Genomic DNA, 41,645 nt, shown 5'->3' on the forward strand with positions numbered 1-41,645 from the left:
TCGCCGTGTCGTTATTCTTAGCGGCTTTGCCGCTTAGAATAAGGCTCAGCTTTGAGATTTTCGGTGCACTTCCGAAAATCTCAAAGTGATGCCCACAGCGAGCTCACCCGCCACACGCAACGCAGCCCGCGGCCAACGTTGGAACGGAATAGTTGCTGCAGCAATCTCACCACGCCCCAAGTAGCGGCAGTAACGGCCAAGCCGCAACCGCTACGCTGGTTAAGCACAGCTGATTTTGGAAATACGTTTCACAATGACGAGCTGCGGCGACTGGTTATTCCCCGGAGCATTGCATTTCTGTGGTCAGTTCGCTAGAATTGGATTAACCGAATCATTTGAATATGGAGGACAAGCGATGACATGGCTGAAAAAGGTTCCTAACGGTTGGCAGACACTGATTTTAGTGATCATTGAATTTCTATTAGGATTACTTCTGTTTTTTAGAGTCAACAAAATTTTTGGCTATACTTTTTTTATTGTCCTATTCTTAGCGACGATCGCATATTTAACGCTGATCACTTGTCGTGTCCACAAACAGCGGATCACAGATACCCTTAACTATATTTTGGCACTGGCGATCTGGACGATTGCGTTTGGTCAGGAATTTCTAAGTATGCACGCGGTTTTTTCTATGGCTTTGATTCTTGGCGGAGTCATTTTGATCTACACCTTGATCGTGCGCTCGCATTATTATGCGGATGCTGACTAGTGCGTGTCTGAAAAGTGCCCCGTGTGGCTAATCTTTACTGGCTCAGCCTCTGATAGACCATGGATTGAGTTTTCTGGTCAATGAATGGCGTTTAAAAACAATGGCTCGCTTAACTATGAGCCGGCTACTCTCCCTAGTTCTTTGGAACTGGGGATTTTTTTTAAACTTGCTCAATCACCCAGCGTTGCGCACGCGATTTTTTGTAGATGATTTCCAGCATTGGTTCCGAAGACGAGCTACTTGAGCGATGGACTCCACATGCTGCTAAACTATTTTAAAAAACCTTGTAATGGGAAATCGGCTAAATAATTATATTTTCTCTAATAATCGTTGTTTTTTTGTAATCGTATATTATAATCAAATTATTCACATAAAGCGCTTTCTGCTTAGTGGTCATGTATCTGTAATTGGAGCTGCAGTGATTCGATCAATAAATCGGTGGGTATTACTCAAATTTTATACTAATGAGTGTGACGATCGATCTGGCGTGGCTATGGGAAAAATATACACGGTCACCAAAGATTTGATAAAGATCATTCATAAATCATTGGTAGTAACGTGGTTTGGAGAATATCATGTTAAAAAAATACACTGACTTTCGGGTGCTTTGGTCAGGCCGATTGATCAGTAATATTGGTGATAGTATTTACTCGATCGTCCTTTCTTGGTTTATTCTGGAACAAACTAAATCGCCTCTCTGGGTCGGCATCCTCAATGCGGCGATCTTCTTACCTAACTTACTCTCATTTCTGTTTGGTCCCTTGATCGACGCGAAGGGGAAGAAACAGTTGTTGATTTTGGCCGAGATTGGACAATTGGTTCCGATCTTGATCATTGGGGTCATGATCGGGACGAAATTCAATAATGCCTACTTGACCTGTGGACTGGTGTTCATCGCTTCGCTATTTGGCATGAATGTCTACACGATCCAAGATGCTTTTGTGCCAATGCTGGTCAAGGAGCAAGATCTACCAGCGGCGCAAACCTATCTGTCTTTTGCCTATGATGGTACGGAATATCTTTTTAACGGAATCGCTGGGATCTTGCTGAATGTCATGTCCTATTTCTCATTGATCATGCTAGATGTGGTCAGCTTTATCATTTCGATCCTGACGTTTTCGAGAATCAAGGATCCTGGGACCGTCGCGGTTGCTGCTGAAGATGCGTCTGAAGAAGAAATGGTGACACCGACCAAAGTTTGGGATGGTTTCAAAATCATCAAGTCAAATAGCGTTTTGTTGACGTTAACGATTTTCAGTTTAGTGATCAATGTATTGTTCGGCGGCATCAATGTTTATCAGATCCTCATTGCTAAAGCGTTAGGTAATGCTAGTTATTTGGGCTTGTTGGCTGCACTGGGCGCTTTAGGCACGTTGATCGGCAGTTCGCTAGTGGCCAATCTGTTATTTAGAAAGCTGAAAGCAGGTACTTTAACGATTGTTAGTCATGCTTTTATCGCATTGGCTTTTGGATTATCAGCGTTATTGTATGATCATAGTTGGTTGTTCTTCGCTTGCTGGTTCTTAGGTTTTTGCGGCCTAGGTGTAACGCGCGTGGTCCAAACTCCGATTTTTCAGAAATTGGTGCCTGTGGCCAAAATGGGAACGACGATGGGTGCTTTTTACACGTTATCAGTGGTCCCCTTGCCGATTGGGTCTTTAGTTTTTGGTTGGCTCGGCAATAAAATGTCCTCGGCGACATTCTTATATGTTTTCGCGCTGGGCTTCTTGCTTGCGTCATTGGGTTATTTCCTGAACAAAAACATGCGCAAGCTTTCCTTTGATTGAGTCATGAGATCACTGATAAGGAGGTGATGGATATGTGTCTTTATCTTCTCTGTGATAAATGGTAAGCCCCACGAGGCGACGTGTTTTGCGCGTGGCCATCGTGGGAGTCGCTTACCATCATTATGAAGCGGACAGACGAATCAGTCTGACCGCTTCTTTTTTGGTCTGCTGGCGGTGGGTCGTTGCTCAGGGACAGCTGTTTCTCAGTGGCCAGACCAGGACATTTTTCGAAAAAGTTCAAAAAACCACCGTTCGTTTTAAGCGAAACGGTGGTTTTTGAAGCAATAGCTTTGATGATCAGTTGGCTTTTTCTCGAGTTAGTTTTGGTAGATAGAGGAAGATCACTAGGCCGATCAGGAAAAGAATACTCAATGAGCCAGCGCCAATGGTGGATTTTCCAGTCCATTGGGTGACGATACCAACGATCACTGGGCCAAGGACTGCCGAAAATTTCCCCAGGATATTGTAGAAGCCGAAGAATTCACTACCTGATTCTTTTGGGATCAGTTTTCCAAAGTAAGAGCGACTCAGGGCCTGGATCCCACCTTGGCTAGTGCCGATCAGCACGGCCAGGAACCAGAAATCTGCGACAGACTTCAGGAAAAACGCATAGATACAAATGAAGAAGTAGATCACGATGCCTGTCAGGATCCCGACCCGTGTTGAGGTTTTATTAGCCAACCAGCCAAATAATAATGAGAAGGGGAAGGCAATCAATTGAACGACGAGCAGGACCATCATCAGCATGGTGGTATCAACGCCGATATCCATTCCGATCGAGGTCGCCATGGTGAAGATCGTATCAACCCCATCGATATAGAAGAAATAAGCGACGAGGAACCAAGCGGCGGCTTTATATTGACGAATATGTTTCAAAGTTTCCCAGACCCGCTTGAAGCTATCCACAATCGGATTTTTGTCAGGCTCAATGGCGTAGACTTGTTGAACATCCCGCAGGATCGGGATATAGAAGATGACCCACCAGATCGCGGCGAGCACGAAACTCCAACGGGCGACCCCATAACTGGATAATTGACCGAATCCTTTAGTCAGTTGTAAGACCAAGAACAAAATAAAAGCGAGTACACCACCTAAATAGCCAAAACCATAGCCATAGGAAGAAAGTTTGTCCATTTCGTCGTCGGGGGCGACATCGGTCAAGAAACTGTCGTAAAACAAATTCCCACCTGAATAGCCGATGATCGAGAGAATGTAGACAAACAGGAGCCATTTCCATTGATTAGTTGGGATGAAACTTAAGGCGGTGGTCATGATGATCCCTAGCCAGGCAAAGCCGTTGAGCATCTTCTTTTTGAAGCCGCGGTAGTCTGCTAACGCGCCTAAAACAGGCGCCAGTAAGGACACTAATAACGTGCCAATACTATTGGCGTAACCCCAGTAGGCTGTCGAATTGGCTGCGCTGACCCCATTATCTTGGGCGACTGCCTTGAAATAGACGGGGAGCACCGCCGTGGTGACGATGATGCCATACCCTGAGTTGGCCCAGTCATAGAAAACCCAACTCCATTGTTTTTTATTTAACCGCATGTTCTTCTCCTTTTTGAAACGTGTTCGCCGACCTAGCTTTTCTGGAGTCATCAATATCGAATTGATGACCACTAGCCATGGTCGTCATTTGCGTGGATCCCCATCAATTGACCATAGCCTGTCAGTCGGCGTGAGTGCTCAAACGGCTGTTATAACGTTGAGCGGCTGGAGCGGAGAAATTCGGGGTGAGATCGCCGTGAAATTAAATGAGAGCGTGGAACACAACGGGGTGCTTTTGAGCACGACTAGCGATTTTGCTGGATTGATGCAATCAATCCAGTGAAATTGCGTATCGGCGCAGAAAGCAGTTGTGTGGAACGCGTTTTTGGCGGCTTTGCCGTTTAGGATAAGGCCTGATTTTGAGACAAGCCGCGCACTTTGCGGATTGGCTCAAAACAGCGCCCACAGCGAGCTCACCCCGAATTTCGCAGCGCAAGCTGCGGGCATGATAGCCGACCTGGGCAGCGCTCACTCCCTGTTTTTGATTACGTCGTCTAAGCAGTGCCCTGCCAGTGGTTCGGGGAATTCAACGCCTAATAGTTTGGCGAATGTCGGGGCCTCGTCAACTAAATTCGCGTGTTCAAGTGTGACGCCGGCAGCGACTGCGGGGCCGTTGAACAAAATGGTTGTCTGATAATCAGGTTTGTCAGGATCATAGCCATGAACGCCATGATAACGATCGGGAGTGCCTAAGGTGGCAGGGTCCACCGCTTCAACCACGGCTGGCCGTTCACTTTCGTCAGTGAAATAATAGCCTTCTTTGGCTTCGACCATTAAAGTGCAAGCTGGATCCGCACCGCGTTGGAGCGCGGCTTTACGCCGATAGATCTTTTCGACACCTTCGACTTGACCGATCACTTGTTGTAATTGAGCCAGATCGTTGAAGTTTTTCGTGTAGATATAAGTACTGCCGTCACAAGTTTTGGCCATAACCGACCATTCTTTGAAGGTTTGATCGGCTTCTGGTTTGAGCCAGCCCTTTTGCGCGAAAAGCGTGTTGAGATGGATCATTTTGTTAACGTTGATCTGGTAGTGGTCGCCGAGAACGACAAAATTAGTATCTTCATAATAACCACCATCTTTAGTTGCTTGGATCAATTGTGCGACCTGCTGATCCAATTTACGTAATGCGGCCATGGCCTCTGGTGAACGCACGCCATAGCGATGGCGCATACTATCCATGGCGACCAAGTGGATCAAAGTCAGATTTGGTTTTTTATTTTTTAAAGTATCCACTGCGCAAGCTGTCAGAAAAGCATCTAATTGTGGCTGTTTGATACCTTGACGCATTTTGCCATATTTGCGATTCAATTCCAAAATAAACAGCGGTGAACTGGCCTTTAGTGAGACAAGGACCTGATTCGTCCAAATTCGATTCGGGAAAATCTCGGCTAAATTATAGGTGATCTTACTGCCTGCGGTGACGGGCCAGAGAAATGCGGCCGTGGTCAAGCCTTGTTGACGGGCCAAATCATACAAGGTTGTTGATTTAACGTCTTTTTGATACCAAAACCAGTCAGGCGAGCGTCGTTCTGGTTGGATCTTGGTATTATTGACGATGCCGTGAACGCTGGGATATTGGCCCGTGATGATCGTCGTGTGCGACGGATAGGTCAAGGTGGGATAGACCCCTGTGACTGACTTGGCCCAAGCGCCGGTTTGGATCAGTTGCTTCAATGTCGGCAGTTCATCCATGTGTTCGCGTAAATCGCGATAACCCAGTGAGTCCAGTGAAATAATGACCATATGCTTATTTGCCAAGCTCAAAACTCCCTTACTTTTAATTATTCATGGGTCAATTATACGCTTATTGACTCTCAGATGTAAGGTGGCAAGTCTTAGAGCTTGACGAATCTTTGTCAATAACGGCGCGTTTTTTAGGGGTGGCTCACCTTTTTGGGGATTGTGGCCCATGAACGCCGAAGCAGCGTTTGACCGCAGCGACGCGACCGTGGGCGATTTGACGTTCTAGCGAACCTGTCAGCCAAAGACGTCGCCGCGCTAAGTCGACTTGTTTAACATGGGCGGGATTGACCAAAAGACTGCGATTGACTTGGAGTAGTTGGGGATAGGCAAAGGCAAAATCGTTGATTTTACCACAAAAATCGGTTTGACCATGATTGAAAATCAACGCTAAATGGTGAGGAATCATTGAGGTTTCCAATAAAATAACATCGGTCAAATTCAAATTGAATATTTGACTGCCAATCGAAAAACTAAAATTAGTCTGTTGGGCCTGTTGTTCGGCAGCGATGCGCGTCACAGCAAGGTCGATCGCCGCCATCACTTTGACTTGAAAATCTTCGAAGGGTAGATCCTTGGCAATATAGGCCAAGGGTTCGATTTGGCGTGCTAGAATTGCTGGCGCCAACTCCTGATAGCTGGTGACAAAAATGATTTTGGCCAAAGCGTCTTGTTGACGAATCCAACCGGCCAAATCAAGCCCATCCAGGCGATCATGCAAATTGAAATCAAGCAAATAGATCCCCGCGTGAGGTTGTTGACTTTGACAGCAGGCCATCAATTCAGCTGGCGTTGTCGTGAGTTTTATTTCCGCCTGACCGAGACCGTGGAAAAGGAAAAAGTTTCGAGCAATTTGCTGCAAGTTCACCGCTTGAGCGCGCTCATCTTCGCAAATAAACAGACACTGACTCATTGGGCTACCTCCGCAAGATCGATTTTGAGATTGACAGTAAAGGTGGTCTCGCTTTGTTGGCAATAAATGCTGACGTTGGGATATTGCTGACTGATTTGGAACGCGTTAGTCAGACCCAAGCCCGCGTGGTTCGATTTAGTCGAGAAACCCAGTTGACTCATCTCACCGAAGGAGGCTTGACTGGGCTGACAAGTATTAGTAATGATCCATTCGCAATAGGTGCTGGTTTGGTTGACTTCAATTTGAACTTTAGGTTGTGGCATCGTTTGGGCCGCCTCACTGGCGTTATCGATAAAAATCCCCAAAAGGCGTAGAAAATCAAAAATTTTTAGTGGCAATTCTGTTAGTTGATGACGACATTCAAAATGACTGGCAATTTTATTCTGACGCATTTGATAAAATTTGTTGAGGAGCAAGTTTTTTAAATACGGATCTTTGACATTGGCCAAGTCATTTTGTAGTTCAGTATGGGGATCGATCTGTTGGGCGGAATACGTCGTCAGCTGCGCCAAATAAGCCTGTAGCTCGGCGTTCTCGCCACGATCGGTCAAGCCTTGCAAGCTGAGTAAGATGTTCTGATAATCGTGTTTGAATTGGCGCAATTGCTGTTCAGACGTTTCTAACTCTGTGATGTAGAGTTGCGTTGTGGCCAATTGCTGCTGTAGAAGCTGATTCTCATATTGCTGGCGCTGTTGCTTACTGATGTGAAGCAGCAAGAAAACCATCAAAATGAATTGCCCAATCATAAAAATCAATAGCCCGGTCAATAGCTGTTCATAAGCATGGAACAGTTCGCTACAAATCAATAAAAGTAAAAAGCTAAAGCAGAAATAGCCCATCAAAAGAGTGGCATTCACTGAACTGTGTTGCAACAGCTTTTGCTGGAATTTGAAATGGTTCAGGATCACTAGAGCGGCTCCTAGCAAAATGACGATCAGGATCACTTGGAACCAGTCAAACAGACCACGACTATCATTGGGAGCGATGAAGGGGGACGTCAACTCGTGAGCGATCAATGTACAGGTAGTGACTAACATAAAGCTGAGCAGCAAACAATCGATGACGAGCAAACGTTGTTGGCGCGCTCCGTGAAAACAAAGGACAACACCGATACCCCAGGCGATCGTGGCGTAATTGCCAAATAAACCGATCAAGACTAGGGTAGGCAACAGCAATAGGGTCAGGGACAACTTTTGTCGCCGGGTGGTTTGTGGGTAGAACACCAGAAAAGTTCCTTGATAGCAAAGTAAAATCAACAAGGAACGCCATAAGTAGAACCAAGAAAATGCCATCGAGATCACCTTGATATTATCATTATTTCACTAAAATAATTATGCCACAAAAAGCCGATCAAGAGTGAAAGCATCCTCAAGTTTCAAAATGTCGTCTTCAAATGGCTGTGGCTGATCCATTGGGCCAAGTCCACCGCAACTTGATTGCTGAGTCTTGACTTGTGGCTTGTGATTCGTGTGAAAAAAGTGGATTCAAGTCGTTTATTGGTGGATTCGTGCTTGTTTGGCACGAAAACCGCCTGACCGCTCTATGCTAGAGATGTTCTCGAAGGTAGCGAACTTCTTAAGGTAAAGGAGGTGAATCATAATGGTTGATTATGGTGAACAGAAACGGGGTTGGGCGTTTGCTAGTTATTTGCTTTATTTTCCGATCACTTTTTTAGGGTTACAGATCAGTTCAGGGCAGGCAAGCAACTGGTTACTCCTAGTGACGGGGTTGACGCTGACCCTAACGGTGCTACTAGTTCTGGTTACTAAAAAGGTTTTACGGCAGCAACTAAAACACGTTGCGCGATCACAGCTGGTTGGTTTTATTTTCGCGGCGTTCTTAGTGGCGATTTTGCTATTTGGCCTATTAAAGGTGATCAATGAGCGCTATCCTTTTGTAGCTGGGCGTCAGCTGACCGTGGCTGGTGTGGGTTGGCAACTGCTGATCATCGTTGATAACTTGTTGTGGCCGTTGGCGACGATCATCGCGGTTTTTGTCATACCAGCGCTTTGGCTGGCGCAGAAGCAATGGTCACACTGGTGGAGCGCGCTTGTTCCATTGTTGATTTGTCTGTTGACCACGCCGATCCAGCAGTTCGGTCAGCAATTCCTGATTGGGCTACTATTCTGGTGGGGGCTTTGGCTGGCGTATCACCTGAGCCAAAACTGGTTGTTTACGCTTGTGGTTTGGTATGGCTGCTGGTTCTTGACGTTGTTGTTACCATTCTTTGAAATTGGCGGCTAATAATGAAGAATATGAAAATGAGTTTGATGATGGCAATTACTTTATTATTCGGTTTCTTGGCCAGTGGTCAGGTAAGAAACAATCCGGTTCGGGTAAATGCAATGACTGCTATCGAAACTAATGATTTGGAGATCGAATCCGTAGATGATTCTGAAAGTGGTCAAAGCTATGAGGTCGATGAGGCAATAGTTTTTCAAAATAGGATCAAACGTGATACGCCGGCATGGCACCTCGAAAAAGTGCATTCGTCAATTACAAAGGGAAAGCGCGTTTATAAAGGAACAATTACCAAAAAAGCTGGCACGACAATCGATCTATCTTATTCGGTTTTGGATTCAACTTCAGCGTAGGAGCCAGTCATAGCGTTAGTGGCAAATTTAAGCACTATGATTTTAGTCGTGCTGTGCGCAACTGACTTCTGTGCTTAGCTACGCTATGGCTCCGGAAGCAAAGTGCGGTTTCCAAATCCATAGCTAGGCTAATGCTCAAGGTCAACCCGTTGCGCTCCGCACTGGGATCAATACGCAACGGCTCATATAACTGGTCAAAAAATTGAAAATGGATCCGGCCATAATTTGGGAGTATTTTCAAGCACTGCCAACGTTGGCTATGATGTTTACGTGGCCATTTGACTGTTTACCGTTCAAAATTTGGTACTGCTGCTCAGCAGCCAGACCTGATCATTGCCACGAAAAGGGCGCATTCAACTGATGAACGCGTCCTTTTCGTGATTGCGCGGCGGCGGCGCTGGAAATGAAAAAAACGCCACATTTGGGGGCAAACGTGGCGACAAGGGTTAGTTTTTTGGTTGCTGCGATTTCTGAGAGGTCTCCGCGGCAACCGTGGTTTTTTTACTAGGGAAGACCCAGAGGCGCATAAAGACAAAGTTGAACGGAATCGTGATCAATAGCGAAATTAGCGGGGCGATGCGCGCGTCCAACCCCCAAATGTTGACCCACAGGTGAGGCACATACATGCTGATCAGCATGGAAACGCCGTAGGTCGCATAGTACTTGAACAAAGTCCAGGCGCTGAAATGCTCAGCCTTAAAAACAAATTTAAAGTTCAGGTAGATGCCGAGGATCGAAGTTAATAAGAAGCCTAAACCGTTAGCCAATGACGGCCCGATTTGGCGATAGGTTAGATAGTAGATCGCCAGGGTCAAAAGCGTGTTCAAGACGCCCACTAAGCCGAATTTGATAAACTGTTGGACGATTTTTATTTTTAGCAGGCGGGTAATCAGATTGTCTTTTTTCATGATGGGATCACTGTCCTTGTTGATGTTGACGAAACGTTATTTGCTGCGGTCGCACAAAGTTAGTAACCAATCCATTGACTAGCAATTGCTTTGATCGCATCATTGCATCGAAAAGCGGTGGCGCAATTACGCTAGCAGCTCTTAGGTGGCCGCGCTAACATTGCTAAGTATAACATTGACAATTTGCTTTTGCAGTATCACCAGGGGAAGATTCTGTGAACACCGCGACCTTGCTGTGACGTCGGTGGGGAAACATTGTGCTTTAGCGTCAATCTGCTAAAATATAAGCATGGAGTGTGAGGCTGATGGTGGATACAGCAATGATTTTGGAACAACCTTATATTACGATCACGAATATTATTTGGAGCTTTGATCGACAGACCGGGCAACTTCAGGTGCTACTGGTCCAGCGAGCAGGTGAGCCGGAGACCGGTCGCTGGGCATTGCCTGAAACGTTTATGCGCGCTAATGAAAGTGCTGATGAAGCGGCGTTACGTCTGATCAAGGAAAAAATTGGGCTGAAGCTGGCGGCATTTCATACGGAACAGTTGGCGACTTTTACAGATCAACGCCGGTCAGAAGGGGCGCGCGCATTATCGTTGGCTTATATGACCTTTCTGCCAGAAATGCCACCGTTACAGGCTGGCTACGGCGCCTTGGCGGCACAGTGGTTTGCGGTGACCGCGCAGCCAACGCACTTCCAATTGCACCATGGTGCCTTAGAATTTGCGACCGCCGCAGTCCTGAACACAGAAAATTATTATCAACAGTTACGTTTGCCAGAGACGATGGCGCATCTTGCCTTTGATCACGAGTGGATCATGGCGGTGGCTTGTTCGCGAATCAAAAACAAATTGGATTATCAACCTAATATTCTCTTGGTTTTAGGGGATAGTTTTACTCTGAAAGAAGCGCGCACGGTTTATGCCGCGCTTTTGGGGATCGACGTTCACGCCATTGACAATTCGAATTTCAAGAAAACCCATCAGCATTTATTTGTTGAAGTGGGAACGGTCAGCCAGCGCACGATCGGTCGACCAGCCAAGTTATTTCGTCTGGCGCGGGTTCAGGATTGAAATTTATTGATCAGAGGTGTATGGTTACTTTAGTTGGATAAAAGTATCAAATACTTTTTTATTGACTAAATAAAAGTAAAAAATACTTTATTGCTCGAATGCTTTTTTCTTAATCATCCGGACAAAATCGTGTAAAGGAAATGAGTCCAATGAAACAAACAATCAAAAAAATGTCAGTTTCAACATCCGGATCGCGGCGGCCACGGGTCATCGTAGTCGGGGCTGGGTTGGCAGGTTGTTATTTGGCCACGCGCCTGCAAGACTGCTGTCAGGTGATCTTGGTGACGAAAGGGACGCAACAAGAGAGTAATTCCATGTTGGCTCAAGGTGGGATCGCGGTGGCCTTAGATCCAGGTGATTCACCACAACAACATGAGCAGGATACATTGGCTGCAGGTGATCACCACAATCGGAAAGCGGCAGTCGCGCAGTTAGTTACTAACGGGCCGGTAGAAGTGCGACGGTTGATCGAAGCTGGCATGCAATTCGATCGAACCGCGGCCGGAGCTTTAGCTTTTGGGTTAGAAGGGGCTCATCATCGCCCTCGTGTCGTTCACGCGGATGGTGATCAAACTGGCGCGGCGGTCACGAGTTTTGTTCAGGGACAATTGGCAAAAACGATCCAGTGGCATTGTCAAACCACAGTAGTCCGTCTTTTAACGAAACAAAATCGTTGTATTGGCGTTGTTGTGCGTGGGACCTCTGGGCAATTGCAAGAATTATTTGCGGACGCCGTCGTTTTGGCTACTGGCGGGTTAGGGAATCTTTATGATTTTACGACCAATGATGGCACGGTGACCGGTGATGGGCTGGCTTTGGCGTTGCGAGCCAAGGTTGAACTAACCGATATGGCTTTCGTTCAATTCCACCCAACTTTATTGTCTCTTCAAGGAAAGTGCTACGGCTTGGTCACTGAAGCGATCCGGGGTGCAGGTGCGGTCTTGGTTGACGAGCAAGGGACTCGGATCATGGCGCAAGTACCACAACAAGATCTGGCGCCGCGAGATGTAGTCGCGCGGCATTTGGCGGCGTGGCGAGCTAAGGGACATCAGACTTACTTAGATATCAGGGCAGTGCCTGATTTTGAGCAACATTTTATCGGGGTCACAGCTAATTTAGATGCGCATCAGGTGCCTTTCCGCCAAACGAAGTTGATCCCGATCCAGCCAGGCGCCCACTTTATGATGGGCGGGATCAAAGCAGATCTTATGGGGCAGACTTCTTTGCCAGGTTTGTGGGCGATCGGCGAAGTGGCTTGTAATGGGGTGCATGGCGCTAATCGCTTGGCCAGTAATTCATTACTAGATTGCTTAGTCAGTGGGGCCAAAGCCGCCGAAAATATCATTGAAGTTACGTGTCAGTTGACCAGCCCGACTACTGAAAATGTTACTGGATCAATTGGTGTTGCGACTGCTGATTTTGCTGAAGCGCCACAGACGGAGCCGGTCAAATTACCCGAGCTAGCCGCCTTACAACATCAAGCGTGGACCAATTTAGGGATCGAACGGACGCATCATCAGTTGCATGGCTTTTTACGTTGGTTGGCCCAGTTCGATGCAGATACCTTAGCTCCTGAAAAGTTGACGGCCGATCAAAATGTGATCGCCAATCTTTGTTTATGCGCGGCGGCGATCGCGCAAGCGGCCTTGGCTCAGAGCAAAAGTTTAGGCGCGCACCATTGGCGGGAGGTAGATAAAAATGAATCCTGTGCAAGTTGAGCGACATTTACGTGATTTTTTGGAAGAGGATCTGGGCTTTGGCGATGTTAGTGGTAGCTTCTGGGGTCAAAATCAGGTCAGTGGTTTTTTGATCGCCAAGCAAGCGGGGATCGTTTGCGGACAAATGCTGCCCCAGCAGGTTTTTGATTTACTAGGGGCTGAACAGCAAGCGGCGTATCATCCTTTGGTGGCTGAGGGAACCTTGGTTGGGGCCGGTACCAAATTAGGTCAGGTCAGTGGTGGTGCCGCAACGATTTTGGCAGGTGAACGGGTGATCTTGAATCTGTTACAACGAATGAGCGGTATTGCTACCGCGACACAAGCGGCTGTTCAGGCGTTGAATGATCCATTGATCCGAATCGCGGATACGCGAAAAACGCTACCGGGTCTACGGATATTTGATAAATATGCGGTGACCGTTGGTGGTGGAGTCAATCACCGCATGGGTCTGGACCACGGATTGATGTTGAAAGACAACCATTTAGCGGCGGCGGGCGGTGTCGCGGCGGCAGTTCGCCAAGCTAAGACCCAAGCCGGGCCATTATTACGCGTTGAAGTCGAAGTGGAGACGATCGCCGAACTTCGTGCCGCGATCGCTGCTGCCGCCGATGTGATCATGTTCGATAATCAAACACCGTCCACCGCCCGGCAATGGGCCCAATTGGTGCCAGCCACGATCTTGACCGAGGTGTCCGGTGGTGTGACTTTAGCTGATTTGCCTGATTATCGTGGTTGCGGTGTTGATTTTATTTCGTTAGGTTATCTGACCAATGATGTTCGTCCTGTCGATATCAGCTGTGTTTTTTCAGAGGCGGTGAAAGCATGATCTTAACGAGTTTACAGGAAAAAATAGCCTTCAACGACTATTATAATGAAGCGCCGACAGACCAAATCGCGCGCATCAAGCAGATCAAAGCTGACTTTGGTACTGATCTATTTTTAGTAGCGCATCATTATCAAAAAGATGAAGTCGTTCAATTTGCAGACGCTCAAGGAGATTCGTTGAAATTAGCGCAGATCGCGGCGGAGAATCATGATGCGCGGAAGATCGTTTTCTGTGGGGTCCACTTTATGGCGGAGACCGCTGATATTTTGACTGGACCGGAGCAACAAGTGCTATTACCAGATCCGATGGCTGGTTGTTCGATGGCAGACATGGCCAATTCCTATCAATTAGCACATTGTTGGCAAGCGTTGACCACGGAATATGGCCCTGAGATCATGCCGATCACCTATGTCAATTCTACGGCGGCGATCAAGGCTTTTGTCGGCCAACATGGTGGGGTCGTGGTGACCTCGAGCAACGCGCCACGGATCGTCGCTTGGGCATTGCAGCAGGCCAAACGTCTGCTCTTCTTACCTGATCAACATTTGGGCCGAAACACTGCTCTACAACTTGGCTTATCTGAGCGAGAATTAGGATTGTGGTTGGCTCAGGAGAATCGTTTAGCGGCGGTAGCACCGGCGCAAGTACGAGTGATCCTGTGGGATGGTTATTGTTCTGTTCATCAACAATTCAAGGTCAGTCAGATCACGGCATTGCGGGCGCAATATCCTGATGTCAAAGTGATCGTTCATCCTGAGTGTGCCCATGAAGTCGTGGCGGCAGCCGATGAGTTTGGATCAACGGCCGCGATCATCAAGTATATCCAAGCCGCACCGAAAGGCAGCCGGATCGCGGTGGGCACTGATAATAATCTCGTTGGTCGCTTGATCAAACAATATCCGGATAAAAAAATCATGTTCCTGAATCCTTTTTCTTGCTCCTGTATTTTGATGAATCGGATCGATCTACCGCACTTGGCTTGGGCAATGGACCAGATTGCTGCGGGTAAAGACGGCAACGTGATCAAGGTCGACACCCAGACCGCTTTTTGGGCTAAAAAGGCCTTGGCACGAATGTTGACGCTCAGTGTTTAGGAGACGATAAAATGATTTATTTAGATCACGCCGCGACCACGGCGATGAGTCCGACTGCTTTGGCGGTCTATCAGAAAGTCGCCCAAAACTTTTTTGCCAACAGCGAGAGCCTACATCAGGCAGGAACAGCGGCAGGACAGTTGCTTCAAGAAGCGCGGGGACAAGTAGGTCAGTTATTAGGTGTTGATAGTGAGGGGCTGATTTTTACCAGTGGTGGGACAGCAGCCAATCATCTCGGCATCGATAGTCTGGCCCATGGCACGAAGAAAAAAAGGATCGTGGTCAGCCCGCTGGAACATGCCTCGGTTTATCAGATCCTAACTTATCTTGCGACTAACGAAAATTATCAGATCCAGTATTTACCCGTTAACGCGCACGGTCATGTCGATGTGGCGATCTTACGTCAAGCCCTGACACCTGACACCGGATTGGTCGTGATCCAAGCGACTAATCCGATTACTGGATTGAGTCAACCGATCCCGGAACTTGCGGCCGTTGCTCAAACTGCCGGAGTGCCTTTGTTTGTTGATGCGGTCCAGGCCGTTGGTAAGCAGCCGATCGATTTGCACGCTGTTGCCGGGTTTAGTGCCAGTGCACACAAATTCAATGGTCCCAAGGGCTGTGGTCTCCTCTATTTGGCGCCAACGGTCCTGGCCAGTGGTCCGTTCCACCCAGTCTACCAGCAAAATGGGTTTCTCCCCGGGACACTGGACACACCAGCAATCTTGAGTATGGTTACGGCCCTGACTGAAAGTTGTCAGCAGCAAGCAACGAGCCTACGCCAGTTGCAATATTTGAAACATTATGTTTTAGCGCATTTACCACTAGGATTGACTGCGGTTGCGCCGCAAAGTGAGTTTCCTGGGATCTGTGGCTTGCTCTTGCCCCATCGTCCTGGTCAGGAGGTCGCAACGGTTTTGGGACAGCAGGGTATCTGTGTGTCTACTGTTAGCGCTTGTAGTCTGAAAGATCCGCGACCGGATCCGGCATTGACCGCGTTAGGCTATTCCGCCGAAACTGCAGATCGTTATCTGCGCGTCTCCTTTGGCCCAGAAAATACCACAACTGAATTGGATCAGCTTTTGGCAGCTTTGCGCCCCTTTAGTTGTTGAGCCAGCATAAGGGGTGCTGAAAAATACGGACCGTACTTAAAATAAAAAGTCGCTTATTTGAATTTTTGCTAGCTTGGAACGAATCAAGATGATATCGACGGCGCTGAGACTGCCCCGTCGATATTTTGCTACGGGGGCGCTTCTGACTAGGCTAAGCGCAAGAAGCTGGGTCGCGCAGCACGTTTCAAAAAAAAGAAGCGGTCAGACTGATTCGTCTGACCGCTTCATAATGACCTCTGAGAATGGATCTTGGCGGACTCGAACCGCTGACCTCCTACATGCGAAGCAGGCGCTCTCCCAACTGAGCTAAAGACCCGAATAACAGTTACCATTTTAACGCAAAAACCTCAGCTTGCCTAGTCCTAAATCATAAATAGTTCTAGACTGAGCTAAAATCACATGAAGTCATACTTGCAAAGAGAGGCAAGATTAATTATACTGAGATTCACTTACTTAAAGTTCGTCAAATAACGATTTGGAAAAGCCACTTTTAGATATTGACCGGGGGAAGAAAAATGAAAACAGAAAGGTTTCAAGCGTTTAGCGATGGTATTTTTGCCATTTTGATCACGATCCTAGTTCTTGAGTTTCACTTACCGGATTATCAGACCGGGCATTTGCTAGCGGCTTTGTTGAAACAATGGCCGCTCTTATTATCCTATGCCTTTTCTTATTTCTAGGTGGGGACACTTTGGCTATTTCACCATGATTATTTCAGTTTATTGGGACGGATCGATCGCGGTGTTAATTTGCTTAATCTTTTGTTGCTTTTTAGTGTGACCTTGATCGATTACCCCATGTCGTTAGTTGCCGCCACGCTCACCAGCGGCAATCGGGCGGATCTGCGAACGGCATTTATCATTTATGACCTAGTCGCGCTTTTTATTTCGGCGACTTTTTACTTGATGTATCTTTATTTGCAGCATCACCGGGAATTGAAACGCACGCAGGTCAAGACTGATTTTTTTGAAGCAATCAAATTGGATCCACTTCGTAGTGTGAGCATTTACACTTTGGCGATCATCACCACATTTTGGTCACTGTGGCTTGGCGCTATTCTGCTAGCTAGCGGGATCATTTTTCATTTCTTCGCGTACTTACATTTGAGCCGCCAATTGGCCCTAGTGCCAGCCGAAGAAAATAGCCCGCAACATAAATGATCGTTGGGGCGTGCGAACTGAATCTTCTTGGTGGTGGTCGCTTGCTCGCTGATCACCTAGCTTTGTTGGAATCAGCGGTCGTTTCGGCTGCATTGCGGGGAAGTGGGCGTTCGGCTTTGGTCACGCTGAACCAATTCATGAAGCCGTGGTCGATCTCGGTCAACTTGAAGTCAAAAGGCCCGATGGTAGTGGTTGTACCCACAGTCAGATCAGGATAATTCTCCATGAAAAAGCCGCCCAGTGTAATAATATCCGACTCTTGAAAAACATTTAATTTATTGTGGAAATAACGTTCAAAATCGTAAAGGGTAGTTTTGCCGCTGACTTTGACGGTGTCGTCCGCTTGCTTGATGATATATTCATCGGAAACATCATCGATCTCATCATGGACGGATCCAAATAATTCCTCATAAATATCTTTATCAGTAACGATCCCACTAGTACCGCCATATTCATCGACCACGACGACGATCGGTGTTTGTTTTTTGATCATTAAGTCGAGGATCTGATGGATCGGCATACTTTCTGGCACCGTGATCAACGCCCGTAAGATCCGGCTGACGCCAAGACTACTGTCATTTTGATCTTGTTGAACAATGTCGTGAGCGTAAACATAGCCGACCAGATTGTCCTTGTCATTGTCGCGGGTCACCAGTAAGCGACTATAACCTTCAGAAAGATAGACATTGAGCGCTTCGTGGACAGTTTGCGAAACATCGAGTACGGTCAACTGGGTCCGGTCGGTCATAATATCTTTGGCGACCCGGTCATTTAAATCGAAAGCCCGTTCCATATAGAGCAGGTCGTTTTTATCTAGGCTGCCGCCGGAAACTGCGATTTTTGACAAATTGAGGATCTCTGATTGCGAGAAAACTTCATTTTCTTCAGAGGCGACCTTCAGTCCAAATAGTTTGACGATCCCACTGGCGGAAGTGTTCAATAGCCAAACGAATGGGTAGAAGATCATGTGGAACCAATAAAGCGGGGTGACGACCGCCATTAAAACACGCAGTGGCATATCGATACTAATGTTCTTAGGGACGATCTCAGTCAGGACGACTTCCAAATAGGTCAGCAGAACGACCCCGATCACGGCGCCCAACACATTGAGCGTTTTGCCAGTTGCGAAATGGGTCCAGCCCAGGAAATCGACCAACAACTGCTCGATCGTCGTTTCCCCGATCCAGCCGAGGATGATCCCGGTCAAACTTGTGCCGACTTGAGTCGTTGACAGATATTCATTTAACCGTTGGACCATATGCAAAGAGCGGGTCAATTTTCGCTGGTTGCCAGTATGCTTGGCCAATAGATCCTCGATTTGACTAGGCCGAGTTTGAACCAAAGCAAATTCAGCCGCCACAAAAAAAGCCGCGACAATAAACGTGATCAAAATAATCAAAAGATTTGTGGAAATCGTATTTGTATTCAAAATCAAGCCCCGTTATTCTAACATTGATGTGTGTTCGGTAAGATAAGCGAACCGAACAGTTTCATAACTGGTTAGCGCAGCTCGCTGGTGAAAATTTAGGTTGCTGTGGGCTAACTACCTCTATTCTAGCATTTTTGCCGGCTGTGTCATCTGTTGCGTGATCAGAAAATGTTTTCCTAGTTGGAAAAGTCGCGGGCCGATTTTCTTGACTGACCGTTATAACGCCAAAAATGTGTTTTTTGTTGCTAGACCCCTGTTTTGGTTGCTTGGCGTTATAGCGGAGGCTATAATGGAAGCAGACGATTTATTAGTTAGCTATGGGGTGAATGAACATGCAAGAACAGGCGCAACAACCATATACGCCGGCTGAATTAGCCGCGTTACTTCATATTAGTGTACCAACCTTGCGGAAATATTCGCTATTGATCGAAAAAGTTACCGACAATAGCCATTATTTCACACGAAACCAGCAAAACGTGCGGGCTTATTCAGAGAAGGATCTCCGCTCTCTACAAAAGTTGGCTGAGTTGAGTAAAGCACCAAACATGACCTTGCAGGTTGCCGCTGAACAGATCTACCGACCAGCGCAAACGCAGATCATCACTGGATTGAAGAAGAAACCGTTGACGAATACCCAAGAGTCAAATCCAACGGGGAATTTGATCCGTCAATTGGTCGATGAATTGCGGACGACGCAGCAGCAAGTCCGCAAACTAACGGCGCGGGTAACTGAATTAGAAAACAGTCAAAAATCCGTGCCAACAAAGGCCGCCGTCGATACAGCACCAACAGGGACAGCAATGGCGGCACCAGTTCGCTCGACAGGAACATCAGCGTCAGCGCGTCAGAACGTAGCGCCGCAAACCAGACCAGCTGAACAAACTACTTCAGCAACAACGCCTGAAGTCGCCGCCACAGATGTGATGACGACCAACAGTCAACTGAAGTTTACTGAGCCTCTCCCTAGCGATGATCCTCAAGCGGCTTCAGATGCGACCCATCATTTAGTTTATCAAGATGAGCCTCAGCCAGACGATCCCGGTGTCAAAGTCTATGATAAACCTCATGACTTGGCCGCGATGCAGGTGCCAGCCGAAAAGAAGCAGTCTTGGTGGCAGAAGATCCGTAGTAAATAAGCCAAGATACTAGCTTGACCAAATTAGATGTCAATTAGATAACAAAATCAACAACGTGACAGCAATTCTGTCACGTTGTTTTTACAAATAGCTGTTGGGCGGAAAGGTGTGGTATGATGACGATTCAAGCCAGCGATTCAGGCATCGCCGTGGCATTGACGGCCAGAGACTTAGTAGCGTTACAGCAACAGTTGCGACGACTCAATGAGTTTTGCCCTCAACACGAGTTGTTGATCGAATGGCGGTTGGACCAGTGGCATGATCTGACTGACTGGGCCGAGTTGCAGCAAGGCAACCGATTGATCCGAGCGGCGTCGCGCTCCCCGTTATTGATCACTTGGCGAACAGAACACGCACGGCAACAACCACTAGGAGCAACGGTCTATCAGGCGCAAATGAGTCAGTTTATGACGCGCTTATCAGCTGATTTATGGGATCTAGAAATTGCACGAGTATCACATCCTGAGGAGCTACGCCGATTGTTGTCCCAAGATGAACAAATCGTTTGGAGCCAGCACTTTTGGCAACCACAGTCACGCGCTCGCCTGCTGGCAGCATTGACCGCCGCCAGCACATTCGCGGGCCCGACTGACTTTTTGAAGCTGGCGACTTGGGCGGCCAGTTCTGAAGATTGTTTGAATCTCTTAGAGGCAACTTGGTGGGCCCACCAGCAGTTAAAACAGCCATTGATCACCATGGCAATGGGTCCAACCGGACGAATATCGCGCTCTCTGGGTTATTTATTTGGTTCCCGCTGGAGTTTTGGTGCCCTGACCCAGCAAGGTTCAGCACCAGGACAATTACCGTTGGCTCAATTGGATCAACAACTTTTGGCGTTAGAATAATTACTTTTCAGCAGGAAGGAGCTCTGATCATGAAACGATCAAAACGACTGTTTTTGTTAATGTTGCCGCTATTGCTATTGGCTGGTTGCCAAGTGAAAGACAATCAGCAGGTAACGACTTCATCAGCGCGATCAAGTAAGCAGGTGACAACATCTCAGAAAAAAGCCGCGGCTAAATCAAGCGCGGCCGCTAAAGAAAAGGCCGCGACCACTTTAGCGGAGATTCCTTTAGCCGGGACTTGGACCAATAGTGATGGTGTGATCTTCACTTTTGGTAATGATCGGCAATGGACTTATCAAACCGGTACTGACAGTGGAACGGCCGCGAAAATCACCGGGACCTACCAACTGGCTGGGGTGGTCGGGGCCGATGTGCTCTTAAAGTTGCATGGCCTAGATCAAGATATTGGCAATATCGGGAATTATCTTTGGCTGACCTTTACAAAAGATCAAAAGACGATCGACTTAGCTGGATTTGGTAAGTTTCAATTGGACGGCAACGCGACTGATCTGGCGATGACAGTCCAGATTCCGCACGCCTTTACGACCAAGCCTAAAACTTTGGCGCAATTATTGGTCGGGACTTGGATGGACACCGATGAGAATGCGACCGATGCCATCACGATGAATTTTGATCCTAACGGCAGTTATCAGCGTTATTTAAGCGGCACAAAACAGGTTGAGCAGGGCACCTATCAGGTTACCTTGAGCCATGACTCAACTGATCAGATCCAAATCAAATTACTAACGACGAGCGGTCAGGAGCAGCGGCTGAAATTCGGTAAGAATGGCGACTTTTCCCAGCTCACAACTACAGAGGGTGCTTCCACCACTTATGTGAAAAATTTGATTCCAGCTACCGTTAATTAGTTTTTAGAAAAAATCGTTCAATCAGCGTTAGGGTGATCAGGACGATTTTTTAATTTGGTGAGCGCTGTTTGGTATTCAGTTAAGATGTTAGGATCAGTGTGATCTTCACGGGCTAGGGCTTGTTGCAGGAAATCAACCAATTCAGGATTCGCGTAAGGTGTGAGTTCAACGACTGCCCAAACCGCCGTTGCGCGGATCACGGGACGAACATCATGCTCAATCACAGCTAGCAAATGCGGCAGGGCACTTTGATCATGAAGATTGGCCAAAGCGATGATCGCGTTGCGCTGTAACGGCTTTTTACCACGCCAAGAACCAGCTAGCGGACCGAATTTAGCCTTGAAAGTTTGATTGGTGACAGTCAGCAGTGGAACTAATTCTGGCATGGTCGTGTCAGGATCAGGCTCCATTTCAGCATGGAAGTGAAAGTCCTTACCCTTATTAAAAGGACAAACGATCTGGCAAATGTCACAGCCATAGATCACATTCCGGATCATCGGGCGAAACTCCGTGGGCATCAGGCCTTTAGTTTGAGTCTGATAAGACAAACACCGTTGTCCATTAAGGCGCCCATCGCCTAGTAATGCGTGAGGGGGGCAAGCCGTGATGCAACGTTGGCAGGTACCACATTGATTTTCGCTAGGCTGATCTGGAGTAAAAGGAATATTCGTGATGATCTCACCTAAATAAACATAGGAGCCGAACTCTTCGGTGATCAATAGGCCATTGCGGCCGATAAAACCAAGACCGGCGCGTTGGGCTACGGCAACATCGATCAATTCACCGGTGTCGACCATTGGCTTAAAGCGAAATTGCTGATCAGCGTTTGCCAAGGCCTCGATCTGAGTGATCAAAGTGGTCATTTTCTCCCGCAAGATCGTATGATAGTCGTTCCCCCAAGACGCCCGGGCGAACTGTCCTCGTTTGTAGGCAGTCCTTGGCGGTCGAGTTGCCATTTTGGTGGGGTAGGCCAGCGCGATCGCAATGATCGAACGAGGCTGGTCAAAAATCAGCTCCGGATCCAGTCGTTCATCAAGGTTCTGGTGCTCAAAACCGGTCGTATGGCCGGCAGCTTTTTGCGCGACTAAACTGGGGCGAAGCCGTTCAAAATCAGCAGCGGTGGTAAAACCGATCTTATCGATACCAATAGCCTTGCTGGCAGTGATGATCGCTTGTTTTAGGCCGTCTGTATTTACATCCATTTGGATACGCTCCTCTTAAAAATCAACGCTTGGATCGCGCCATTTCTGGTAAACGATGAATCATAATTGGCAATAAATAGCGTGCCATCAACCAGTAGCCTAATCCCGTCGCCAGACACAATGAAGCATCAAAGGGTAGGCCTTGCAGATAATAGACCCAGAAATTAGGTAGATGGTAGAAAGGTACATTCAGCAAAGCATTCCAAAAGCCAAAAGTAAACGCTAATCCGGCAGCGACTAAGGCACTCAACCAAATTTTTTTAATGAAGTCCGAACGAGTGTACCCGTACCAAAGCAATAATAAACAACTGTAGGCAATGATCTGAAAAAGCGTCCAAGGGCCGATACCCGTGCGCAGATTGCTGGCCAATACAGCGACGAGCATCACTGACCAACCAGATGCGAGACCAGAAAACACGCTCAATAGAAAATAGAAGGCCAACGTCAAGGAAAAGTTGGGTAAGAAGCTGGTCGCCAGACCTAAAACGATGGCTAAGGCGGCCATTATCGCTAAGTAGGCGATTTTTTTTGCGGGAAATGAGGTCATGGATCTAAACCGTCCTTTATTGGGATCAAAAAAGAATGTGATAGTTTGAAAAAAGGATCAAAGCTAGGACTAAAGGAAATATTATCAGAAAGTTTGAATTTTCTGTGGTTATCGGTTATAATGAACTTATAAAAGAATAGTTGTTACCGTTGCTACACCACTAGAAGAGTAGCAAAAGAATGATCGTCATACTTTGTTCATAGAATCTTCACAATTTCTTCACATTATTTATTTTCTTAGGCTTGTCAATGGAAAGTTCCATTGTTGAAGCCTTTTTGTTTGTAAAAAATCGGAATTTTGAGCGAATCGTGATGCAGTCAGTCATGATTGTCAACTTTTCGAGTCAAGCTGAGTCACGCAGTTGTGTGACAGTTACGATCACCGCAATCACTGTCTGAATTATAGCATATTCTCAAGTCGCTTTTTAATAAATGGTTAGAGCGACATTATTGTTGCAACACTGACTGAAAAAGCTTTTATTCCTGATTGCTTAAGAGCAGAAATCGTTAGCAAAGAATAAGTGCTGATCGGCTAGATGAGTTTTTTTAAAAGGTAGGATATGTTGGATGTAAAAGTTACGACCGATTTTCCAAGATAAGAGAAGGGCAGTCAACAACTCACCGGCGTTAAGTGTCAATAACTCATTAAAAAGTAAGAATAAAAAGCCGTCTTAGTTTGGTAAGCTAAACCGGCTTTTGTTATGGCGATGAGCGTATTTGGTCTTAGCTGAGCGCGCCGGTTATACGCTTGCCCCGCTCCGAACTTTAGGATACTAGGTGGGTCAAGCCGGTCACGCTCAGCGAAACACATCAGCGATCTTAGTGTTAAATGGGTTCGAGGGAGATTTTGACAATAAAAAAAAGCAGGCGCCTATGGCCTGCTTTCCTGCATTCAGAATGAATGCCTCTTTTTCAAGTATTGGGGGGAGATGAAAAAGAATTTGTGCTTCAAAATTATTGGGGGGAAGTCATTTATTGACTACGCTTATCATAATAAAGGAAAGTCATGACTTAATTGTGCCCAATTGATTTCGATTTCTCGAAGCTTGCCCAACTACTTGGTCGTCAGATAAATGCTTTGCAAATCATGCAGGTCGTTTTGAGTTAATTTCAAGTCATTTGTTAAGAAATTGTGAACATTCCCGTAATTTTCTGTGATGTCGTCTTCAGCTTGGGCTAAATAACCAGGTTCAACGACCCAAAAAGCTCGTGTATTGGCGATAGTGATCTCACTTTCACCTTTGGCACGTAAGCCAGCTAAAAAGTCATTCAAATAATCCTGTGTCACTGTATTTGTCAACAAATAATCGTGCCGGATCGTATCCGGATCGACTCCCAAAGCATTCAAAAAGAGATAAGCGCCAATGCCTGTTCGGTCCTTGCCGCCCGTACAATGGAAGAGCAAAGCCTGATCGTCTTGATCATTAGCCAAAAGTAAGGCAAAGAATTGGCGAAAAGCTTTCTGCGCGTGCGGGTCCGTGATAAGATTATGGTAGACCTTGATCATCTGTTGATAACCGGCGCGAGGATCTTTTTTCAGCGCGGCAGCGATTTGGGCGGCGCTTTCAGTGCTTCTTGTTTCATCAACGGCAAAAATCGGATTAAAGATATACTCTGCCTGTTCTGGAACGCGATCTGGTCCTTTTTCGACTTCATCACGGGAGCGAAAGTCAACGTCTTGACGAACACCATAATCAGTGAGTAGTTGGCGATCGGCTGTGGAAAGGTCACAGAGATGACCGGCGCGAATTACTTTATGATATTTTAAATGGCGACCATCTTGGGTAGTGTAACCACCTAGTTCACGAAAGTTGTGCCCGTTTTCAACTTTTAAAAGGCGTGTTGTCATTAATAAAACCTCGCAATCACTTTATTGGGAACGTCTATATCATAACAGAGAATCAGCGTCATGCAATTGCAAAAGTTGTTTTCGGGGATTATAAATGAAGAAATGGTAGGTGCACAATGCGGATTTTAATGGCGAATCAAGCGTTGACCGCAGATATTTCGGGCGCAGATAGTGGTCAGGCGATTCAAGAAGTGCTTCAAGCAGAGCAACAGGATCTGGAAATCGTTTCATTACCGTTCAATGGTGAGTTGGGTCAGATCATTGCGGGGATGCAACAGTGGCGTGAAGGCCGGTTAGCGGATTTTACTTTCTATGGACCGACCTGGGCTAGTACTCAGACGACTTATCTCGTGACGACATTACAGAATCGACGCACAGCGTTGATCGATACCACGAGTTTTAGCAATCCTCAGTTAAGTCAGACCTATGATAATCACGATCTGTTTCACGCGTCCAGTTATGGCTTAGGTCAGCTGATCCTTGACGCCGTTACAAATGAAGCGCAAGAGATCGTTTTGATTTTGGGCGAAACGGGGATGATCGACGGCGGCCTAGGTCTGCTACAAGCGCTAGGGGCGGTGATCACTGATGAAAGCGGCGACCCAATCCCAGTTGGGGAAAATCCACTGATCAATTTTGGCGCTATCGATCTGGCCAAGACGATCGAACTTTTGCAACCGGTCCATTTAACGATCTTGACTCAGGAACAAACGATCTATACTGGACATGAAAGTGGAATCGTTCGCGCTGGTAAGAAATTAGGTTTGCAATCAGAGCAAGTGGTGCGGCTTGATGTTCGTGCGGGCGCCTTCAATCGAATGTTACGGAACCTTTTTGATATCGATTTGACGCAGATCGTGGGTGCGGGCGCTGGTGGCGGGATCGCTGGGGCACTGGCTTGTTTAGGCGCGACGATCGAAAGTGATCCCTTTGCTTGGTTGCTACAGACGCTGGAGTTGCGCAAGATGATCGCGGGCTTTGATACCGCCTTGTTAACGACCGGCGCGGTCAATGCGACTTTTAAAGATTCGCTGATCGCTCATCTTGCGGAAATGTGCGCGACTATGAAAGTGCCGACGATCTTGCAAACTTTGAGCCGAAGTCTCCCCTTATCAGCAACACCTTGGTCAACGGTTAGTATTATCGTGTTGCCATCATTGACTGGCTTGCAAGTTCCTCATTCTTTTGATGAGGTCAATCCGGGTCGGGCTGAATTACTACAAAGTTTAAGTGTGAGTACTCGAGAATTGCTTAAATTATTACAGGAATAAAATGATTCTTAGCTAATCAAGGATCGGGATCAGAATCAGCGGACTGATACGTTTTCACGCTTGTTTCTTGTATTTCACGGCTTTTAAGTTTATGATTTTACTATAGATAAGGAAAGCGGGTGCTAAAAATGTTAGAGCAAGAATATCGTACGATCTTGGTTCCAGTTGATGGCTCGCCAGAGGCTGAATTGGCCTTCAATAAGGCTAAGCGAGTGGCTCAAGCAAATGGCGCGCATTTAGATTTATTGACAGTCTTAGATACGAAACAATTTGTTGGTAATTACGGCGGTGGCCTGACCGGTGACGCTATTTATCAAATTTCAGAAGATGCGCAGAGTTATTTAGAGAATCTGCGCGCGGCAACGATCGAACGTGATGGTTTGAAAGATATTGGTATCCATGTCCGTTTCGGCAATCCTAAAGTCGTCATCGCGAAGGATTTTCCCCGGGACCATCACACTGATCTGATCATGATCGGCGCCACGGGTTTAAATGCGGTCGAACGGGTCCTCGTTGGTTCCGTCACCGAGTATGTCAATCGCCAAGCGCCTTGCGATGTTTTGATCGTGCGTACTGATCTGGAGAATAAGTTTCAAGGACGTCGGCGCAAGAAGTAGTTAGTCGCGCCATAATAAATACAGTTGGGCCCGCGACACTAGCAATAGCTGTGTGAAAAAGTTTTCTGATCATTAGTAGCCGCTATTCGTGATTACTTTCTGGTAAAATAGAAAGTAATCACGGACGGAGGCTTTTTTGATGGCAGAATGTTCTTGGGCGCATCAGTCGCCTGAATTACAGGTGTATCATGATCATATTTGGGGTAAACCGGTCACCGATGAACAACAATTGTTTAAGCGGCTCTGTCTGGAAACTTATCAGGCGGGTTTGAGTTGGCAAACTGTTTTGAATAAGCAAGCGGCTTTCGCCGAGGACTTCCACGACTTTGAATTGGTCAAGGTCGCAGCGATGACGACGAAGGAACTGGAACAGATCTTACAAGATCCCCGGATCATTCGGAATCGCTTGAAAATAGCGGCAACAGTTAATAATGCTCAAGCAGTGTTACGGCTAGATAGTGAAGGCGAATTTAGTTCACTGAGCACTTATCTCTGGCATTTTGTTGACGGTCAGCCGCTCATTGCCTACCCGATGACTGAGCAAGAGGTGCCCAGCACCTCACCATTAGCTCAGCAGATTGCTCGAGATCTTAAGAGAAGGGGCTTTAAATTCGTGGGACCAACGATCGTCTATTCGTGGTTACAAGCGGTTGGCATTGTGAATGATCATTTAGTTGGTTGCCCCGCAAAATAAGTCGGCTTGATCAATTTATCTTTAAGTTTCACGCAAATAGTTGATAAATATATATAAAAGACGTATTATTTAACTTGGTTGTATATTTCTTATTGTGATATAAATCAGTGGGGGCCTGGCCCCCATTTTTCGTATCGACACATTTATGTATGGCTAATATCGGAACCTGAGTGATCGCTGAAGAATAGCATTTATGGCGGCTAGATCGGTTGATCGATCCGTTTTGCTAAGATTGCTCAGTAAGCCAATGAGGAAGGAAACATGATTGAAATTAGTGGTGTGACGTTGATCGTCATGGAATTACTGACTATTTTTGGCACATTATTTATTTTTCAATATGTCGGTAATGTTTATACGCGGCGACACTCAAACGATGTGGTTTGGGTCGGCAAGATGGATTGGCAGTTGCGTTTACTGACTGCGATCCTGTTCAGCGTCGTGGGGATCCTCCTAGTCCTTTTTCAGAAGTTGACCGCCAGTGATCCACGTACTTCGGTCAATCTCGTGATCGCTTCGATGATTATGATCACGATGTTTGTTGGTTATGATGTCGTCGTGATCGCCTTTGATATCACGGCACTTTTTTACTTTATTATTCATGGGATCGATCCCGGCACGCTGGCCTATGTGGTTTTTTATTCGCTACTATTTATCGCTGTTTTACTGATCGGTGAACAAAATAAGCTGGGGCCTTGGCTGAAGCTTTTGATCTTCAACGCCAGCGGGGCGGTTTATTGGGTGACGACCTACCTGTTCTATGCTTATATTACGCGGCAGTTAAAAATGACGCCGCAGCGTTTAAGCTATTACATTCTTCAAATGGTCATTTTGATCTCAGTGCCGTATATCGTCGCATATTCGATGCAACAGAATCAATTATCCGTATTTAAACGGACTCAAGAAGTCTATCTTGATGGGCTGACTAATGTTTATAATTACCATGCTTTTAACTTAAATTTGGAACATGCTTTCCAACACAGTAAAGAGAAAAAGTTAGCGTTGTCGATGATGGTTTTAGATCTGGATCATTTCAAGACGATCAATGACACCTATGGACATTTGGCGGGGAATTTTATTTTGGTCCATTTCTGCGAAGTGGTCCGTGATCAATTCCCTAGTGGCAGTGATTACAAGCTTTATCGGATCGGCGGCGAGGAATTCGCGATTATTTTCACGGAGGCTGACCGGTCAGTAGCATTACAGTTGGCAGAGAAAATCGAAGCGAATGTTCGTGAAGAGGACTTTATTTACAAAGAAACACGGATCCCCTTGACCTTTTCGGGAGGTCTTAGTGAAGTCGTTGGCGCTGATGGGACTTCACGTGAATTCTATGATCGCGTTGATGGACTGACTTATTTAGCCAAGCAAAATGGTCGCGACCAAATCGTCACGCGCATGACTAGCGGCGATTGATCGTTGTTTGGTTGATGCCGGCAAACGCGCCGGTGATCATCGTCTCATCAGTCAGGTGATCGATCGGTCATTGAGTCATTGAAGCTTGTCACGAATAGAGCGGCGGAAAAAATTGAGTTAGTTTTTACTGGAGTTGTCGAGATGATACGCATCAATAGCAATGGCTTTGCCTTTTTAGAGCTACTGATCATTTTTGGGATTTTCTTTCTTTTTCAATTTTTAAGTAACAGTTATACCTCACGGCACACGAATGAGGCTGTTTGGGTCGGCAAAATGGATTGGCGGTTGCGCGCATTAGCCGTCACTTTTTTTGCGGCGGTCGGGTTGATCATGTTTGTTTTTCAGAAGTATAATCACGCATCGCCAATGTCCTTGGTCAATTTAAAAATGGTCACCCTGATTTTGGTCATGATGTTTGTGAGTAATGATGTGGTAATCATTGCCTTTGATGTGATCGTCTTGGGTTATCTGGTTTTTCGAGGCGTCAATCCTCATTCCTTATTCTACATTGCGATCTATTTCGTCATGTTTCTGATTATTTTACTGATCGGTAATAGTTCGAAAATCAAGCATTGGTTCGTTCGCCTATTGTTCTTCAATATCACGGGATTATTGTTCTGGGTCGGTTATTATAGTTACAACGTATTGATCGCTAAGATCTATACTGTCAGTTTTCAGACTATTTTAGCTTACATGGGTCAAATGGTGCTGCTGATCTCGATTCCTTATACGGTCTCGTATTCGATGCAGCAGAATCAGGAAATGATTTTCAAACGCACGCAGGAAGCCTATCTAGATGGTTTGACCCATGTTTATAATTATCACGCGTTCAACTTGAATATCGAACATACTTTCCAACGTAGTCAAGAAAAAAAACTGCCGATGAGTATGATGATCATGGATCTGGATCATTTTAAATCAGTTAATGATACTTATGGTCATTTGGCGGGAAACTATGTTTTGGTGCACTTCTGCGCGATCGTCGTTGGGGTGATCAAAAGCAACGCTGATATCGCCGTTTATCGGATCGGCGGTGAGGAGTTCGCAGTGGTCTTTACGGGGACTTCATTACCATCGGCTCTGGCGGTGTCCAATCGGATCATGGCCGCTGTGCGCGCTGCTGAATTTGTTTATAAGGACGCGAAGATCCCGTTGACTTTCTCGGCAGGACTAACTGAGTTGCAAGCGCAGGATGAAACTTCCAAACAGTTTTTTGACCGCGCTGATATTTTGACTTACACAGCCAAGCGTCATGGTGGCGACCAGATCGTCACTGAAAGCCACGATCTAGCAAGCACCGCTGCTGAGAATATGGCCGCAAAAATAACTGCGGCAGACACTTTGGCAGCGGCTCGCGAACACTCGGAAACAGAAACAGAGCGATGATTTCGCAATAACGTTATTTTACGCTGTAGCGCAGCTGATGACCTGATCTAAAAATTCAAAAATGAGTCATTGATAGACAGTCCCGACTTCCATGCTATACTGGAAACTAAGCAATGGTCAGCTATTTTATAGCTGATGTTTAGCTTTTTAAGTGATCATGGTGAGCAGTGGCTGTTTTTTGCTTAAGTGTTTTTCACCTGAGTTGGTCGACTGGCAGGCGTTAGGCGCAAAGCAAACAAACGCTGACCATAGATCGACTGTTTTACTGGAGGCGAATTGGGATGAAATTGCTATTAAAATGGTTGGCGCAACGCAATCGGCATCGTTCTGCACTGGAACGCCGGGCAAACTATGGCTTCTTTGCCGGGTTAGTCGGGATCATTTCCAATTTGATTTTGTTTGCGCTTAAAATCGTGATCGGCTTGATCTCAGGAAGCATCGCGATCATTACCGACGCCGTCAATAACTTGTCAGACATGTTATCGTCGATCGTTACTGTGATCGGGTTTAAAATGGCTGAGAAAAAGCCTGATCATGACCACCCTTATGGTCATGAGCGTTCTGAAACGATCGCCGGATTTTTGATCTCGATGGTGATCCTCTTTGTCGGTTTCGAGTTTACGATCACTTCGGTAAAAAAAATCATCACACCGGTCGCGGTGACCTATGCGCCGGCGATTTATGTGATCTTAGGACTGTCGATCGCCTTGAAAATGTGGCAAGTCATGTTTTACCATCAAGTTGGCAAGACGATCGACTCGTTGACTTTGGTAGCGACTGCTAAAGATAGTCAAAATGATGTGTATACCACGATCGCGGTTTTGTTATCGGCGATCATCCAAAATTTAACTGGCTGGCATTTGGATGGCTATGTTGGGTTAGCCGTGGCCATCTATATCCTGATCAGTGCAATCACGATGATCCGCTCCTTTATCAGTTCATTGTTGGGGCATCAGCCGGAAGACGCGCTATTAGCGAAAATGACCACGTTATTAGATGATTCCACGGCGATCTTAGGGTATCATGATCTGATGGTGCATCAATATGGTCCAAATAGTATTTTCGCGACGGTCCATATCGAGTTAGACAGTGGTTGGTCCTTGAATCACGCCCATAAAGTGATCGATAAGATCGAACATGATTTTTGGCATCAACAACATATCCATATGGTTTGTCATGTGGACCCGATCGATATCCGTAGCCGCAAGTCAGCTAAGATCTACGAAGCGGTCCAAATGGTGATCGCGCATTATCGGTTAGGCTTGCAGACGCATGATTTTCATGTGGAACGTTTGGTCAATGGGGATCATCTGATCCAATTCGATGTGATCGTTCCTGATTCTGTCAAAGTCAGTGACGATGAGCTCTTAGTGGGCATCAACCACGATCTACGCAAGATCCTCGGCGATGTCACCGCTGAGATCACTTTTGACCATAATTACGCGATGCATGACCATACTTTGATTTGACCCCTTAGGCCCAGCGCGCTAAAGCCCAGCACTGTTGCGTGGCGCTTTTGGCTTTGAGGGTTGTTTCTTAACAGCGAGACAAGTAAAATGAATAACGGATAGATATTTTAGGAGGATCAAGTGATGGAACGTGAAGCAATCAAACAATATGCCGATTGGCTACAAACAAATACCAATGAGATCGTTGCTCAGAAAATCAAATTTGACGCAGAGCAGGTTTATCGACTGATCGATAGTCTGCACGTTTTTGATCAGTCGGTGACGTCTTTCTTGACGATGACCCAAGAAACTTATTATCGGACGATCTCTGATCATAAACTAACGCTCCAAGGCGAACGAGACGCAATGAATAAGTTACAAGATCGGGTCTTAGTCAATCATGTTGACGGAGCGTTGGCGGCTGGTGAGATCCATTTTGAATATAATCATGAAGATAGCTATGCTGAGGGCTATTCGCCCCGTAAAGATCTGCAGATCATTGCTTATAGCTTTAAAGTGTTGGGTGCCGTTGTGGCGATCAGCAATACGGAATTGGTCCGTCAGCACTTATCTAAAGATGCGGCGATCAGTATCGCCTTGGCGGCTGATGCTTTGACGCATTGGCAAGAAGCTTAGCCTGATAGTTTATTGATTGAACGTCCCGATGTGGGGCGTTTTTTTGTTGCGGGAAATTATCCATTCTCGCTCTGCGTGATCGCAGCGACCTAGCCGGCAACAAAAAAGCTCGTCAGAGGATTTCTCTAACGAGCTGGTGATAATAAGTAGCTTAATCATCAAGATGATATTCTTCCGCGGCAGCTTGATAGCCGGCAACTTCTTCTTCAGTGGCGAGGACAAAGTGACCAGGAACGATCTCCTTTAATGAACGGAGCTGACCATCAGTCTCGATGCGATCATCATAACCCTTACGATGGCGGTTACGTTCGTAGAAAGGATCAGGTAACGGTACTGCCGAGAGTAAACTCTTGGTGTACGGATGTAAGGGGTGATTGTAGACCTCATCGGCGCTGGATAATTCCATCAAGCGGCCATTATGCATCACCGCGATCCGATCACTGATGTATTTGACCATCGACAAGTCATGAGCGATGAAGAGGTAGGTCAAATTTTGCTCTTTTTGGATATCACGGAGTAAATTGACCACTTGAGCCTGGATCGACACATCCAAAGCTGAGATCGGTTCGTCAGCAATGATAAAGCGAGGTTCAACAGCTAAGGCGCGGGCGATCCCGATCCGTTGACGTTGACCACCTGAGAATTCGTGGGGATAACGGGTAGCGTGGTCATGACTCAACCCCACGAGATCAAGGAGCTCATTGACGCGCGCGTCACGTTCAGCTTCGTTTTTGACCAAATGATGGATATCTAGACCTTCCGCAATAATATCTTTGACTTTCATCCGCGGGTTCAAAGAAGCGTAAGGATCCTGGAAGATCATTTGCATTTCGCGACGGAACTGTAACATATCTTTATGCTTGATCTTACTGATATCAGTCCCATTGAATTCGATCTCGCCACTAGTTGGGGTATATAGTCGGATAATACTGCGACCAGTCGTGCTTTTACCAGAACCAGATTCACCAACTAGACCAAAAGTCTCGCCTTCGTAGATCTCAAAACTAATATCATCGATAGCTTTGACTTCGTTACGGCGGCCGGCGTTGAAGTATTGCTTGAGATGCTTAACTTCGACCAGTTTTTTTCGTTCTTGCGGTTGTGGGTTATTCTGCATCATCCTTCACGCCTCCTTCTTCTTCATATTCCGGTTGGTTGATCTTACCTTCAGCCACTAAACGCTGAAATTCGGCCTGGCGCTTTTTAATGGCAACAGGTGGCTCGGTTTTAGGAGCATCCGGATGCAGTAGCCAAGTCGCCGCATAATGGGTATCGGATATCTTGAAGAACGGTGGCATCGCCTCATAATCGATCGCCATAGCATAAGGGTTCCGTGGGGCAAAAGCATCGCCCTTCGGTGGATTCAGCAAGTTTGGCGGTGTTCCGGGGATCGCGTAAAGCCGATCAGAGTCGGTATCAAGGGTCGGCATTGAATTCAGTAGTCCCCAAGTGTAGGGGTGTTGTGGATTATAAAAAATCTCGTCAACAGAGCCGTATTCAATGATCTTGCCAGCGTACATCACGGCGACCCGATCAGCGATACCAGCGACGACACCTAAATCATGGGTGATAAAGATGATCGACGTTTCGATTTTGTTTTGTAATTCCTTCATGAGGTCGATGATTTGAGCTTGGATCGTCACGTCCAAGGCAGTCGTCGGTTCATCGGCGATCAGGATCTCTGGATAATTAACGATGGCGATAGCGATCACGATCCGTTGGCGTTGTCCCCCTGAAAATTGATGGGGATAATCCTTCATCCGATTTTTTGCGTTGGTGATCCCGACCAGTTCGAGGACCTCTTCGGCCCGCGCCATGGCCTTTTTCTTGGACATGCTGCCATGGATCAATAGTGGTTCAGCGACTTGTTTGCCGATCGGCATCGTGGGGTCCAATGAGGTCATTGGATCCTGGAAGATCATTGAAATATCATTTCCGCGGATCTTTTCGATCTCGCGGTTACTTAATTTCAAAATATCGCGGCCCTTAAAATCGATCGAGCCACTAGTTACCTGAGCATTATTGGCTAATAGCCCCATGATACTGCGGACAGTGACCGATTTGCCGGAACCAGATTCCCCAACGATCGCTAGGGTCTCACCTTTATTTAAATGAAAATCAACGTTACGAATAGCCTTTACTGAGCCGGCAAAGGTATCAAAATCTATTTGTAAGTCTTTCACTTCTAGAATTTTTTCCATCTGTGCCGCTCCTATTCTTGTGTTTTTGGATCGAAAGCATCACGTAAACCATCTGCGAGTAAGTTGAACGCGATCATAATGATACTGATGACTGCAGCGGGATACCACATTTGATAAGGTAAGAAACGGAATGTTTTTTGCCCGTCAGACAATAAAGTACCCAGCGATGCGTTCGGTGCAGGGATCCCGATCCCGATGAAGCTCAGGAAGGCTTCGAAGAAGATCGCGGTAGGGATCGAGAACATGGTTTGAATGATGATCGTCGATGAAAGGTTAGGAATCAAGTGTTTCAAGGCAATACGGAGAGGTGATTCACCTAACGTTCGCGCCGCTAAAATATATTCTTGAGTTTTCAAGGTCAATGTTTCTGCGCGCACTAGTCGCGCCATCGTGATCCAACCAGTGATCCCCATGGCCACAACGATCGAGCCTAGGCCAGGCGTAAAGAGCAGCAACATCAAAATAACCACGACCAAGTTCGGGATCGAGGAGATGATCTCAATGATCCGTTGCATGATCGTATCGGTTTTGCCACCTTTCCACCCGGAAATGATCCCATAAGGAACCCCGATCACCAAGTCGAATAAGGTTGCCAGTAAACCGATCAAAAGCGATAAGGCGACCCCCTTCATCAGCCGCGAAAAGAGATCACGACCTAAATAGTCAGTGCCTAACACATAATAAGTCCCCTTGGGAACTTTGGCCGCCGCGTATTTATCGACGATATTACCGCCGACATTGGCCTTGCCAGTGAATCCAGGAATACTGCCATTAGCGATCTTCGGTGGCAAGTTCGCATAAGCCACGTGTTGAGCGTTAGGATCGCTAGGCGTCCACCAAATCGAGACGATCGAGATCAAAATGATGATCGCTAGAAGCCAGAAGGAAAAGACCGCGGCCTTGTTTTTCCGTAAACGCCGGATCGCGTCTTGGAAAAAGGTCAAAGAAGGCGCGGAGATCTTCTCTTGTTCGTCAACATTATTTGCCGCAACCGGTTTGAAACTGTCTGCGTTTAGTTTGATATCAGAAGTATTATCAGCCATTAGTTAGAGCCCTCGTTTCCGCTAAGTCTGATTCGTGGGTCGATGAACCCATATAGGATATCGACGATCAGGATCACAACAACCAACATGAATGAGTACAGTAAGGTCAGACCCATGATCGTTGGATAGTCATTAGTTGTGATCGATTTGACGAATTGATCGCCAATACCGGGAATCGAAAAGATATTTTCAACGACCATTGAACCGACCATTAAGTCGACGGCCATTGGACCGATGATCGTGATCACTGGGATCAGCGAATTACGTAGCGCGTGTTTAGCGACAGTTTGCCAAGGGGTATTCCCTTTGGCCCGGGCCAACTCGATATAATCTGAGTTCAAAACATCGACCATTTCCGTCCGCATGAATCGTGCCGTAGTCGCTAACGGCGCCATCGACAAGGCGATCGTGGGTAGAATGCTGGAACGGAAACCTTCATCCCATAACGCGATCGGGAAGATCTTGAGTTTAAAGGCCAAGTAGAACTGAAGTAAAACGGCGAAAACGAAGTTGGGGATCGAACGTCCTAAAATGGCAAAGAAAGTCGCCAAAGTGTCGACCCAAGTGTTCTTACGGATCGCGGCGATCGCGCCCAAAAGAATACCAAGAACAGTCCCTAGAATGATCGCTTGAGCACCGATCTGCATCGATGGCCCGATCCGACTAGAAATCAAAAATGAAACTGGTTGATTATTGAATTGGAATGAGGTGCCAAAATCACCATGTAAGATCCCAATCAAATAAATGAAGTATTGCTGATAAACAGGCTTATTCAGCCCATATTGCGCATCCATGATCGCCCGTTGATCTGCCGTCATCTTGGCTTGGTTCGCGTAAGGCGAGCCCGGCATCAACTTCATTAGGAAGAAAGTTGCCGTTGCAATAATGAACAGGGTCAAGATCATGTACATGATACGTTTGAAAATATATTTCCTCATGTTTTACACTCCCTATATGCCTCAATAGATAAAATGATCGCCGCATCCGTTGCTACTTAATTTCGCATGTTCCTATCTTACAGTAAAACGGTCAAATTGTAAATTGAGTTTTTAATTAATTTCTCATCTAATTTTGAATTGTTGAGATGAAGTTGTGCTATGACAAAGCTTGAATGATCGTACTAGACTAAGTGAAAAATGAGAACCGCCATTTTACCCGTTATTCAGCGGGAAACGAGACCAGCCAGACCAACGAAAGCCGCCATTATCAGATTCTTAGTTTTCTATTATATAGGTAAAGAGATCATTTTGCGGAGATTCCTGGATCGTTCTGACCGTGCTACGGGTCAATGGGACTCGGCAAAAGTCGAGCAAATGGATTTAAAGTAAAACCGCAAACTGGCGGTGTCCAGCTTGCGGTTTAGGAGAGGTTTAGGAAACTGATCAGAAAGTCAGTCCCTGAAGCAATTATGAATCTGTTTGGTACTTTTACTAGTCAGCAAGGTAGGTGTGTACAAAGTTGTACGTATTTGCTGGCGAGTACGCCAAGTTCTTGATCTTTGAATTGACCAAGTGGCCTTGAGCACGTTGATAAAGTGGAATGATACCTTGTTCTTTAGTCAAGATCTCTTGAGCGCTCAATAGATCTTTGGACCGAGCGTCTTCATCAGTCACATCAGTGGTCTTGCTAGCTTGGATCAGCTGATCGTATTCAGGGCTGTTCCATTTACCATTGTTGTATGAATTATCGCTAGTGAACAAGTCGAGGAAAGTGATCGGGTCTGGGAAATCGGCGCCCCAAGCCGTCATCACGATGTCAAAATCACCATTTTCGGAACGAGTCAGACGACTCTTGAATGGAACGGTGGAGATCGTTAATTTCAAACCAGGCAAATTCTTCTCTAATTGACTTTGGAAGTATTCTGCGGATTTCTTAGCGCCATCAGTATCATCAGTCAAATATTCCAAATTCAAACTGGAAACGCCAGCTTCCTTCAAACCTTCTGTCCAAAGCTTTTTGGCTTCAGCGGCATCGTATTTCGTCATGTCGCCGGAATTCTTCGCTGCTGCTTTGGAGAAATCAGTACCGTCTGGGGTCTGCGCCAAGTTTTGTGGCGTAACGTTCGCTGCCGGGATCGAGGAATCGCCTAAAACATTATTGACGAATTCTTTACGATTGATAGCCTTGGAGATGGCTTGACGAACTTTTTCGTTTTTGAAGGCGGGTACTTTCTTTTCATTCAATTCCAGATAGAAAACAGTCGCTTGCGCCAATGGTTTGTAGCTGGCATCGTTTTTCATCTGTTGAGCGGTCTCACCGCTGATCGCAACATCATCCATCTTGCCGCTTTGGAATAGATTCAAGGCAGTTGAACTATCCTTAACGACTTGAACTTTGATCTCGCTTAATTTAACGGCTTTTGCGTTCCAATAATTCTTGTTCTTAACTTCGGTCCAACTATTATTAGTACCAGTCCATTTTGTTAGTTTGAATGGGCCATTGTAAACAGCCTTGTCTGAAGAAGTACCATACTTGCTACCATATTTTTCAACGACTTCTTGGTTTTGTGGGAAGAAGGCCGGATTAACGACCATCGTTTTGAAATAAGGGATCGCGTGTTCTAATTCGACAACTAACGTATGACTGTCTTTAGCAGTGACGCCTAAAGTGTCGGCCTTTTTCTTGCCGTTCATAATGTCATCCGCATTTTTGATGCCAGAATAAAGATAAGCATATTGAGATTTAGTCGCAGGATCGACGGTTCGTTGCCAAGCGTAGACGAAGTTCTCCGCGGTCACCGCGTCACCATTACTCCACTTAGCGTCTTTACGTAACTTATAGGTGTAAGTCTTACCATCATTTGTTGGCTCAGCGATCTTAGTGGCAATCGCTGGTTCTACTTTTGCACCATTGTAGCGATAAAGACCATCCATCGTATCAACAGCGGCTTGACCAGAGATCGCATCAGTCAAGACTGAGGTATCCATCGTACTGATCACGTCGCTTTCCATTCGGGTCAGCACTTGTTTCGCCGCGGAGTTGCTGGATGATGAACTACCTGAACCAGAGCTATTCGCGCCGCAAGCTGCTAGGATCGTCGCTGCAGCCACGGCCACAGTCGTTAGTTTTGCTAGTTTTTGCCACTTCATAATAAATTCCTCCTGTAAATGGTGCCATGAATCTGAGAGGTTAAAAATAATTGTCCGAGTTATTTTAATTCTCTCATCAATATAAACCAACCAAGCCACATTCTATAACAGCCTTTGCTGTGATTAGGCATTATCATACAGCATCAACATTAAAAAGTAAACATTTAAATTCAAAAATATCTCATTTTTCTTTATTTTTTCTGATTTATTACCAGATTTTATCTGAAAAATGTCTGCGAACAATGAGAAAATAAAAAGAAGCCCTGAGCATGACCATACTCAGGGCTTCCTTTCAGCATTAAGGAGATATAAATAATTATAGGAAATAATTATTTATCAAAAATAAGGAGAAAACGGATAACGGAAAGATGTTGAGTGATTCAGTAATAACTTCGACATCTCTTTTATAAGTAAAACCTTCAAAATGAAATGGGCTCTCATTTTCTAAGGCTCAGCCTAACACGCAATCAGTAAATTGATTACGTGTTATTATAATACCCCGCTTTGATTAAAAAGTAAATAGCATTTTCATATTTTTTTAATTTTAGCAAACGGCTTGATGGCGCATGCTTTGGTAAAATAAGCACGTGATTTCTTCTTTTTTGCAAAATAGGCTAATTCTATTATGAGAAGAAACTGGTTCACAACATTAATTAGCCATTTGTTGCTAGTAGGCACCGCGGCCAATTCGTCTACGAGTTTCGCTGGGTCAAATTGGTTGATTATGCTAATTAGCATTATTCTCACTACGCGTGTGTCCGTTGCTAACCGTAATGATGTTAGCTCGGTAGTTTGGGACGATCATGGCACGGTTTCAATAAATTGCCGTTATTTTGGCGTCCAAAAAAGCACCGCGGCTTTTTGCCACGGTGCTAGCTGGATCTGTTACATTCGCTGATCTACTTGAATTGCGATTATTTGGCGATATAGGTGTGGATGAAATTGTATTGGTTTGATGGCGAGTAAGCGACATCTTTGACATTGGGGTTGACCAAGTGAGCTTGGGCAGTCTGATAAACCGGAATGATCCCGGCTTCATCTGTCAGAATGTTCTGGGCTTGCAATAGATCATTGAAGCGCTTCTTCTCGTCAGTCACATCGGTGGTCTTGCTAGCTTGGATCAATTTGTCATAGTCAGCGTTGGACCATTTACCATTGTTACTTTGGTTGCCGGTAGTGAAGAGATCCAGATAAGTGATCGGGTCAGGGAAGTCAGCGCCCCAAAGTGTGATACAAATATCGAAGTCGCCACTTTCAGAGCGCGTTAACCGCGATTTGAATGGTAAGGAGGTGATTTTCAATTTCAAGCCGGGAAGAACACCTTCCAATTGACTTTGGAAGTATTCGGAGGATTTCTTGGCATTCTCTGAATCATCCGTCAGGAATTCAACGTTAAGACTGGAGATACCAACCTCTTTCAACCCTTGTTTCCAAAGCTTTTGGGCTTCTTTCTTGTCGAAAGTTGTCGGGTAGTCATGACCCTTAGTCGCCGCTTTAGCGAAATCGGTCCCGTCAGGCATTTGCGCCAGATTTTGTGGTACAGCCGTGTGGGCCACCAGTGAAGAGTTGCCTAAAACTTGGGTGACAAATTCTTTACGATTGATGGCTTTAGACATGGCCAACCGAATATTCTTGTTGCGGAAAGCAGCCACTTTCTTTTGGTTCAATTCTAAATAGAACGTTGAGGCTTGCGGTTGCGCCTTGAAGGCAGGATCTTGCTTCATTTGCCGCGCGGATTCGCCACTCAAAATAGCATCATCCAATTTGCCACTTTGGAAAAGATTCAGAGCAGTCGAAGGCTCCTTGACTACTTGAACATCGATGCGATCGAGTTTAACAGCTTTCGCGTTCCAATAATCCTTGTTTTTGACTTCGCTCCAACTGAGGTTCGTCCCAGTCCATTTAGTTAGCTTAAATGGTCCGTTGTAAACGACCTTGTTATAAGCGGTCCCATATTCACTACCGTATTTAGTAACGGCCTTTTCGTTTTGTGAGAAGAAGACAGGGTTGGTCATCAGACCATCCATATAAGGAATGGCATAGTCCAAGTCGATCTTTAAGGTGTGGTCATCAAGTGCGGTGATCCCCAATGATTCTGGTTTTTCGGTCCCATTCATGATCGCGTCAGCATTCTTGATGCCTGAGAAAAGATAGGCGTATTGTGATTTCGTCGCCGGGTCAACGGCGCGTTTCCAACCGTAAGCGAAATCTTGCGCGCGAACGGGATCGCCATTGCTCCATTTGGCGTTCTTACGCAAATTAAATGTGTAAGTCTTACCCTCGTTGGTTGGCTTAACGACTTTAGTCGCGACTGCTGGCTCTAATTTTGCGCCATTATAGCGATAGAGCCCATCCATCGTATCGACCAAGGCTTGCCCAGAAATCGCATCGGTGACGGCCGCCGAGTCCATGCCACCAATCACATCACCTTCCATTCGAGTGAAGACCTGTTCACTTTTACCCGTCGAACTCTTTTTGCTATTGCCGCCACAAGCGGTCAGCAAAGTTAAGGCCACGAGGGAGGTCAGCCCCACTTTAGCCCAGTTTGTTAACTTCATATTTAGTTTCCTCCTTAATGCGATGTAACACTTTGCATTTTACCTGTTTCCGCGGTGTTTGTAAATCGTTGGTGGATAGTCGCATGCGTGCTTTGACAAAAAGTAGATTGTGCGTAGCGCATGGTGTTGGTGGTGGACAAGTGTGATAGGGCTCCAGGTCGGGCTGGGGGTGGTGGAACGCTGCGGGCACGATTTTGAGCTTTTCGGAAGTGCACCGAAAATCTC

34 protein-coding genes, 1 tRNA gene and 1 pseudogene are annotated in these 41,645 nt (G+C 46.2%); 20 read left to right on the forward strand and 16 right to left on the reverse strand.

Annotated features, from left to right (window positions below; genetic code table 11):
• Positions 1 to 355: 355 nt before the first annotated feature.
• Together OCU21_RS09045 and OCU21_RS09050 are read left to right on the forward strand one after the other, a co-directional pair.
• Positions 356 to 709, forward strand: a complete 354-nt coding sequence (locus OCU21_RS09045; protein WP_261807089.1) for a hypothetical protein — start codon at positions 356 to 358, stop codon at positions 707 to 709.
• 575 nt (positions 710 to 1,284) lie between these two features.
• Positions 1,285 to 2,496, forward strand: coding sequence for an MFS transporter (locus OCU21_RS09050; protein WP_261807090.1), 1,212 nt, complete (start codon positions 1,285 to 1,287; stop codon positions 2,494 to 2,496).
• A 297-nt stretch (positions 2,497 to 2,793) separates the two neighbouring features.
• Here the strand turns inward: OCU21_RS09050 and OCU21_RS09055 are convergent, their stop codons facing one another.
• The 4 genes from OCU21_RS09055 to OCU21_RS09070 all read right to left on the reverse strand — a co-directional run bounded on the left by OCU21_RS09055 (position 2,794) and on the right by OCU21_RS09070 (position 7,992).
• Positions 2,794 to 4,044 carry an MFS transporter gene (locus OCU21_RS09055; protein WP_261807091.1) on the reverse strand — a complete coding sequence of 417 codons (1,251 nt, stop codon included), beginning with the start codon at positions 4,042 to 4,044 and terminating at the stop codon, positions 2,794 to 2,796.
• A gap of 468 nt (positions 4,045 to 4,512) precedes the next feature.
• Positions 4,513 to 5,790 carry an alkaline phosphatase family protein gene (locus OCU21_RS09060; RefSeq protein ID WP_261807121.1) on the reverse strand — a complete coding sequence of 426 codons (1,278 nt, stop codon included), beginning with the start codon at positions 5,788 to 5,790 and terminating at the stop codon, positions 4,513 to 4,515.
• 142 nt (positions 5,791 to 5,932) lie between these two features.
• Positions 5,933 to 6,700: a response regulator gene (locus OCU21_RS09065; protein WP_261807092.1), complete on the reverse strand. Its 768-nt coding sequence runs from the start codon at positions 6,698 to 6,700 to the stop codon at positions 5,933 to 5,935.
• Positions 6,697 to 7,992: a sensor histidine kinase gene (locus tag OCU21_RS09070; protein ID WP_261807093.1), complete on the reverse strand. Its 1,296-nt coding sequence runs from the start codon at positions 7,990 to 7,992 to the stop codon at positions 6,697 to 6,699. The genes OCU21_RS09065 and OCU21_RS09070 overlap by 4 nt, the downstream gene beginning before the upstream one ends.
• Before the next feature lie 307 nt (positions 7,993 to 8,299).
• On the opposite strand from OCU21_RS09070, the gene OCU21_RS09075 reads away from it, so the two are divergent.
• Both OCU21_RS09075 and OCU21_RS09080 read left to right on the forward strand, forming a co-directional pair.
• Positions 8,300 to 8,944 carry a hypothetical protein gene (locus tag OCU21_RS09075; RefSeq protein ID WP_261807094.1) on the forward strand — a complete coding sequence of 215 codons (645 nt, stop codon included), beginning with the start codon at positions 8,300 to 8,302 and terminating at the stop codon, positions 8,942 to 8,944.
• Positions 8,945 to 8,946: 2 nt separating this feature from the next.
• Positions 8,947 to 9,294 (forward strand): hypothetical protein, encoded by a 348-nt coding sequence (locus tag OCU21_RS09080; protein WP_261807095.1) that lies wholly within the window; start codon positions 8,947 to 8,949, stop codon positions 9,292 to 9,294.
• A 446-nt stretch (positions 9,295 to 9,740) separates the two neighbouring features.
• On the opposite strand, the gene OCU21_RS09085 is transcribed toward OCU21_RS09080, so the two are convergent.
• Positions 9,741 to 10,202 carry a GtrA family protein gene (locus OCU21_RS09085; RefSeq protein WP_261807096.1) on the reverse strand — a complete coding sequence of 154 codons (462 nt, stop codon included), beginning with the start codon at positions 10,200 to 10,202 and terminating at the stop codon, positions 9,741 to 9,743.
• A gap of 305 nt (positions 10,203 to 10,507) precedes the next feature.
• Here OCU21_RS09085 and OCU21_RS09090 point away from each other — a divergent pair, with 305 nt between their 5' ends.
• The 5 genes from OCU21_RS09090 (at position 10,508) to OCU21_RS09110 (ending at position 16,028) form a co-directional block, all read left to right on the forward strand.
• Complete coding sequence (locus OCU21_RS09090) at positions 10,508 to 11,278, forward strand: NUDIX hydrolase (protein ID WP_261807097.1); 771 nt, start codon at positions 10,508 to 10,510, stop codon at positions 11,276 to 11,278.
• Positions 11,279 to 11,427: 149 nt separating this feature from the next.
• Positions 11,428 to 12,996 carry an L-aspartate oxidase gene (nadB, locus tag OCU21_RS09095; RefSeq protein WP_261807098.1) on the forward strand — a complete coding sequence of 523 codons (1,569 nt, stop codon included), beginning with the start codon at positions 11,428 to 11,430 and terminating at the stop codon, positions 12,994 to 12,996.
• Positions 12,977 to 13,822, forward strand: a complete 846-nt coding sequence (gene nadC, locus OCU21_RS09100) for a carboxylating nicotinate-nucleotide diphosphorylase (protein WP_261807099.1) — start codon at positions 12,977 to 12,979, stop codon at positions 13,820 to 13,822. The genes nadB and nadC overlap by 20 nt, the downstream gene beginning before the upstream one ends.
• Positions 13,819 to 14,916, forward strand: a complete 1,098-nt coding sequence (gene nadA, locus OCU21_RS09105) for a quinolinate synthase NadA (protein WP_261807100.1) — start codon at positions 13,819 to 13,821, stop codon at positions 14,914 to 14,916. Before nadC ends, nadA begins: the two co-directional genes overlap by 4 nt.
• A gap of 11 nt (positions 14,917 to 14,927) precedes the next feature.
• The gene (locus OCU21_RS09110; protein ID WP_261807101.1) at positions 14,928 to 16,028 is read left to right on the forward strand and encodes a cysteine desulfurase family protein; all 1,101 of its coding nucleotides are present in this window, start codon (positions 14,928 to 14,930) and stop codon (positions 16,026 to 16,028) included.
• Positions 16,029 to 16,271: 243 nt separating this feature from the next.
• Here OCU21_RS09110 and OCU21_RS09115 read toward each other — a convergent pair.
• Positions 16,272 to 16,344, reverse strand: a tRNA-Ala gene (locus OCU21_RS09115).
• 199 nt (positions 16,345 to 16,543) lie between these two features.
• Here OCU21_RS09115 and OCU21_RS09120 point away from each other — a divergent pair.
• Positions 16,544 to 17,188: pseudogene (locus OCU21_RS09120) on the forward strand (TMEM175 family protein).
• A gap of 52 nt (positions 17,189 to 17,240) precedes the next feature.
• Here OCU21_RS09120 and OCU21_RS09125 read toward each other — a convergent pair.
• Positions 17,241 to 18,617 carry a hemolysin family protein gene (locus OCU21_RS09125; protein ID WP_261807102.1) on the reverse strand — a complete coding sequence of 459 codons (1,377 nt, stop codon included), beginning with the start codon at positions 18,615 to 18,617 and terminating at the stop codon, positions 17,241 to 17,243.
• Between the two features lie 326 nt (positions 18,618 to 18,943).
• Here OCU21_RS09125 and OCU21_RS09130 point away from each other — a divergent pair, with 326 nt between their 5' ends.
• From OCU21_RS09130 to OCU21_RS09140, 3 genes are all read left to right on the forward strand, one after another.
• A complete protein-coding gene (locus tag OCU21_RS09130; RefSeq protein ID WP_261807103.1) occupies positions 18,944 to 19,753 on the forward strand; it encodes a hypothetical protein in 810 nt (269 codons plus the stop codon).
• 113 nt (positions 19,754 to 19,866) lie between these two features.
• Positions 19,867 to 20,598, forward strand: a complete 732-nt coding sequence (locus OCU21_RS09135) for a type I 3-dehydroquinate dehydratase (RefSeq protein ID WP_261807104.1) — start codon at positions 19,867 to 19,869, stop codon at positions 20,596 to 20,598.
• Between the two features lie 29 nt (positions 20,599 to 20,627).
• Entirely contained in the window at positions 20,628 to 21,467 is an 840-nt protein-coding gene (locus tag OCU21_RS09140; RefSeq protein WP_261807105.1) for a hypothetical protein, read from the forward strand.
• 17 nt (positions 21,468 to 21,484) lie between these two features.
• Here the strand turns inward: OCU21_RS09140 and queG are convergent, their stop codons facing one another.
• The 3 genes from queG to OCU21_RS09155 form a co-directional block, all read right to left on the reverse strand.
• Positions 21,485 to 22,669: a tRNA epoxyqueuosine(34) reductase QueG gene (gene queG / locus OCU21_RS09145; protein WP_261807106.1), complete on the reverse strand. Its 1,185-nt coding sequence runs from the start codon at positions 22,667 to 22,669 to the stop codon at positions 21,485 to 21,487.
• 22 nt (positions 22,670 to 22,691) lie between these two features.
• The gene (locus OCU21_RS09150) at positions 22,692 to 23,216 is read right to left on the reverse strand and encodes a hypothetical protein (RefSeq protein WP_261807107.1); all 525 of its coding nucleotides are present in this window, start codon (positions 23,214 to 23,216) and stop codon (positions 22,692 to 22,694) included.
• Positions 23,217 to 24,269: 1,053 nt separating this feature from the next.
• A complete protein-coding gene (locus OCU21_RS09155) occupies positions 24,270 to 25,064 on the reverse strand; it encodes a tyrosine-protein phosphatase (RefSeq protein WP_261807108.1) in 795 nt (264 codons plus the stop codon).
• Positions 25,065 to 25,180: 116 nt separating this feature from the next.
• Here OCU21_RS09155 and OCU21_RS09160 point away from each other — a divergent pair, with 116 nt between their 5' ends.
• The 7 genes from OCU21_RS09160 (at position 25,181) to OCU21_RS09190 (ending at position 32,529) form a co-directional block, all read left to right on the forward strand.
• Positions 25,181 to 26,335 (forward strand): glycerate kinase, encoded by a 1,155-nt coding sequence (locus tag OCU21_RS09160; RefSeq protein WP_261807109.1) that lies wholly within the window; start codon positions 25,181 to 25,183, stop codon positions 26,333 to 26,335.
• Positions 26,336 to 26,463: 128 nt separating this feature from the next.
• Positions 26,464 to 26,952: a universal stress protein gene (locus OCU21_RS09165; RefSeq protein WP_261807110.1), complete on the forward strand. Its 489-nt coding sequence runs from the start codon at positions 26,464 to 26,466 to the stop codon at positions 26,950 to 26,952.
• A gap of 139 nt (positions 26,953 to 27,091) precedes the next feature.
• Positions 27,092 to 27,646: a DNA-3-methyladenine glycosylase I gene (locus tag OCU21_RS09170; protein WP_261807111.1), complete on the forward strand. Its 555-nt coding sequence runs from the start codon at positions 27,092 to 27,094 to the stop codon at positions 27,644 to 27,646.
• Between the two features lie 261 nt (positions 27,647 to 27,907).
• Complete coding sequence (locus OCU21_RS09175) at positions 27,908 to 29,059, forward strand: GGDEF domain-containing protein (RefSeq protein WP_261807112.1); 1,152 nt, start codon at positions 27,908 to 27,910, stop codon at positions 29,057 to 29,059.
• 141 nt (positions 29,060 to 29,200) lie between these two features.
• Positions 29,201 to 30,445, forward strand: coding sequence for a GGDEF domain-containing protein (locus OCU21_RS09180; RefSeq protein WP_261807113.1), 1,245 nt, complete (start codon positions 29,201 to 29,203; stop codon positions 30,443 to 30,445).
• 281 nt (positions 30,446 to 30,726) lie between these two features.
• Positions 30,727 to 31,914, forward strand: a complete 1,188-nt coding sequence (locus OCU21_RS09185; protein ID WP_261807114.1) for a cation diffusion facilitator family transporter — start codon at positions 30,727 to 30,729, stop codon at positions 31,912 to 31,914.
• 123 nt (positions 31,915 to 32,037) lie between these two features.
• Complete coding sequence (locus OCU21_RS09190; RefSeq protein WP_261807115.1) at positions 32,038 to 32,529, forward strand: hypothetical protein; 492 nt, start codon at positions 32,038 to 32,040, stop codon at positions 32,527 to 32,529.
• Between the two features lie 151 nt (positions 32,530 to 32,680).
• On the opposite strand, the gene OCU21_RS09195 is transcribed toward OCU21_RS09190, so the two are convergent.
• The 6 genes from OCU21_RS09195 to OCU21_RS09220 form a co-directional block, all read right to left on the reverse strand.
• Positions 32,681 to 33,646 carry an ABC transporter ATP-binding protein gene (locus tag OCU21_RS09195; protein WP_261807122.1) on the reverse strand — a complete coding sequence of 322 codons (966 nt, stop codon included), beginning with the start codon at positions 33,644 to 33,646 and terminating at the stop codon, positions 32,681 to 32,683.
• Positions 33,636 to 34,730, reverse strand: coding sequence for an ABC transporter ATP-binding protein (locus OCU21_RS09200; protein ID WP_261807116.1), 1,095 nt, complete (start codon positions 34,728 to 34,730; stop codon positions 33,636 to 33,638). Before OCU21_RS09200 ends, OCU21_RS09195 begins: the two co-directional genes overlap by 11 nt.
• 11 nt (positions 34,731 to 34,741) lie before the next feature.
• Positions 34,742 to 35,773 carry an ABC transporter permease gene (locus OCU21_RS09205; protein ID WP_261807117.1) on the reverse strand — a complete coding sequence of 344 codons (1,032 nt, stop codon included), beginning with the start codon at positions 35,771 to 35,773 and terminating at the stop codon, positions 34,742 to 34,744.
• Entirely contained in the window at positions 35,773 to 36,711 is a 939-nt protein-coding gene (gene opp3b / locus OCU21_RS09210; protein ID WP_261807118.1) for an oligopeptide ABC transporter permease, read from the reverse strand. The genes OCU21_RS09205 and opp3b overlap by 1 nt, the downstream gene beginning before the upstream one ends.
• A gap of 492 nt (positions 36,712 to 37,203) precedes the next feature.
• Positions 37,204 to 38,862, reverse strand: a complete 1,659-nt coding sequence (locus tag OCU21_RS09215; protein WP_261807119.1) for a peptide ABC transporter substrate-binding protein — start codon at positions 38,860 to 38,862, stop codon at positions 37,204 to 37,206.
• Positions 38,863 to 39,776: 914 nt separating this feature from the next.
• Entirely contained in the window at positions 39,777 to 41,420 is a 1,644-nt protein-coding gene (locus OCU21_RS09220; RefSeq protein WP_261807120.1) for a peptide ABC transporter substrate-binding protein, read from the reverse strand.
• Positions 41,421 to 41,645 lie beyond the last annotated feature (225 nt).

It is taken from the genome of Lapidilactobacillus luobeiensis (genome assembly GCF_024345205.1).
In the GTDB taxonomy this organism is placed as follows: Bacteria; Bacillota; Bacilli; order Lactobacillales; family Lactobacillaceae; genus Lapidilactobacillus; species Lapidilactobacillus luobeiensis.

What these genes read in the sequence shown, in the direction of transcription:
- OCU21_RS09050 (WP_261807090.1), top strand. Translation starts at nt 1,285, where the DNA reads ATGTTAAAAAAATACACTGACTTTCGGGTGCTTTGGTCAGGCCGATTG.
- OCU21_RS09220 (WP_261807120.1), bottom strand. Translation starts at nt 41,420, where the DNA reads ATGAAGTTAACAAACTGGGCTAAAGTGGGGCTGACCTCCCTCGTGGCC.
- OCU21_RS09215 (WP_261807119.1), bottom strand. Translation starts at nt 38,862, where the DNA reads ATGAAGTGGCAAAAACTAGCAAAACTAACGACTGTGGCCGTGGCTGCA.
- nadA (WP_261807100.1), top strand. Translation starts at nt 13,819, where the DNA reads ATGATCTTAACGAGTTTACAGGAAAAAATAGCCTTCAACGACTATTAT.
- OCU21_RS09205 (WP_261807117.1), bottom strand. Translation starts at nt 35,773, where the DNA reads ATGGCTGATAATACTTCTGATATCAAACTAAACGCAGACAGTTTCAAA.
- OCU21_RS09070 (WP_261807093.1), bottom strand. Translation starts at nt 7,992, where the DNA reads ATGGCATTTTCTTGGTTCTACTTATGGCGTTCCTTGTTGATTTTACTT.
- opp3b (WP_261807118.1), bottom strand. Translation starts at nt 36,711, where the DNA reads ATGAGGAAATATATTTTCAAACGTATCATGTACATGATCTTGACCCTG.
- OCU21_RS09075 (WP_261807094.1), top strand. Translation starts at nt 8,300, where the DNA reads ATGGTTGATTATGGTGAACAGAAACGGGGTTGGGCGTTTGCTAGTTAT.
- OCU21_RS09155 (WP_261807108.1), bottom strand. Translation starts at nt 25,064, where the DNA reads ATGACAACACGCCTTTTAAAAGTTGAAAACGGGCACAACTTTCGTGAA.
- OCU21_RS09135 (WP_261807104.1), top strand. Translation starts at nt 19,867, where the DNA reads ATGATGACGATTCAAGCCAGCGATTCAGGCATCGCCGTGGCATTGACG.
- OCU21_RS09195 (WP_261807122.1), bottom strand. Translation starts at nt 33,646, where the DNA reads ATGCAGAATAACCCACAACCGCAAGAACGAAAAAAACTGGTCGAAGTT.
- OCU21_RS09130 (WP_261807103.1), top strand. Translation starts at nt 18,944, where the DNA reads ATGAACATGCAAGAACAGGCGCAACAACCATATACGCCGGCTGAATTA.
- OCU21_RS09185 (WP_261807114.1), top strand. Translation starts at nt 30,727, where the DNA reads ATGAAATTGCTATTAAAATGGTTGGCGCAACGCAATCGGCATCGTTCT.
- OCU21_RS09160 (WP_261807109.1), top strand. Translation starts at nt 25,181, where the DNA reads ATGCGGATTTTAATGGCGAATCAAGCGTTGACCGCAGATATTTCGGGC.
- queG (WP_261807106.1), bottom strand. Translation starts at nt 22,669, where the DNA reads ATGGATGTAAATACAGACGGCCTAAAACAAGCGATCATCACTGCCAGC.
- OCU21_RS09085 (WP_261807096.1), bottom strand. Translation starts at nt 10,202, where the DNA reads ATGAAAAAAGACAATCTGATTACCCGCCTGCTAAAAATAAAAATCGTC.
- OCU21_RS09200 (WP_261807116.1), bottom strand. Translation starts at nt 34,730, where the DNA reads ATGGAAAAAATTCTAGAAGTGAAAGACTTACAAATAGATTTTGATACC.
- OCU21_RS09060 (WP_261807121.1), bottom strand. Translation starts at nt 5,790, where the DNA reads ATGGTCATTATTTCACTGGACTCACTGGGTTATCGCGATTTACGCGAA.
- OCU21_RS09055 (WP_261807091.1), bottom strand. Translation starts at nt 4,044, where the DNA reads ATGCGGTTAAATAAAAAACAATGGAGTTGGGTTTTCTATGACTGGGCC.
- OCU21_RS09150 (WP_261807107.1), bottom strand. Translation starts at nt 23,216, where the DNA reads ATGACCTCATTTCCCGCAAAAAAAATCGCCTACTTAGCGATAATGGCC.
- OCU21_RS09080 (WP_261807095.1), top strand. Translation starts at nt 8,947, where the DNA reads ATGAAGAATATGAAAATGAGTTTGATGATGGCAATTACTTTATTATTC.
- OCU21_RS09165 (WP_261807110.1), top strand. Translation starts at nt 26,464, where the DNA reads ATGTTAGAGCAAGAATATCGTACGATCTTGGTTCCAGTTGATGGCTCG.
- OCU21_RS09140 (WP_261807105.1), top strand. Translation starts at nt 20,628, where the DNA reads ATGAAACGATCAAAACGACTGTTTTTGTTAATGTTGCCGCTATTGCTA.
- OCU21_RS09180 (WP_261807113.1), top strand. Translation starts at nt 29,201, where the DNA reads ATGATACGCATCAATAGCAATGGCTTTGCCTTTTTAGAGCTACTGATC.
- OCU21_RS09065 (WP_261807092.1), bottom strand. Translation starts at nt 6,700, where the DNA reads ATGAGTCAGTGTCTGTTTATTTGCGAAGATGAGCGCGCTCAAGCGGTG.
- OCU21_RS09175 (WP_261807112.1), top strand. Translation starts at nt 27,908, where the DNA reads ATGATTGAAATTAGTGGTGTGACGTTGATCGTCATGGAATTACTGACT.
- OCU21_RS09170 (WP_261807111.1), top strand. Translation starts at nt 27,092, where the DNA reads ATGGCAGAATGTTCTTGGGCGCATCAGTCGCCTGAATTACAGGTGTAT.
- OCU21_RS09090 (WP_261807097.1), top strand. Translation starts at nt 10,508, where the DNA reads ATGGTGGATACAGCAATGATTTTGGAACAACCTTATATTACGATCACG.
- OCU21_RS09190 (WP_261807115.1), top strand. Translation starts at nt 32,038, where the DNA reads ATGGAACGTGAAGCAATCAAACAATATGCCGATTGGCTACAAACAAAT.
- OCU21_RS09110 (WP_261807101.1), top strand. Translation starts at nt 14,928, where the DNA reads ATGATTTATTTAGATCACGCCGCGACCACGGCGATGAGTCCGACTGCT.
- nadB (WP_261807098.1), top strand. Translation starts at nt 11,428, where the DNA reads ATGAAACAAACAATCAAAAAAATGTCAGTTTCAACATCCGGATCGCGG.
- nadC (WP_261807099.1), top strand. Translation starts at nt 12,977, where the DNA reads ATGAATCCTGTGCAAGTTGAGCGACATTTACGTGATTTTTTGGAAGAG.
- OCU21_RS09045 (WP_261807089.1), top strand. Translation starts at nt 356, where the DNA reads ATGACATGGCTGAAAAAGGTTCCTAACGGTTGGCAGACACTGATTTTA.